The following is a 57,671-nucleotide window of genomic DNA, read 5'->3' on the forward strand; positions in this document are numbered from 1 at the left end:
AGAAAGAATTGGTTGAATACCTCGAATGGTACAATGAAAAGAGAATCAAGGTTAAATTAAAAGGACTGACTCCTTTACAATTTAGGAATCAGTCCTTAAAATCAGCCTAGTTAAAGTGTCCAATAATTGGGGTGCACTTCACACTGCGAAGTCCTTTTTTTGCCATTTTAAAGAATGTATCGTTCAAGATTCTGGTTCTGGACGATTCCTTCAAGCCTCTTGTCGACGAAGGCAGCATCTATGATGATCTTCTCGCCGTCATGCCTGTCGGCGTCAAAACTCAATTCCTCAAGAACACTTTCCATGATTGTATGAAGACGGCGAGCGCCTATGTTTTCCTGATGGCTGTTTACATCCTCTGCAATGAAGGCCATACGGTCGACGGCTTCCTCTGCAAAATCAAGTTCAACTCCTTCAGTTCCCAGCAGGGCTTTGTACTGCTTTACCAAGGCGTTTTTTGGTTCCGTAAGGATTCTCTTGAAATCTTCCTTCTTGAGAGCCTCAAGCTCTACACGGAGAGGGAAACGCCCCTGTAGCTCAGGAATCAGATCGCTTGGAGCAGATACGCTGAAGGCTCCAGCACCGATGAAAAGAATATGGGTAGTGTTGATTACACCCCACTTGGTGTTTACATCACAGCCTTCAACAATAGGAAGAATGTCCCGCTGCACGCCTTCACGGCTAACTTCTGCCCTTCCACCTTCTCCTCCATGGGTCGCAATCTTATCGATCTCATCAATGAATATGATGCCACTCTGCTCTACGCGGTTTTTCGCCTCGTCGGCAACCTTGTCGTTGTCAGTCTGACGGTCAAGAGTCTGGGACATAAGGATGTTGCGGGCCTCACGTACGGTCACGGATTTTTTCCTATTTCTTCCACCATTCAGCATGTCCTGGAGTCCGCTAAGGCTGTCCTGAATGTCTTCAGGATTTCCACCCATCATGCCCATGCTGAAATTAGCCTGCTTATGAACGGTAACTTCAACTACACGGTCTTCAAGTTTTCCTTCCCTAAGCATCTGGCGGAATTTTTCGCGGGTGGAAGACATCCTTTCTTTTTCTTCTGTAGAAATCTCAGGTTCTTTCCGCTCATTCTGCTCTCTGTTTTCTGTGCCTGTCTGTGGAAGATCAATTTTTATTAAGCTTCCCTGGACAGGACTGTTTTCTCCAAAAATATTTCCAAGAACCTGGGCAAACTGCTTAGGTTCATCCTGATTTCTATTCTTTCCAGAACCGCTTCCAGGAAGAAGAAGATCCAGAAGCTGCTCCTCAACAAGAGGCAGGCACTGTTCACGAATTCTTTCCTGCATCTCTGCCTTGACCATGTTGACACCAACAGCCATGAGGTCACGCACCATGGATTCAACGTCACGACCAACATAACCTACTTCAGTATACTTTGTTGCCTCAACCTTCAGGAAAGGTGCCCCGCAAAGCTTTGCAAGGCGGCGTGCGATTTCTGTCTTGCCACAGCCTGTAGGTCCCATCATGAGGATGTTCTTTGGTGCAACCTCGTCACGGATTTCTTCAGGCAACTGAATGCGTCGCTGACGGTTACGGAGGGCAACGGCAACAAAACGTTTAGCCTTGTTCTGTCCGATGATATAGCTGTCAAGTTTTTCTACGATTTCTGAAGGAGTAAGCCCTTCGATTTTATTTGCCATGAAACAACCTCCTACAATTCCTCAACAACAACATTGTTGTTTGTGTAGATGCAGATCTGACCTGCGATCCTCAAGGATTTTTCTGCGATTTCCTTTGCAGAAAGTGTACTTGATTCCATATATGCCATGGCAGCGGAATATGCATAGTTGCCACCTGAACCGATAGCAAGAATGTCGTTTTCTGGCTCAATCACATCACCGCTTCCAGAAATAAGAAGAATCTTTGATGAATCTGCAACAAGAAGAAGCGCCTCAAGCTTGCTCATGCTTCTTTCCGTGCGCCAAAGCTTTGCAAGTTCTACAGCTGCCCTTGTAAGATCTCCGTTGAAGGTCTTAAGCTTTTCTTCAAACTTGTCAAAGAGAGTAAAGGCATCTGCTGTAGCACCAGCAAATCCAGTAAGAACTTTTCCGTCATAGATTCTTCTGACCTTGCGGGCATTTCCTTTCATGACCGTATTTCCCATGGTCACCTGGCCGTCTCCAGCCATGGCAACCTTGCCATCTTTTCTTACGGCAATTACCGTAGTGCTTCTTATTTTATTTTCGTTATCCATAATCAAATCCTTTTTATTCTTAGTGGAGTCTCTAAAAACTGCGATTTCTAGAGATGCCCTTTATTGAAACAGAGCCATATCCATGGATTCAGTCTTTCTTGCCTGAATGTGGAAAGGCCTGTTTGTAGACTTCCTTAAGACGCTCCATGGTTACATGGGTATAGCGCTGAGTCGTACTTATGCTTGAATGTCCAAGCATTTCCTGAACAACCCTTATGTCAGCCCCATTATTGAGCATCTGGGTTGCAAAGGTATGACGGAATGCGTGAGGTGAAAGCTGCCTTCCAGTACCTTCCATTCCGCTGTACCTTTTTACTATGAACTCAATTCCCTGGGCTGTCAGGGCAGTTCCTTTCTGGTTGATGAAAACATGATCCTCAGGAAATGCACCGTCCTTTTCATGCATTGGAAACCGTTCCCTTCTTTCCTTTAGATATTCCTCAAGGGCATTCCTTGCATCTTCTTCAAAATATACCCTTCTGTCTTTTTTCCCCTTACCAGTGACCATGGCACTTCTGAAATCCGATGTCAAATCAGAGAATTTAAGATCCGCCATTTCACTTACACGGCAACCGCTTGAATAGAGCATCTCAAAAAGAGCCTTGTCCCGCGTTGTCCAAAGCAGGGATTTTTCTTCTGGCTGACGGCAAAGCTCATCTACCTCTGACTGAGTCATGAACTTTGGAAGATGCTTAGGAGCCCTTAAAGTCTTCAGTTCAAGCGCAGGATTCCTTTCAAGATGTCCGAATTTCTTTGCATAGGTAAAGACACCCCTTACCGCCGCAATGAATCTGTTTATAGACGTCACAGAATACTTTTTCTGGCTCAGATTCCCTATGCATGCTCTGAGGTCATTGAGATCCACATCCTTAAGCCTGCGTTCCTTTCCAAGAAATTCAAGAAGGTGTATAAAATCCTGTCTATAACCTGTTATGGTGTTCTCAGACAGTCCCTTTACGCTTGAAAGGTATATGAGGAATTCCTCGCAGCAGTCAGACAGTAATTCAATCATTCGCCCTGGCTTTTCCTGTCGGCTTCATTCGCAGCAGCAAATTCACCAGCGGCTTCTGCGGCAACCGCTTCATCTGCCGAATGGAGGTAATCGCAGGCTGGGTTGATGCAGCTCTTATATGAACCGTTCTTCTTGTCGTATTTTTCAACAAGGAACCAGTTGCATTTAGGACAGTAGACATCTATAGGCTTGAAGTGCGAGATGAAATCACATTCTGGATAGTTGGTGCATCCGTAGAATTCCTTTCCGCGCCCCTTTGTCTTTCTTGCGACGATTTCTCCGTTACAGCCTTCTCGAGGACATTTTGCAAGAGGAACAGATTTTGTATTGTGGCACTCAGGGAATCCAGAGCATGCAAGGAAGTAACCGAAGCGACCAAGCTTCTTGACCATCGGCTTTCCACATTTGTCACAGATCTTGTCTGTCTTTTCATCAAGAAAGCCCTTCATGCTTTCTGTAGTTGCTTCCACCTCATCGACTCTTTCTTTGAATGGAGAATAGAAATCACGGATCATGTCGTTCCAGACAACTGCGTTCTGTTCAACCTCATCAAGCTTGTTTTCTATTTCAGCAGTAAACTGTTCGTTGATGACTTCTGGGAAAGCCTCTACAAGGATCTTGTTGATCATACGTCCAAGCTGAGTTGGAACAAGCTGCTTATTGCTTCTTGTAATGTAATAGCGGTCAAGCAGAACCATAACGATGTTATGATATGTTGAAGGACGTCCAATTCCTGTTTCTTCAAGGAGCTTGATGATTGTGGCATCAGTATAACGGGCAGGTCCCTGAGTAAAGTGCTGCTCAGGATGGAATTCCTTTGCATCGACAACTTCATCGATCTTAAGTGATGGAAGGCTTCCAGTAACCTCTTCCTTAGAAGCAAGAAGCTTGATTACAGAATAAAATCCCTTCTCGCTGAGCTTTGTGGAAGAAATTCTGAACACTGCGTCACCAGCAGTGATTTCTGCGGTCGTAGTGATTGTCTTTGCGTTAATCATCTGACAGGAAACAAAACGTTCCCAGATAAGCTGATATAGACGGAGCTGATCACGGCTCAAATATTCCTTCATTTCCTCTGGAGTATATGTGACATATGTCGGACGGATCGCTTCATGGGCATCCTGAGCTCCCTTTCCTACTGCATACTGAATAGGTTCTTCTGGAAGCTGCTCAGGATAATTCTTTCCAATCCAGTCACGAACTTCCTCAAGGGCGCTGTCTGCAATACGGACAGAGTCTGTACGCATGTAAGTGATAAGACCCACAGTCGTCTTTCCTACCTGTATACCCTGATAGAGCTGCTGTGCAATCTGCATTGTCTTTCTTGCATTGAAGCCAAGTCTGTTGGCGGCTGCCTGCTGCATCTTTGAAGTCGTGAAGGCAGGCTTTGGTCTTACTGTCTTTTCCGTAGATTTGATGTCGGTAACCTTGCATTCAGAATTCTTGATTTCATCGATTATTTTCTTTACTTCTGCCTCATTCTTTAGTTCAGGTGTCTTCCCCTGATATTTTGCAAGCTGGCAAGTAAAGTTGGACTTACCCTTCTGAAAATCAGCATCAAGGCTCCAGTATTCTTCAGGAATAAATGATTCAACCTCATCCTCACGGGCACAGATCATCTTCAGGGCTACAGACTGAACACGTCCTGCAGAAAGACCGTTCTTTACTTTCTTCCAAAGAAGTGGCGAAAGATTATAACCTACAAGACGGTCAATGACACGACGCCCCTTCTGGGCATTTACCATCGATTCATTGATGTCATGGGGATCCTTGATTCCTTCATCGATTCCCTTGGATGTGATTTCTGAAAAGACAACACGCTTGATAGGAGCTTCCGTCTTTTCCTTGAGTGCATTGTTGAGATGCCATGCAATAGCCTCTCCTTCACGGTCAGGATCGGACGCAAGAAGAACAAGGTCTGCATTCTTTGCATCTTTCTGGAGTTCCTTAAGGAGCTTAGCCTTACCACGGACAGTAATATATTCAGGCTCAAAGTTATTCTCTATCTGGATTGCCATGCGGCTCTTTGGAAGGTCGATGACATGACCAATGGAAGCCTTGACGTTGTAGTGAGGGCCAAGATGTTCACCGATAGTCTGGGCCTTATGTGGAGATTCCACGATGACAAGAGTCTTCTTTGTTTTCTTTGTCGCTGCTTTCTTAGTTGTCTTTTTCTTCTTTGTCTCTTTTACAACTTCTTTCTCTGCTTCTTCAGCCATATTTCACCTCAAAAAAAACCTGAACTAGAAAAGTTCAAGCTGTCTATCTTTTACACTGAATGTACCTGGGGGAGTTTCCATCACCCTCACATAGTCAGCATAGTTTTCAATCACTGGAGCACCTTCCGAAACATACCGTTCAGATGTAGGTGCTGCTTCCTTCACCCTCTTGCCACCACGGATGGAACTGACATTTGCCTGCTCACAGAAACCAGCCTTATGGAACACAACTTCCCTGTTGTAGGAAAGAGCAAAATCCGCCGTTATAAGGGCTCCGCTTCCCTTGGGTGCCTGAACAACCACAGTCGCAGGAGACAGAGCCGCAATGAGCCTGTTTCTCTGAACGAACCGCCATGATTCTGCAGGAGTGCCAGGAATGTATTCACTGCAAAGAAGTCCTCCACCATTCAAAATTGACGATGCAAGCCCTCTGTTTCCATAGGGAACCACAGATTCTATTCCGCAGGGAAGTACCGCCACGGTTGAACATTCCACACCGCTTTGCAAGGCACCACGATGGGCAAAGGTATCTATTCCGTTGGCAAGACCTGAAACAACAACACAGTCATCCTTTGCCGCCGCCAGAGAAAATTCCATGGCAGCAACTGCAGTTTCCTGGCATATGTTCCTTGTCCCAACTACGGAAACACATTTCTTCTTAAGGACCTCCAGATTCCCCCTGTAGAAAAAACAATAGGGAGGATCATTGATAGTCCCCAGCATGGCAGGATATTCCATAGAACCAAGAACAACCCCATGGATATCCTTTGCCTCCATGGTTGCCTCAGCCTTATCGACCAGGGCTTTCACATGGAAACCGTTCCATTCCCCTTTGGTTTTCCTGCCGATAATTGAAGAAATATCTTCTATAGACAGTAACGCAAGATTATCTAAACTGTCAATATTCTTCTTTAAAAGATTTTTTTCCCTGTTGGTAAGAAATGTAATATGCCCAAGAGCTAAATCCAATGTATCCACAAAAAAAAATTAAGAATATTAGGCTCAAATGTCAAATTTTCCTGCAATAAAAAAAATCCGCGAAATCCCCAAGGAGACTTCACGGACCATCATTAACTTTTTGTTATCCCACCCTTTTTAACTTTTTTCTATCCATCCGAAAACTGCGTCTTCAGAAATGATCTTTACTTTCCCTGGCTGAACTTTGCATCCAGAACTGTTTTCTTGTTTGATTCCGCTTCCTTTACCTTTTCTGGATTTGGCTTAAGTTCGATTATGTGGTCATACAAAGCAACAGCCTTGTCGAATTCATAGTTCATGTAGTATGCACGGGCAAGCACAAACATGGCGTTCGTATCCTTTACCTGCACAGAAAGGAATTTTTCAAGATGAGGAATTGCCTTTTCACTTTCATCAAGCACAAAAACATAGAGAACACCAAGACCGTACATGGCACGATAGTATTTTGGATTTATTCCAAGTGCACGGATGTAGGCGGTTTCTGCAAGGCGAAGGTAATTCTGCCTTTTTTCAATGCTGGAAGAAGCAGGTCCGTTAGCCTCAAAATCCAAGGTGGAATTGGCAAGATAGCCAGCACAGAGAGCGACATAGTAATAAAGATTTGCATTGTCAGGATAATATGTAAGCGCCTTCTGGAAACACTCAAAAGCCTTTCCGTAGAGCTGCTGGTCAAGATAGCGTGTACCGAGAATCTTGTACCAGATTCCAACCTGAGCCTCAGTAGTCGCAAGGTCAAGGGCGCGGGCATCGAATTTTTTGATTGCCTCCTGAAGTTCTTCCTTTGTAGTTGGATTGTGGACACCTTCCTCAATTTTCTGCATTCTTTTTACAGTGTTGTAGGATGGTGCGCATGATAAAGCTGTAAAGGAAACAGAAAAAACAATCACACAAAGCATGGCTTTAGACAGTGTTTTTCTCATAATGTACCCCTTTTTATATTTTGGGCTTCTCCAGGGATTTCAATTCCAGGTGATAGCCTTGAAATTCAAGAATCAGTGTTCTTTTCATGTCCAGGGAAATAGTCCCTGTGATAATCCTTAAGCTGACCGTCATCCACATGGGTGTAGATCTGCGTAGTTGAAAGATCAGCATGTCCAAGAAGTTCCTGCACAGAACGAAGGTCTGCACCTCCAGCCAGAAGATGGGTCGCAAAGGAATGCCTCAAGGTGTGGACCTTAGCCTCAACTCCAGTTTTTACTCCCAGTGCCTTGAAGTTCTTCCATATGCCCTTGCGGGAAAGCACCTGTCCCCTGGAATTGACAAAGACTTCTTCCACGATCCTTGTTCCAACAATCTTAGGTCTGGCTTCAAAAAGCCATTTTTTCAGCCACAAATCAGCATCTCCACCAAAAGGAATCAGCCGTTCCTTGTCACCTTTTCCACGGACAATAAGAACCTGTTCCTCAAAGTGGACGTTGGAAATCAAAAGCCCCGATGCTTCGCTTATGCGCAGACCGCAGCTGTATATGACCTCATAGAGAGCCCTGTCACGGACCCCAAGAGGTGTGCCTGTATCTATCGCGGCAAGCAAAGAATCAACCTGTCCTATCTCAAGGACCTTTGGAAGTGCCCTGGAGATCTTTGGTCTGTCAAGCTCGGCGACAAAGTTGTCTGCCCAGATCTGCTTTCTTACAAGAAGTGAACCGAACTCACACAAGGCTGTCATATCCTTTGCCATAGTAAGTTCACTGAGTCCACTAGTCTTTCTCCATGCTGAATAGTAGAGCACCGTCTCTGTCACGACATCAGCAATGGAAATATTGTTTGCTTCAAGATAGGCAACGAATTCCTTTACAGAAATAAGATAGGTCTCCGCCGTAACCTTAGAATGGTTTTCGACAAAGATTATCTCGTTGTAGAATTCCCGCAGAAGATTTTCCGTCGCGCTGTCCAAAACAACTCCCTTTTACTACGATATAAAACAATCAGTCCAAGGTAAGATCGATGGAACTGCCCATGTTCTTGAACCTGCTTCTGTAGAAAGAAGGAACACCAGGATCATTTGCATCGGTTCCTGCAGGAAGATCCTTGACCTTGAATGTATTGCGGTCATCCTCCACCTTAAGGCTGATTGCCTCTCTTTCCGAAGGAAGTCTTTCCTCCGTAAACGAAGATGTAGAAACCGAGGCTGGTTCCTCTGCAAAAATAGATGGTTTTGCCGATTCCATTGTTTTTGAAGGCTGCTCAAATGAGCCTACGATATCATAGATTGAATGGCTGCCTATTGGATTGGATTTTGGCTCAGGTTTCTTGAACTGAGAATCAGCCACTGCAGAAACAGGAGTCATCGATTCTGTTGAGATTCCGCCCTTGAGGATATTCTTGAAGTCATCCACAGAAACCACTGTATCGTCATTTTCTTCGATGGACTGCTGAATTTCTTCTGCCGTAACAAAACCGTTGTCAGAAGGGTCGAATTCAGTTGCGATTACGGTAACTGCAAGATCGTCGTCTTCCATATTTTCGTTTGTCGCAAGACCAAAAATAATGTTTGCATTCTTGTCTGCAGAACGACGGATAAGGTTGATGATTTCGCGGCTTTCCTCAAGAGAAATATTACCGTTTGTAGTGATGTTTATGAGTATCTTCTTTGCTCCGTCAATCTGGCGGTTTTCAAGGAGAGGATTAAAGATTGCGCCTTCAACAGCCTCGTTGATTCTGTTTTCACCCTTTCCTCTACCCACACCGAGGATAGATTCACCAGAACCGCGCATGATGGTGCACACATCGGCAAAGTCAACATTGATTTCACCAGGTTTCGTAATGATTTCCGTAACACCCTTTACACCAGCACAAAGAAGGTTGTCTGCAAGGATGAACTGCTCCTTGAAAGTAAGCTTTCTTTCAGGATCTGTCTTCATAGCCTTGAATATCTTGTCATTAGGAAGGACGATAAGGCTGTCTACATTCTGGCGGAGCTTTGCAAGACCTTCCATGGCGTTATTCATACGGACAACACCTTCGTGGTCAAAAGGAGTGGTTACGACTGCGATAGTAAGGATTCCAGCTTCATGAGCAAGCTTTGCGACAACAGGAGCACTACCTGTTCCTGTTCCACCACCCATACCAGCTGTAATGACAACCATGTTTGCATTGCCGATTACAAGCTTGAGTCTTTCTGTATCTTCGATTGCAGCATCTTCACCAACCTTTGGATTACCTCCAGCACCAAGACCGCCAGTAATTTTCTGTCCGATAGGCACACGTAGTTTTGCCGTAGACCTGTGGAGAGCCTGTTTATCTGTATTGAGAACAACGAAGTCAACACCAGTGACTCCATCTTCGATCATGCGCTGAACAGCACTGGATCCACCACCACCACAACCGATGATCTTTATCTTTGTAGGATTCATATCCCCAAGTTCATCGTCAAAATTTAGCTCATCGCTTGCAACCTGGGCAGCAGCCATAGGAGCGGCAACAGTTGCCGAAGCCACCTGAGCACCATTCTGAACAGGTACTGACGATGGCTGTACGGACTGTGAGTCCTGAACGTTTGTGAATTCCAGCATTTAAATTTCCTCCCGACCCAATTTCCAGTCCTTTAAACCACTGAAGAGTATCCCCCCTCTTCAATGTTCAGACTGAAAACCTTCATAAAACATTCTACTTAATTTATCTTTTTTAGTAAATTCTTTATAAAACTCTTTTTAGGCTCCGATCCCTGTTTCTTTGCACTCCTTTTTGAGGATGCCCTGGAATCATCATCCTTATAGGTCATTACAAGCCCCATCACTGTAGCAAAATCGGCATTTCTATAGCTTGTATCCGCTCCACCAAAATCAGAGCATGTTCCCTGACCAACACTGGTTGAATTCCATACCGCCTGAGAAAGCGTAACAACACCAGGCATAAGAGCACCGCCACCCGTAAGAACGATCGTACCGTTCAGCCTTTTCAAGCCAGAATGACGAACCACTTCTTTCTTTACTGAAACAAGGATTTCTTCAACACGGCTCGAAATTATGTCACAAAGAAGTTTTTTATTGGTAACGGCAGGAGGAAGACCTCCAACACTCGGTATGATGACCTCATCTTCCTCTTCTTCAGGTTCAAGCCAGCAGGAACCATATTTCAGCTTAAGGTCTTCAGCAACAGAGAACGGAACTCCAAGAACCTGTGCAATATCATTTGTTACCCTGTTGCCGCCATATGGAATCGAGGCAGTAAAAACAGGAGCACTCTTGTTGATTACGATTACATCGGTTGATCCACCACCAAGATCGATCAGGATTGAACCGAGAGCCAACTCATCCTTATGGATGGTAGCTGTGGCTGCGGCAAGAGTCTTGAGCATGATTTTCTTAAGCTCAAAGCCAGCACGTGCAATACATTCCGCGATATTTCCCTGGGAAGACTTTGAAACCTTTACAAGAAGGGTCTTGACCTCAAGGCGCACACCAAGATTTCCGATCGGATCAGGATAATCCTTGCCATCGATAAGATATTCCTGAGGAATGATATGGAGAAGAGCTTCATCGTATGGGATGAGCATGGATTTTGCGGATTTAAGGGCCCTCTCTTTTGCTTCAGGTTTGATTTCCAGAGGCATGGTGGAAAGTCCCTTAGGATCAACACCGACAACACCTGTAGACTTCATGCTTGAAACCTGGGCACCACCGATAGTTGTATAGAGGTCTGTAACTTCAACACCAGCCATCTGTTCAGCAGCCTCTATGGCAGTCTGTACGGCTTCCTTTGTGGCATCAATGTTTACGATGATACCATTTCGTACACCCTGAGATGGAATTTTTGAAAGGCCGATCACTTCAATGCGGCCATCAGAGTCTATTTCAGCTATAACTGTCCTGATATAACATGTACCGATATCAAGACCAACAATTCGGCGGCTCAATGCATTCCTCACTAGCGGCGTCTATAGGAAACTGCCCCATAGCGAAGGTCAATTTCCGACACGTCAGGTTCAATAGAATTAACGACATCAAGAACAACCATCATGTACTGAAGAGCATCCTCATTCAGATTGCGGTCTGTAAGAACCTTGACCCTTGCCTGCGATGGATAGAGGGCAAGTTCATAGTTGCCATATTCTTTTGGAACAACCTGAATCTCAGAAACCGCAGCAAAATATTTGCGTGGAAGCTTCCTGATGTCTGAAATCTGATCCATGAGAACGCGATATTTAGCTGGAAGACGCATTCCTTCCTGAAGATTGTCCACTGGAAGTCCAGAAACCAAAGGAACGGAATAATCTGTTGCCACGGATGCAGAATTGACACTGAATAATATACCATTTTCATCTATTTGAATAGACTTTGAGGTTCCGTTCTGGCTGATAATAGATTTTGCAACGGCATTCCTTTCCTTTACTTTGACTGAAATCGTATTGGGAAAATGCTTGTCCACAGCTACGCTTTCAACACATGAGATGTTACTGAGGATCGAAACTGCCTTCTCTGTGCTGAAACCACTCCATGTTGCACCATCAAGCTCCGCAAGTTTTTCATTCAGCTCGTTCTTTGTAAGGTAGTTCAACCCGCTGTAAGTAATTTCTGGGGCTGCAAACAAAGGAAGAACAAAACTATAGATAAGTGCTTCAAGGGCAAGAAAGGATCCCAGGACAATGACAAGCACCTTAAGGGCAACAAGATTCTTATCCTTAACTGTTTCCATGACAGGTTCCTTTGGCTTGTCATCAAATGAGATAAAAAAATCATTGAAATCTGTAACTGCAAGCTCGCTCATAGCTCTACCACCGTCTCTCCAAAACTTTCGTTAAATTCTATTTCCTTATTTTTTTTGTTTTCAAAATCATTATCGGCACCGCAATGTGAGGCGTTAATGACAAAACCGCACATGCACAAGGTCACGATGAGTGAAGAACCACCGCTCGAGAAGAACGGAAGCGGAATTCCTGTAGTTGGCGCCGCTCCACAGACAACGGCAAGATTGATCAGCGACTGTGATGTAATGGTAAACACACAGCCAAAGGCACCAAGCGCCGCAAATTTATTGGGACAGTTGAGGGCGATCCTGATTCCACGGCAAAGAAAGATTCCAAGCAGAAGCAGATAGCCAAAGACACCAGCAAGCCCCATTGCCGTGGCCCATCCAGCAAAAATATAGTCGGTCTGGACTTCAGGAATTCCAGAAATGTTCTCAAGTCCACTACCTGTCCCCACTCCCCAGATTCCACCAGAGCTGATCGCCTTTACGGAAGCAAGAGCCTGATATCCAGATGTGGAGGTATAATCATTAGGCTTGAGATACGAAAGGATACGAAGAAGCCTGTACCTGTGGGTCAACGTCATTAGGATCGTAACAGGAATGATAAGCGACAGAATAGGAACAAACACCTTGATGGGAGTTCCCGACACGATGAACATTGCAACACCGATGCAGAAAACCATTACCGATGTAGAAAGATCCTTCTGGATGAAAATCGCTCCTGCAAGAACCGCAAGGCCGATGGCTGGGTACATGAATTCCTTGTTGTTTTCCTCATATTCACTTGAGTGCTTGTCAAACAGATGCGAAAGATAAAGCACCATCGTAAGTTTTACCAGTTCAGATGGCTGGAAAGTAATCACATGAGGAATGCTGACCCATCGTGGCGCTCCGTTCTTTGCACTACCGATTACAGGCAGAAGGGCAAAAACACAGAGCACCACAGATGTTACAGCAAAGGAAAAAGAAAATCGTCTTAGGGCATTTACAGGAACGGCTGCAAAAAATACAAGGCCAGCAGCACCAACTGCAGAATATGCAAGCTGTCTCCACAAAAAGTAATACCTGTTGTGAAAGAAACGTTCCCCAACACCCTGAGTACAAATCAAGATCGTGAAAATTCCAAGTCCCCAAAGCAGTAGGACCGAAATCAAGAAGAGTGGATCACTTCTTTTGTAGGCGAGAACAGGTTTGTCTGCACGAATCACATATTCACTCAAAGTTCACCACCTTCAAGAAGCTTCGTAACACGTTCAAGCCCCATACCTCTGGAACCCTTTATCAAAACGATGGATTTTTCCGGAACTACAGAAGAAATTTTTTCTGCAATTCCCTTCATCGAATCATCGCTGCGTCCTGCATAGTGGAAAACTTCCTTCCCAGAAACAGAAGATCTGATTCTGTCATAGGCAGCTTTCATTTCATCACCTGCAAAAACAATGACATCAGCACTTGAACCGGCAGCAAGCTCGCCTGCCTTTTCATGCTCCTTAACGGAATCTTCACCAAGCTCAAGCATATCGCCAAGGACAAAGACCTTCTTGCGGCCGTCATTTACAGAGGAAACGAATTCAATTGATTTTTCCATCGAATCAGGATTTGCGTTATAGCAGTCCTGAACGATCGTATACTTTCCTTCAAGAACCTGGCTTCTGCCAAACATTGGTTCAAGTTCATTGATTCCCTTTGCAATTTCTGAAGATGTAAGTCCAAGTACTTCAGCAAGGGCAATGGCGCCAAGGGCATTCTTGTAGTTGTATTTTCCAGGAAGGGAAAGAACGGTTTCAATTCCGCCCACTGTAAATTTTGTTCCGCCAAGTCCAAGATCTGCAACATACTTTACGGTATCAGTATCCTGACCATAGAGGACAACCTTTCCTTCAATCTGATCCTTGAGGAATTCAACATAGTCATCGTCAAAAGGAATCACACCGGTTCCAAAGTTGTGGAAGTGATCGAAAACCTTTGCCTTTTCCTTTGCAATATTGTCGCGGCTTCCAAGCAAACCTATATGGGCAGTACCGATGTTTGTAACGATTGCAAAATTTGCCTTGAGTACAGCAGAGATTTCACCGATTTCATTTTCACGGTTCATGCCCATTTCAAAAATGCCGCACTGATGTTCAGGACGAATTTTAAATACTGAAAGAGGAAGTCCTGTTTCGCTGTTAAGGTTCCCCTGATTGCAGATCACATTGTATTTTTGCTTCATGATGGAAACGAGAATTTCCTTTGTGGTTGTCTTTCCACTGGAACCTGTAACCGCAATCTTTATGAGGTGAGGAAATTTTTCAACATATGCCCCAGCAGCTTTCTGCAAGGCTGACATGGTGTTATCCACGGCAATGAAGGTAACTCCAGGATTATCATGATGAAGGTTAACAAAATAGTCGCTGTCATCCTCATAATTTTTTTTCGCAATGAAAACAACGCTCGCACCTTTTTCAATTGCCTGCGGAATGTATTTGTGTCCGTCCTGAACTTCACCGATGAGAGGAACAAACAAAGTATCTTTTTCTACACTGCGGCTGTCCGTTGCAACAGAAGTGAATGTAATGGTCGATGGACCGAGGACATGTATTCCATCTGTTGCTTCGAGAACTTTTTCCAATGTAAGAAGGCTTTTATCTATTCCAATCATTTTTTATTTTCCTTTGCGCCAGGTACACCCACGCGCACGATTTCTTCACTTTCAGCCTGACGCATCCCCAGGTCTTCCTCAGCTATCTTTTCAATTCTGTCTGAACTTGAAAGAAGGCTGATGTCCGTAATCAGTTTTTTATTTTCCTCAATGAGGGTTTCCTGTTTGCGCTCAAGGTCTTCAACTTCCTTCTTGAGGGTCCTGTATTTGCTTGACTGAATACCGTTAAGAACAAGAAGCCCAGGAATGCTCAAGGCAAGAAGGCAGAAAAAAAAGTTCCTGAAGAAGGCACGGATTTTCTTTTTTATCATAATGCCTCCACCCCATACAGACGTTTTTCATCTGCATCGCGAAGCTTCCTTACAACACGGAGCTTTGCACTTCTTGAAGGAGAATTTGTCTTTACTTCTTCTTCAGTAGGTTCAACAGGCTTACGAGTAAGGATTTCTGCACAGGGAGTTCCACCGCAATTGCACATTGGAACTTCAGGTGGACACACACACTGCTTACCGAGATTCCTGAAATAATTCTTTACGATCCTGTCTTCCAGTGAATGGAATGTGATTACACCGAGTTTTCCTCCAGGAGCAAGAATATTGAAGGCATCGTGGATTGCTTCTGGCAAGCGACTTAGCTCACTGTTGACCTGAATTCTCAAAGCCTGGAAAGTTCTAGTGGCTGGATGAATGTTTCCGTGCCTGTATTTTGCTGGAACTGCATTGTAAATGATGTCTGCCAGCTGTTTTGTGGATTCGATTTTCTGAGTTTCGCGTACCCTGCAGATTTCTGATGAAATGCGGCGCGAATATTTTTCGTCGGAATAGAGGTAGATCATATTTGCCATCTTCTCTTCTTCCATCTTGTTCACGATATCAGCAGCACTTTCCTTTGTTTCGCTGTTGAGTCTCATATCCAGAACTTCATCATGACGGAAAGAAAATCCCCTTCCGCTTCTTTCGTAATGGAACACACTGATGCCAAGGTCAAAGAGAATAAGGTTGGGTCTTTCGGCATCTTCAGGAAAATTTCTATAGAAGTCGTTGAACCAGCCATTGTAGAAAGACATACGTTCACCAAAAGGAGCAAGTCTTTCCTTAGCTTTTGCCTGAATGACGCTGTCTGCATCAAGGCCTTTTACTTTTAACGTTGGATATTTTGAAAGGAAGTTGAAGGAATGTCCGCCTTCTCCCAAAGTTGAATCGATAAGGTAGGCAGATGATTCAAACGGTTCTCCCACTGGAGAAAGATATGCGAGGCATTCATTTAAAAGTACAGGAGTATGTACGATTTCCAATTTCTATTCCCTTTTTTCCGCCTTCCCTAAGAGAAAGCTTCATTATTTTTTGCCAAAATCAGCAACTACAGAAGAATATCACCCATTGATTCAGACGCAGCCTGAATGAAGGAATCTTCTGTTTCCTCAAGATACTTGCCATAGCGTTCAGAGTCCCACAATTCCATGTATCTGTTGATTCCAAGAATCGTGCATTCACCCTTGAGACCGGCAAAGTCCCTTAAGCTCTGGGGAATAGAAAGACGGCCCGACTTATCGAAAGTGATTTCCTGAGCCGGAGAAATGAAACGACGGAGAACCATTCGTTTTTTCTCATCAAAAAGAGAAGCGGACCCCATGATTTTTTCATTCAATGAGGTCCACTCGTCCACTGTAAAAAGCATGAGGCAGTTATCAAGCCCGCGGGTTACAACAAGGCTATCCTGCTGCAATACTGAACGCAGCTTAGCCGGAAACTGGATGCGACCTTTGTCGTCCAGCGTATTGTTGTACTCTCCACAGAGCAAATTCATACCGCTACTCACCACTTTTTCCCACTATTTCCCACTTATCCCCTATTTTATCGAAAAATTTGCTAATGTCAATGAAAAAATGCACCGAAAATGAAAAATTTACGGAAATCGACAGATATAGAATGACAAAGGGGACAGACCCCTGACGAAAGCGTTAGATGCCCTAGAAGCCGATGCCTTTCTTAACTTTCGTCACAAGAATCGACAGGCGATTCTTGAACACTGGGGACAGACCCTGGGCGAAAGCGTTTGCTTCAAACAAAACCTGTTTCCGCCCTAACTTTCGCCCCAGGAATCGCAAAGGCGATTCCTGAACACCGGGGACAGACCCCTGACGAAAGCGTTAGATGCCCTAGAAGCCGATGCCTTCCTTAACTTTCGTCACAAGGAATGCTTGCACTTTTCTTGCCAGCCATTTTTAGATAAACTGTTCAGAAACCGATGATAAACACATACAACGAAACCCATTTACACAGGACTCTAAAGGAAATATATGCAGGAAAGCATGAAGGAGCGCAAAAAGAAGCTCCCTGCGGTCATTTCATAGCCGACATCCTTCTAGCTGACGGCGGAATAATAGAAATCCAGACGGGAACATTGGCATCCCTGGCCCCAAAAATCGCATATTTTCTTGCCGAAAAGCGCAAAATACGGGTCGTTCACCCACTGGCAGTGGAAAAATACGTGGAAACAACCGACGAAAACGGAAAAATCTTAAGGAGAAAGAAAAGCCCAAAGAAACTGAACCTTACATCAGTTTTCAGGGAACTTACAAAGCTCTACCCCTACCTTCTGGACAGAAACTTCACCCTTGAAATTGTAGAGGCAAAAATCATCGAGGAAAGAATCGACTACGGAAGCACCGAAAAAGCCGACAACTCAAGGAGAAGGCATAAAAAAACCTGGAACAAAACGGACAAAAGGCTTGATGAACTTGGAAAAGCAACTGTATTGCACGGAAAAACAGCCTGGAAGAAGCTTATCCCGACGGCATTGCTAAAAAAAGACAGGGAATTTACAGCCCCGGAATTTCACAGGGAACTGCTTGAACTGTACCCAAAGGCAAAAAGACAGGAAACTTCAGTAATGCTCTGGGTCTATGTAAAGATGGGATTTTTTGAAAGAATCGGAAAAAAAGGAAACGCCTTCCTCTATAGCCCGCTATGACAATGGGTTATAGCACCGGCAAGGGCATCCGCCGCATGATCTGGTTTCGGAGGTTCCTTAAGATTTAGTAAAATTTTAACACAATGTTCTACTGTTTCCTTATCAGCATTTTTTGTACCGGTTACGGCATACTTTATCTGGTTGGGCGTATACAAGAACACAGGAATGGCATGCTGGGCAAGACACAAGGTAATTACACCCTTTGCCTCAGAAACCGCCATGGCACTGGTTGTATTTCGAGCAAAATATAAGGTTTCCATTTCAGCACAGTCAGGACGGAATTCATCAACGACAGCCTGCAGACGGTTATAGATGGCAAGAAGACGCACCTCATGACTGTCCGTACTGGCAGTCTCAATGACACCGTAACTTACAAGAGAAAGCCTACCATCATCAAAATCCACGATACCAAACCCTACATGGGCAAGTCCCGGATCTATACCTAACACCCTCATGAAAACCTTTACAAAAGAAAAAGCCACGGATTCCATAGGAAGGCGTGGCTTTCACTTTATGAATTATCCATTCAAAAGCTTAATTATGCATCTTCGAAGTCATCTGGATATTCAACTGTAGACCATACAGCCTGAACATCATCATCTTCTTCGAGCTTGTCGAGAATCTTCTTTACCTTTGCAGCAGTATCTGCATCTACGGCAGTTGTCATCTGTGGAACCATTGAAACTGCAGCGGAAAGAGCAGCCCACTTCTCAGACTCTGGAGTTTCTTCTTCCTTTGGAGAAAGACCTGCGTCGTGCTTAGCCTGGATAGCTTCAACAACACCTGTGAATGAGTTAGGATCAGTTGTAACTGTGATTACGCCGTCTTCTGCTACTACATCTTCTGCACCAGCATCAAGAACTACTTCCATTACTTCGTCTTCTGTGAGCTTTTCACCATCAAGAACAATAACACCCTTGCGGTCGAACATGCGGCTTACAGAACCAGAAGTACCGAGGTTACCACCGTTCTTAGAGAAGATATTGCGAACGTTTGCTGCAGCACGGTTGTTGTTGTCTGTAAGAACTTCAACCAAAACAGCTACACCACCCTGAGCATATCCTTCGTATACAAGTTCCTGATAAACAGCTGCACCAGCACCTGCACCAGTTCCCTTATCGATAGCACGCTTAATGTTGTCCTTAGGCATTGAAGCTGCACGAGCCTTAACAATAGCTGCACGGAGACGTGGGTTTGAATCTGGATCACCACCGCCCATGCTTGCTGCGATAGAAATTTCCTTGATCAATTTTGTGAAAAGTGCACCACGCTTTGCATCAGCAGCACCCTTGGCATGTTTAATTGTCGACCATTTATTGTGTCCTGACATGTATAACTCCTATAAATTATATGCAAATTATGGAATAAAATACCATACTTTGCATTGTAGCGTCAAGGACGAAAGCATTTGCTCTTATAGTAATCAAAAGCATTCCTAACTTTCGTCCTGCGAATTGCAAGCAATTCGCAATTCGTAAATTATCTTTTAAGCTTTCCAAGCGGAAGCGAATTGATAACATCCTTTGCTCCATCAGGAACGCTATTTCCCAATGCCTCGGATGCCGCAGATGCAGCACGGTTCTTGATTTCCTTTTCAACCTGAGCTTTCTTGCTGTCCAGAGCCTTCTGGATGGTAGCGAAGTTTGCATTCTGAGCATTGATATCGCCTTCAATGCCTGCAAATTCCTTTACCTTGGCAAGGGCTTCACTTGAAGAACCGTTTATCTTTTCATTAAGCTTTGCAAGAGCCTCCTTCTTTGCGGTGTCACCGATTTCAGAGACAACAGAAGAAAGAGCCTTTCCAAACTGCTCACCGAAGTTTCCGCTCAAAGCAAGGTCGATTCCATCCGCAGAGGAATATCCTGCACGATATCCAGCCTTAAGTCTTGTAACGGCAGCAAGAGCCTTGTTGTAGTACTTTGAGGCAGTTTCATTTCCTATACCGTCGGATGTAAGCTTGACTGGATTCAGGTCAATCTCACCAGTTGCGCTGAAACCATCAAAGTCAAAGGCTCCCTTCATTGTAATGGCAGCCGTTCCCTCGATTGACGGAACACCGCTGGCAGATGCAATTGAAGAGCCGTCGATGTTTGCTCCAAATCCCTTTCCGCTGTAGCTTGCAGTGATAAGTTTTGCATTGGATGTCGTTCTGGTGTCAACGACAAGACTTGCATCATGTGATGTCTTTCCAAGGGAGAAAGAACCTTCACCCTTCATAGGCTTGCCAAGAAGATCCATATCGTTAGAAATGTCGGTAACCTTTGCCTGGAAATTTGGTCCACTTGCAAAGATGCGTTCAATGAGGAAAGCAGGCTTTGTAGTTCCATACCAGAAAGTCGTTCCACGAAGACGCTTTCTGCCTTCCTTCTTTACTTTCTTAGCCTTTGGCTTGGCTTTCTTTGTGTCTGTCGAAGAAGACTTCATAGACTCGACGTAGGCAAGACCTTTTTTGGCATATGGATAGTATTTTCCAAGCTTATCCATTGCAACTGCTTCCAGAGCATCGTTCATGATGGTCTTTGCATTCTTGACCGTATTCACAGCAGTACCTACAGTATCCTCAACGAATTTCTTGTCTGCTTCTGCTGCCTTCTTAAGTGAATCACCAAGAGCTGCAACATTCTTTGAGTCAGCCTTAACCTCATCTGCGATGGACGAAACAGAATTCTTTACATCCTTGCTCTTCTCTATGGCGCTGTTGATAGTCTCAAGGGTAGCCTTAAGTTCTGCAACATCCTTTATGTTTGATGGATTGATATTCTGAATTTTCTTTACGGAAGAAGAAAAATCCTCAACCTGCTTCTTCATTTCGTCAGGCTTAGACTTCCACTTGGCGATCATAGCCTCGCTCTGTTCCTTGGCAGACTTTGCGGCGGCAGGAGTCTTAAGCTGAGATTCCAGATTCTTTACGATTTCCTCTGGTGTAGAACCTCCAAGCATTGACTGTGCCTGAAGCTTAAGGCTGTTCACCTTGTCCTCCGTCTTTGCCTTGACGGAAGTCATGAATTCGCTCTTGGAATTCTCATTCTCCTCAATCTTTTCTTTGACAGTCTCTGTAAGAAGCTTGCAGCTGGTCTTTCTGTCCGTATTGAACTGCATCCCCGAAACTTCAATGTTCTTACAGTCGAACCTGCCGCGAAGAGCCTGGGAAAGGCTGAAAGCAACCTCGATTTTCTCAGCCTCAAAAAGATTCTTGTACTCCTCATCCTTGTTACCGACGGCAAGACCATTGACCGTGAGTGAAGTTCCAAAGATTTCAAGATTGACGGAACGGATCTCCGTCTTGGCTCCAGCAACCTTCTGACACCCCATGATGAGGACTTTCTTTGTAACAGGATTCTTGAAGATGGAAACGACAACTCCGATACCTACGAAAACCGCAACGACAGCGATAAATGGAACAAAACTGAAGATGGACTTCTGCTTCTTTATCTGCTTTGAAAGCATCTTGAAATGCTTAAGGTCGGCCTTGGTGAATTCCTTATCCCTAGGCATAGCCATAAGCTCAGGTTTCTTTGGGTTTGCGCCCTTTTCAAAGAGAGCCTTGACATCCTTCTTGTCCGAAGGAACATAGAGGCGCTTAAGAATCTTTGATTCAAGCTTTTTCTCTGAATATGATTTCTTGAACATTCCTGGCATTTTTTTTGCAGGGAATTTCTTTGCCTCTTTCTTAGGCTTCTTTACCTTCTTTTCTTTAACTGCTTTGATTTCTTTTTCGTCTTTAGCCATTTTAGTCTCCAATCATTCCCGCGATTTTCTCAACAAGAGGAATATTCTTGATGACCGCTGTAATCTTAAGCTTCCTAACCTTCTCTGCAAGGTATTTTCTCCATGCCCATACAAAAAGTCTTCCCAACACATAGAAAGGAGCATAGGCAATGACTCCACATACCAAAGATCCCATCACAACCGTATTGTTCAGCTTTGTGAAGGCAACAAATGGAACATTCAGCAATGAAGCATAGGTACCCCTCATGCTTTCAATAGTCAATATGCTGTATCCTACCGAATCAAAAATCGGATCTAGAAATACTGTCAGTGCGGCACCAAGAAGAATGCAAAGTGCATAGGCACCACGCTGAATATTCATGAACAGGATGAACACAAAAAGAATATACCAGAGCAGATTATCCTTTGGTATAAAACCTAAAAGAATGCCACATGAAACAGCATGGGCAATGGCTCCAGGGCGAGTATTTGAACTGAGTGCCCCAATCAATTTTGTTAATGGCTTAATCATTCCTGAATTATAACACATTTGCAAACCATAGAATTAAAATTTCCGTTATGTTTTGCAATTTTCAAATTTTCATTGGATAATTAAGAAAGATATCTGGAGGTACTATACATGAACATAGGAATCATAGGTGCAGGAAGCATAGCAAGAATTATGGCAAGAACAGTAGCCGCAATATCGGACAAGGCAAAAATTTACGCGATTGCATCCCGTTCCCTGGAAAAAGCCCAAGAATTCGCAAAGGAATTCAACATAGAAAAGGCATATGGAAGCTACGAGGAAATGCTCAAAGATCCAGCCGTTGACCTTGTATATATCGCAACTCCCCACTCGCAGCACTACCAGAACATGAAGCTCTGCATCGCCAACAGAAAGGCTGTGCTCTGCGAAAAAGCATTCACCCAGAACACAAAAGAAGCAGAAGAAATTCTCAAGGCAGCAGAACAGAACAATGTCCTTGTCACAGAAGCAATCTGGACACGATACATGCCTTCAAGAAAAATAATAATGGACACAATCAACAGCGGAATCATCGGCAGAGTCGACCATCTGAGCGCAAACCTCCACTACAGCATAGAAAACAAGGAACGCATGACAAGACCTGAACTTGCAGGAGGTGCACTACTTGACCTTGGTGTATACTGCCTCAACTTCGCAACGATGTTCTTTGGGGACGACATCGAAAAGATGGATTCCTCAGTTGCCCTTACGGACACTGGAGTCGATAAGTTCAACAGCATGACGGTCTTCTTCAAGAGCGGAAAAATAGCCTCCCTTACATCGGGATTCACAAACCGTTCTGACAGAAAGGGCATTTTCCACGGCAGCAATGGATACGCAGTTGTTGAGAACATCAACAATCCATCATCAATCACCTGTTACGATACAAACGATGTAGAGCTAAAGCACATTGACTTTCCAGAGATTGCAACAGGCTATGAATACGAAGTCCTTGAATGCCGAGATATCCTTGCACAGGGAAAGATTGAATGTCCATCAATGCCTCATGAAGAGACAATATTCATCATGAAGCTAATGGACAGCCTTAGAAAAGAATGGGGTGTAGTCTATCCAGGAGAGAAGCTATAGGCCTTGATTCACGGAAACTGTCTGGGCATTGCTCTTGAAATGCTCAGGCAGAGGAATCTCAAAAGTCGTCGCCTTGCCGTTTACAGGTATCGTAAGTCTTGTAGCGGCAAGCTGAAGCTTCTTTATACCCACCTTACGGGCAAGCTTATTAAGCTTAAAGTTCCCGTGCTTATCGTCTCCAGCCAGAGGCGCACATGCCTTTGCCATCTGAATGCGTATCTGATGCATTCTTCCAGTCCCTAAGGTTATAAGCACCTTGCAAAGCTCAATCTCCTTTTCCGATGTTTCTCCCGTATCCCCGTTTACTGAAACTACTTTTTCTTTCCACGAATCCGTTACTTTAAAAAACAGTTCTGCATCCTGAGTGCGGCCATGGGCTTCAACGGTTCCTGCGAGTCTGCCCTCCAATGAAGCTTTTCCGTTCAACTGAGGTCTTCCAAAGCAAACAGCGGTGTAGACTTTCTGCACCTGATCAGTCTGAATAAGCCTTGTCCATTTTGCGGCGGCGGCAGGATTCTTTGCAACTATGAGAATTCCAGCCGTCTCCTTGTCCAATCGATGGACAAGGTGGATTTTATAACCCAGCTGCTTAGGAAGTTCTTCATCCAATGGATGGGCGATTCCAACCCCACCCTGTACCGAAACGCCGCTTTCTTTGTTTATAAGGAGGATGTCGTCATTTTCAAAGATTATAGAAACATCTTTCATATGCCGAACATCATAGAAGAGGATTTACAAAATGACAAGATTATCAAGGAAAGCATTAGCCTTGGTTGCAGTACTATGCTCCTTCTCAGCCACATTTGCGGCAAGGACAAACTTCAAGGGTTTCAGCGACAAGGTATGCATAGATCTGCCAGAAGGATTCAAACTGGAGAATTCAAACAACGACACTTCATTTCAACTTCAAAGCACAGTCGCCCCTGTCCATGCAATCATCCAGATGTACAATGCAGGGAAATATTCGGGAACAAAGGAAGCAATGGAAAGCAGCGTTTCAAAGCTCGGTCTGAAAGCAGACATTGACACCTTTAACTGGAGGAACAACGAGACCGCCATCGCCTTGTTCAGCGGAAGCCTAATGGGCGTAAAATCGGAAGGCTACGGAGCCGCCGTCTTGATTCCAGAAAACAAGAGCATCTTCCTTGTTCTTACATGGGCAGCAGAAAAGGATGCGCAGGCTGCAAATCCATACATGACAAGCCTGTTGGATTCCATATATGTGGACATTGAAAGCTATTTCAGCGCAGGACTCCTCACCTCCTATACATACCCAAAGCAAGGAACGGAAGATGTGACCTTGAACATCGCAGGGAAAAAGATAGTGACAAAGCTCGATAAATCAGACAAGGAAGCCTCAGAATTCCTCATTGAGAGGGAATACAGGGTTCTTCTCATGTATCAGAAAAGCAACCTGTGGAAGGAAGCATGGCAGAGATACTACAGGCTGATTTTCCGTGACTCAAGCGAAAGACTTTTGCAGGCAGGTTTTGACATAACGACAAGACTTGCACCTGAATGCAAGGACACGACGGAACTTGCACAGAAACTCCTTACATGGACACAAGGCTTCAAATATGAAAGGGAAAAAACATCCAGCGACTTTGCATCCCTTCCTTCAATTCTTCTTGGTGGCGGATCAGACTGCGACAGCCGATCCATGCTGCTGGCAGTTCTTTTGCAGGGAATGAATGCCGACAGCATCATTTTTGTCAGCGCAGAATATGGCCATGCAATAGCAGGACTTGTTTCAGACCATCCTGGATTCGGATTCAGCGTGAACGGAAAGCTTTACCTTACAGGCGAGACCACAGCAAAAGACATAACCTGGGGAAAAATCGACGGAACCCAGGCAGATTCAACCAAGTGGATTCCAGTATCTTTACCATAAAAACAAAGGCTAGACGCAGGTGAAGCCATTTCACCAATGTCTAGCCTTTTCCATACATGATTCAGTCTTACTGAATGAGAAGATTATATGCTTCCATTGGCGACTGGGCATCAAGAAGCTTCTTGTAAAGATCTGGTTCACGGAGCTTTGTACTCAAGTGGGACAAGGTCTTAAGATAGTAGCTGTGCTGGTTGAAGGCAGCTCCGATCATGAACATTACACGAACAGGTGTCTCATCGATTGGCTGGAAGTCAATGATATCGCACTTTGAAATACCAACAGACATGACAAGATCTGTAACGGACGAAAGGCGTACATGAGGAATCGCAAGTCCACGACCGATGGATGTAGACATAAGCTCTTCACGCTTAAGAATTTCTACTTCAAGCTCCTTAGCATCCTTGACCTGAGGAGCTGTTGCGAGATTCTGGGCAAGCTGAACAAGGCTGTCATGCTTTGTCTGATGATTCATGAACACGATGCGTTCAGGCGAAAGAATGTTCTTTATCTGAACAACTATATCTGAAGAAGACTTAGTTGAAGAAGAAAGTCGTTCATTGACCCACTTTTCAATCTCAGACTTCTTGAATCTCCATACTGTACCGATTTTACCACTAGGAATTTCGCCCTTCTGTGCCCAGTCGTATACTGTACGTTCACTGACACGGAGATAACTAGCTACCTCTTCAATAGTAAGGATATCGTCTTCCATTTTTAAACCCCTAAAGTACGATTTTACATTGGATACTGTATTTTGCATTCTTTACGGTTTTTTGTCAAGAATTGCAATTGCAATATATCTATTCCTTCCAAGGGAAAATGAAGCTCTTCAATGGTCTTGTGCCAAGAATTTTCCTGTCCTTGGCAAGAAGATCATCCCAAGGCACATCCTTACGATCCTCCAGGGAAAGATCTGGGTTGACCTCAAGCCAATCATACTTATACATCCTCATCCTGAGGGCGTTCATGTTGGTTATCATGACTCCAGTCATTCCAGGATACAACCCAAAGGTCACAACGGTAAGAAGTGCGTTGAGAAGGTTCAGGAAAGCAAGGGCAAAGCTGAATCCCATGTTGTCCAGAAGAAGCAGATAGCTTTTCTTAAGGCATTTGAAAAATCCGTTCTTCATGATGATGCGGACAGGCATATACCACTGCAGCGCAAAAAAAGTAGCAAAAAGAAACCAGAAGATAAGGATGATGAATCCCAGCCAGACAATACTTCCCGTAGATCCATCAGCAGGCTTCCACATGCTGAAGTAAAATGGAATGCTTACAACAGCAACAGCAGCAACGACACCGATGAAAAGACCGATCATGGCACCGTCCTTCAAGGAACGAAGCAGCTTTCCAAAAAAATCTCCATATCGAGGGGCATTGAACTTTGCCACGCTGTATGCATTTTCCCCACCTGCAAAAGCAACAGTGCAGACAAGAATGGAAACGACTATGAATGTTCCAAGGAAGAGAGGCTTTCTCCAAACCTCATTCATTTCCAAGAGCAGTTCATATCTATATGCCATGACTGCACCAAAAAGAACAATGAGTGAAAAGAAATTGGTTATGACAACGTAAAAAAGATTGTCCCAGACATCGCATAAATTCTTCTTGAAAAAAAATCCAAACATGATGACATAATAATGAGAAACCCTGAAAATTGCAATTTTTCATTCTTAAGGATAGAATAAAAGCTATGGATTATGATGTTGATTCAGTTGTTTCGCTTATCTCCCACATTCACTCCGCTTCAGCTGATTTCTTGAACAAAAAGCTTTCCAAGTCAGACAGCTTTGTTTCATCCCACGGATTCATCCTTTTCATCCTTTCCGAAAACGACAGAATGACCATGGGCGACATATCCGCTAAAATCAACAGGAACAAGTCCACTACTACGGTCCTCATAAAAAAGCTTCTTGAAAAAGGTCTGGTCAAGACGGAAAACTGCATGAATGACAGCAGAAAAAAATATATATCGCTTACCGACGAGGGAAGAAAATACAATTCAATCACAGGCGGAATCTCAAGGCAATTGCTGGAAGCCTGCTACAAAGATTTTTCTGAGGAAGAAAAGACACAGCTTCTATCCCTGTTAAAAAAAATGAACCGCAATCTCGAGGAACAAAGCTGACAGGGAAGAAGTTATTGGAATTAAAGATTAGGAAGCCTTAAAGGCTATTTAAAACACAAATACGGTCCTGAAAAACATGTTTCAGAACCGTTTAATGCAATCCAATGGAATCGGACTATTTCAATGAAGCGCTGATGCGTTCAAGAACCTTCTTGCGGTCCAAAGGCTTAACGATATAATTCTTTGCACCAGCAAGGAGAGACTTCTTAACAAGTTCTTCCTTACCAAGAGCACTTACCATAACTACACGGGCATTCTTGTCAAATGCAATGATCTGCTCGAGAGCTGTGATACCATCCATGCGAGGCATAGTAATATCCATTGTTACAAGGTCTACATTTGGACAGAGTTCCTTGTACTTGTCTACTCCGTCTTTTCCATCTGCAGCAGTAGCAACGATTTCATAGCCATCGCTTGTGAGGATCTGTGTAAGCTGCTTAGCAACGAACATCGAATCATCAACAACGAGTACGCGGTACTTTGTTCCGTCTACTCTTTCTCCCTCTGGAGGACGTGCGTTGACTGATGGAAAATCTTCTTTTGTTTTCATTCTATGCTCCTTTAATTTGCGCGTTCTCTGATTGCAACGTTAACTTCAATCTTGCCACACTCTGTTTCAAGAGGAACGATGAGAGCTTCTACGCTTTCAGAAGTTCCACCCAAAGCAGCAATTTCCATGTTTTCACCTGCAAAAAGTGCTGGTGGTGTAAGGTCAAACTTAAATCCAAGCTCATGAAGCTTTGTTACAGCCTGACCTGTGATGATATTAGCAAGCTCACTGATTGTAGCCTTAGCCATATCATCAAATTTTGTCATTGTTTCATAGTTCATCTTTGAAGCAATGTTAAGTGCTGTTTCAAACGACATGTCAAAAAGAACACGTCCTTCAACGTCACCTGCAAGACCGACAAGAGCAGCGACACCCATAACAGGCATAGCTGTCGACTTAAGATAAAGGTCTCCTCTTTTTACTTCGGCACCTTCAAGAACTTCCTTTAGAACTCTATAGGAAGTTTCAACAAACGGATTAATGTACTCTACTCTCATTTAATTCCCCCTGGAAAAATTTCTTTTAGCAAAACTAATAGGAAAAACTATTCCTTTGAATATACCGTTACTTTGCCTTCAGCCTTCTTAAGACCTGTAACCGAGATATCTTCGTTTTCACCTACAATTATAATACCATTTCCCTTCAATTTCTCATTAAATTCAGTTAAAACTGTATTTTGTGAAGATTCTGGAAGGAAAGAAAGCAAATCACGCGAGAATACAATATCAATAGGTGGAAGGTTGTTTGTGTTCACGCAGTCGTGGTACTCAAACATAATCTCATCCTTTATTTCCTTTGAGAATGTATAGTCTCCGCTGGCAGTTCTTGTTGTATATGGCTGATACCAGCTTGTACTTGCTTCATCTGTTAGATTCATCAGAGGTGCGTTTGAGACGCTGAGGAGGTCTGTATCATGACCATAGACTCTGATTTTTGCACCTGGATAACGCTTCTTGAGAATACATGCGAGAGAATATGTCTCATATCCCTTGCCGCAGCCTGGGTTCCAAACAACGATGTTCTTTGCGGAATTCTCAGGAAGAGCCTTCAAGACTTCATCTGCATATTCTTCAGACCACCATGTGCCTGTAAACTTAGAATAGAACGGAGCAAGGAATTTCTCTGCATCGCTTTCATTCTGAAGCTGAGTATTTCCTTCACCCTTCTCCTTTACCCATTCTTCATAGCGATCCTTTATCCATGCTTCTGTAAGGGAATTAACGCTGAATTTCTTGAAGGTAGCAAGAGAATTTCCAATGAACCTAAGGTCATCTTCTGCCCTCTTTTCCTTGAGCTCTTCAGCCTTGGCAGCATCTTCCTTTGCAGAAGCCTCCAATGCAGCCTGCTGAGCAGCCCTCTGTTCCGCAACAGCCTCTTCCCTCATCTTCATCTGTGCCTTTGCAGTCTCCGCAAGCTCACGTTCCTCTTCAGGAGTACGTACGCCAAAGATTCTGTCGATGTCAAGAAGAACATAAAGGCTGTTTTCTGCCTCTACGACACCATAGATATACTTGATGTTTATGTCTCCAAACAACGGATGTGGTGGCTGAATCGAGCTTTTCTGGATCCCTACAACCTTATCGATGGCATCAACGACGACACCGAAGGTCTGTTCACCGACAGTAACGATGAGCATGTTCTCAAGAAAATTTTCATCATGCTCAGGTACTGAACTGTTGAAGAAAAGTCTCAGGTCAATGATCGGGATGATGTCACCACGAAGATTGTAAACACCGAGAACAAAAGGAAGTGCGTTTGGAACATATGTAAAATGTCCTGCCTTTGCTATTTCCTTTACCTTCATGATATCGATGGCATAGTCTTTTCCAGCGAGTGAAAAAGTAACCATCTTATAATCTACAACAGAGATCTTTTTCTTTTCTTCGTTGAGCTGTTCATTTGTTAAATCATCAGCTCTGTCGATTGTATTTGCAAGAACGCTAAGTCTTTCCTGAATTGTTGCCATAATATCTCTCCTTAGCCTCTTGCAGAAGACTTCATTGCTTCTGCTTCACGGATCTGCTGAGCATCAAGTTCCTGCTTTACGCCAAGCTCAAGAAGCTGGTTAACATCAACAATAAGAGAAACGGAACCGTCACCAAGAACTGTAGCACCTGCAATTCCAGGAGAAGAAGTGAACTGGGATTCAAGCGGTTTGATAACCACATCTTCTTCACCTATAAGAGCGTCTACCATGACACCGATTTTCTTTTCTGCTGAACCTACGATAACGATAAAGCAATACTCGTCTTCGTCCGTCTTTCTGATATTGAAAAGTCTACCAAGACGGAGGATCGAGATGACTTCATTTCGAACATTGAGAACCTCATAGTTATCGATTGTATTGATGTTCTCTTTCTTTACGCGCTGGCTTTCGATAACGTTTGCGATAGGGATAGAGTAAACTTCCTTTCCGACACGAACCAAAAGACCCTGAATAATCGCCAATGTAAGTGGAAGTCTGATAGAGAACTTCGATCCCTTACCCTTCTCACTTGTAACACTGATCGTACCCTTAAGCTTTTCAACCATCGTCTTTACTACATCGAGACCAACACCACGTCCAGAGACATTGCTGATCTTGTCGCTTGTAGAGAAGCCTGGAAGGAAGATAAGGTTATATGCATCCTGGTTAGAAAGAACCTTGTTTGGACTGATGAGTCCCTTCTGGATTGCCTTGTTGCGAACCTTTTCAACTTCAATTCCCTGACCATCATCAATGATGTCGATAACGATCATGTTGCCTTCGTTTGAAGCCTTAAGGATAAGTGTACCTGTTTCATCCTTGCCTGCAGCTGCGCGTTCTTCCGGTGTTTCAATACCATGGTCAACGGAATTGCGTACACAGTGCATGATCGGATCAAGAAGATCATCAACGACAGTCTTATCAAGTTCTGTCTCTTCACCTTCTATGACAAGGTTTACCTTGCGTCCAAGATCACGGCTAAGGTCGCGAACAACACGAGGGAAACGGTTGAAGATGGTTCCGATAGGAACCATTCGGATCTTCATTACGCCTTCCTGAAGTTCACTTGAGATACGTCCCAAGTTCTGTGTCGTAGAGCGATATTTTGTAGATGAAATCTTAAAGTCGTTTTCAAAAGCATCGAACCAGTTGACGATCGAGCCAAAGTCTTCTGCATACTTCTGGCGGATTTCCTTCATCGAAGTTCCATCCTGAAGCTGTTCAAGGTACTTTGGAATTGCTTCCATAAGGCGATGCTGTTTTTCCTTAAATGTATTGTTGAGTGCCTGAAGCTTAACCTGAAGGTCCGCCATATGAAGACCATTCTGGTTGAAGGCTGCCTTTGTGATGACCGTTTCAGAAACAAGGTTCATAAGGTTGTCTACGCGCTTAGAGTCAACACGAAGGATCGAACCTGTCTGAGTTGCATGTCCCGTAGCAGCGGCAGGCTTCTTTGATTCTGTCTTTGGCGCCTCTGAAGCCTGGGCCTCTGGTTCTGCGGCTGGAGCGGAATCCTGAGCAGGAGCTTCAGCAACAGGTGCTGCGGGAGCAGGTGTCGGAGCAGGAGCAGGAGCTGCGGCAAGGGCTGGAGCAACAGCAGGAGCTGAAGCTGTAGCCGAAGCACTGGCGGACGGACCGTTGGCAGGCTGGGCATCTACCGCTGTGGTTACATCGTCAAGGAAAGCAGCATCTTCAAGATCACCGCCTTCACACGAAGCCGAAACATAATATACAACCTGAGGGTGGAATTCATCCTCATAAAGTGCTTCAAAATCTGGAACAGTCTTAAGGACGGTACCACAGTTCTTGAGTGCAGCAAACACCTGGATGCCACCGACACTGTTCATCGGATTGGATTCATCAAAAGTAACGTTTACCGTCCAGAGCTTCTGACCGTCACCGACTGCTTCCTTGAGTTCTGCATATTCATCCTCAGAAAGAGCAGGCAACGGTGGCATGCCATTATCAACGGCAGCAGGAGCGGCAGGTGCCACAGGCTCTGGAGCTGGAGCAGGCTTTGCGCCTACCATTCCCGCAGGAAGTGTCACACCACTCTTCTTCTTGTCTTTCTTTTCCTTTGCAGGAATATAGGAATTGATTTTTTCCACGAGAGGTGCAATATCTCCATCATAGATGGAACCGTTGCTTCTAGCCTCAAGCATGGACTTGATCGTATCGATTGAAGTAAGCAGAGTGTCAACGATAGGTTCAGTAACTTCAACTAAATTTCCTCTCAATGCATCGAGCAAATCTTCTACGTCATGACAAAAGCTTGCAAGCTCTGTCATTTCAACAGTAGCAGAGCCGCCTTTTAAAGTATGAGCCGCACGGAAAATTTCATCAATTGCATCATGGTTAGAAGGATCATTCTCAATTACCAGAATATTGCTTTCCAGAGTTTCTACCTGCTGTTCAGCTTCGGCAAAAAAATCCTTGAGAAGTTCTTCATTATTAGCGTCAAGATAATCACTCATACTTTATATTGTAATCTGAAAATTTTCATAATTCAAGTTTGACTTATACTTTTTTAAGTTTTTTTTAATCATTCATTCTTCTATATAAATCGCTCAAATTTTCCCTTTTTTATCCGAAAATTTCATTAGAGGTGGATTCTTTCTGCCTTTGGAGGATAATTTGAAACGAACACTTTGTGCAGCAGCCCTTTCTTTGATGGCAGCGGCAGCCTTCTCATTTGAATTTGAAAAGCCATTCTTCAGCGGAACAACAGGATTCCTTACGACCATAGGAAACGACAGGGAAGCAGAAAAATTCGATCCCAAGGCACATGCAGAATCATATTTTGCAGGACAGTTTGATTTTTCTGGAAAGCTTTTTCTACGAGGAGAATTCTACACTCTGAGCGACAGCGTTTTTGAAGAACAGATGGATGACCACAACGCTATCTTCAGAGTCGAGGAACTTTCCGCAACATACAAGACAACCTCAAGTTCAGCATCACACTACCTGACCCTTTTCAAGGGAAACTATGAGCCTTTTGGATCTGACCTCTTTCTCCAGAGACAGTTCGGCATCGCAAAGATAAGCTCAAACTTAACAGAAAGTTATCACGGAATTGAAGGCACCTCCATCCACCCCATCTATTCCCTTGGAGCCTCCTATACAGCCCATATTGAAGGAGACAACGCATTTGCCATTTCCTTCTATAAAAACAAGGCAAACCAGGGCCCCGAAAAAAACAACAGCGCCGTCAACTTTGACCTTCGCTACGCAGGAATCTTTGAATACCTTACAGTAGATACCCTTGCAGGATTCTCATTCCCAGTGGAATCAAAGGATGAAGGTTCAGACGACCTTATTTCCATCAAGGAAATCCAGATGCACGCAGGCATCAACGCTCTTTTTGGACGCAAGAAATCATTAATGCTCTACACGCAGCTTGGAATCGACAAGATCATACTCAAGAAATGTGAAACAAGCGACAATTCATTCAACATGAAGGATCTCTACCTGCTCGTTGAGCCAAGACTACCTGTTTCCGACTTCTACTTCAATCCTTCAATCTTCAACTTTCCAGCACAGACAGCAAGGGACATGATCTACTTAAGGACACTTCTGGCATCACACCCATTGGCAGAGAACATCCTTGGCTGCAACTTTAACCTGGTGAATGAAAATCTCTATGTAGGATCGACAAAGATAACAGCTGGAATCCACGCTACTGTCGCAATGACAGACATAAACAACAGCGAGCTCAAGGATGAACCTGTCGAGACGATCAAATCGGCAAAGAAGGCATTCATACTTACGCCTCATGCAAACATGGAAGTTTTTGGTGGCGTCGTTACGGCTTCATTCTCCCTTGACACAAGTGAATTCAATGAAACTCCGAGAAATGCTTTCACAGCTTCTGTAGGATTTAAGACAAGCTTCTAAAATCTAAGGCATATAAAAAAAGGGGATGTTCCATAAGCTTATGGCATGGTGGTTTCGACATGCGCAACTACCGTAAACATACTTATTGGACAACCCCTTTTCTTTAATTCAATTCTTCAAGAGAATAGCCAAGCCCTCGTGCAGTCCTTATGACTACATGGACCTTAAGCTGCTCCATTTTTTTTCTGAGGAAAGAAATATATACTTCCACGTTGTTGTATTCAGCATCGCTGTCACCACCCCATATCTTGTCGATGATGTCTTCCTTGCGGATGATCTGTTTCGGAGCTTCAAACAGGAGAGAAACTATGAGCAGTTCCTTGAGTGAAAGCTTTATGGATTCACCTTCAGTATTCTGGATTTCACAGGCGGTCCTATCCAGAACAAAATCTCCAAAAGTAAGCTTTTCACTACGGATTTCACCCTTTCTTCTAGTAAGAGCATAGACACGTGCAATAAATTCATCAGGATTATATGGTTTCTTGAGATAATCATCGGCACCCGCATATAGACCACCTACAACATCCTTATCCTCTACCTTTTCGGAAAGAAACATTATGGGCACACCGACTCCAGAGCTCCTGATTTTCTGCACAAGGGACATTCCATCCATGTCAGGCAGTTTATTTTCAAGAATTATGATGTCATGATTTCCTGACAAAGCGTATTTAAGCCCTTCTTCTCCAGAAAAAGCCTTGTCCACCCCAAATTTATTCTTCTTTAAAAGCTCAGAAGCAATCTGGGAAGACCTTACGTCATCGTCGATAAACAATACTCTCATAACAGAAATTATAAGGCAGAATTTGACAAAAAAAAGGAAAGTGTAAAAAAAAGAAAAAGATTAATTAACCTAATGTTATAAAATTAGGACATGCGGAATTTATGTTCCATATATTGATCCCTGACAACCATGACTGAACAGTGAGCACTTCCGATGATCTCACTTTCCTGCTTTGAAACGTTTGCATGGGAAGAATATAAATCGTTGTTATCGCTCAATCCCCCAAGAAGAATCAGATCCGACTTCCAGGAATCCGCAGCCCTGATGATTTCCGACCAGACGACACCGTGCAGGACCTCTGTCTCGACCTTTATACCCTTCTGCTTGGCAAGGCCACTACAATATTCAAGGTTTTTCTTTCCGTCTTCTTCAAGATTGATTGAAATTTTCTCAGCTTCATCTGCCACCATGAATTTTGAGATGGTCAGCTGTTTGATGGAAGCTGTATCTACTACATATACGATCTTAAGGCTGCATTTGTAGACTTTTGCCATCATGATTCCATAGAGCACAGCATTTAGAGAGGATTTTGATCCGTTGTATGCCACCAGGACCTTCTGGAAAAGTGATTTTAACATTCTATTATTTTGAACCCTGCCTTTTTTTCAAGGATTTCATTACGAATATATTGTCGCGTTCCCTTTCTTCAAGGACACTTTCAATGTATTTAACGGTTTCCTTATCCTGAGGAATGACCATCTTATCGAGGGCATTTACACGACGCTGGGTTTTCTTGACTTCCAGCGCCAACCTCCATGCGATTGTCCTTATGCTTGCCATACGGGTTATGAGGGAAAGGTACTCAAAGAAATCCGCCATGACTTCATCGCTGTCGGCAAAGGATCCACGGAAGGAAGAAAACAGCTGCCTTTGCGGAAGGTTTACATCGATGGTAGTAAATGTCATACCTCCGATGCTTACAGGCTTCTTTGTTATCTCATAGTCGTACTCAACACCGTGGGCTATGCGTTCAACACGGTCTCCTCCGACCTTAAGGAGCATTGTCTTCAAGGCAGGATAGGCCTTATCGGCGCATTTATCCATCTCCACTTCAAGAAGCTTGACCCTTTCAACGATACGCATAAGCTCCATTACAAGAATCTCCCGCTTCTGTTCAAGCAGATCATATCCTTCGGTGGAAATAGCCAGCTGTTCCTTTATGTTGAGAAGATTGGATTTTGTAGGCGCAATGTTAAGTTTAGCCATTTATTTCCTTTTCTGAATTAGCCATGTACTTGTCGATGAGCTCATCCTTGATACGGTAGAGTTCCTCGCGTGGAAGGATTGAAAGGAGTTTCCAGCCAAGATCAAGGGTTTCCTCAATGCTTCTGTCTTCGTATTCACCCTGGGTAAAGAACTTTGCTTCAAGTTCATTTCCAAACTTAAGGTAAAGCTGATCCAAAGGACTGAGTTCTTCTTCACCGATGATGGAAGCCAGGTTGCGGATTGTCTTAACCTTGCTGTAGGCGGCAAAAAGCTGGCTAGAAACAGGAGCGTGGTCCTCACGGGTCATGCCGTCACCGATACCGTCCTTCATAAGGCGGGAAAGCGATGGAAGTCCTGCAACAGGAGGATACATGCCCTTCTGACTCATTTCACGGTCAAGAACAATCTGTCCTTCCGTAATATAACCTGTAAGGTCTGGAATAGGATGCGAAATATCATCGTTAGGCATGGAAAGGATTGGAATCTGCGTAATTGAACCTGTAGATCCCTGAACCTTTCCTGCTCTTTCGTAGAGTTCCGCAAGGTTTGAATAAAGATATCCAGGATATCCCTTACGGCCAGGTACTTCTCCGCGAGTTGTTGAAATTTCACGGAGGGCTTCGCAGTAGTTTGTCATGTCTGTCATTACAACGAGAACATGCATGTTGCATTCGTAGGCAAGGTATTCTGCGGCTGTAAGGGCACAGCGAGGTGTGATGATACGTTCAATAGAAGGTGCGTCAGCCAAGGACTGGAACATTACAACCTTTGACAGAACGCCTGATTCTTCGAAGGTATGCTTGAAGAACTGCGAAACATCGTACTTGATACCCATGCCGGCAAAAACCATAACGAAATCTTCGTCGCTTCCCTTAAGCTTTGCCTGACGGATGATCTGGGCTGCAAGCTTGTTGTGTGGGAGACCGTTACCGCTAAAAATAGGAAGCTTCTGTCCACGGATAAGAGTATTCATTCCATCGATGGAAGAAATACCAGTCTGGATGAAGTCCCTTGGATAGACACGGGCATAAGGATTGATTGGACATCCGTTAACGTTGACTTTTTTATCACTGATAATCTCAGGATACCCGTCGATAGGCTTTCCAAGTCCGTTGAAAATACGGCCAAGAAGACCTTTACCGACACGGAGCTCCATAGGTTCTTCAAGGAATTCAACGGTAGCGCTTGTAAGATCAAGGCCTGTTGTAGTACCGAAAATCTGTACAACGGCAGATTCTTCATTCAGATCAATGATTCTACCTGTACGCTTTTCGCCGAATTTATCACGGACATATACAACTTCATCATAAGAGGAGTTTTCACTGCGCTTTACTACAACAATAGGTCCATCTACAGATTCAAGACCTGCGTATTCAATACCTTTCACTTAGAGTCCCTCCTTGCGGTACATGCGCTTAAGCTCCGCCATCTGATCGTCAAGATGGCTTCCGATCGTCTTGAGCATATCAAGCTTATCATTTGGAACTGTACTCTTTGCACGAACGATTTCATTACGCACAGGAAGCTCTGAAATTTTCATCAGCGGGCAACCATTCTTAACAACTTCAAGAGCACTTGAATAGAAATTCATTATAAGGAGAAGAATATCAAGCTGCTTTGCAGGAACCGAATATGCATCAATATCGTCAAAGGCATTCTGCTGAAGGAAGCCATTCTTAATCATTTCACAGACAATAAGCACAAGACGGTCGCTTTCAGGCAAAGCATCGGCTCCTACAAGACGTACAATCTGCTGCAGTCTCTGTTCCTTTTTTAGAAGGTCAAGAGCCTTGATGCGTACAGAAGCCCAAGCAGGATCAAACTTATCCCACCATTCCTTTATTTCCGATGCGTATTCTGAATATGAATCGATCCATCCAATTGCGGGATAATGACGGGCATTGGCAAGTTCGCGTTCCAAAGCCCAGAAGCAACGGATAAAGCGCTTTGTATGCTGAGTAACAGGTTCTGAGAAATCACCGCCAGCTGGACTTACAGCACCGATGACGGAAACCGAACCTTCCTTCTGGCATAGGGTATTTACCCTACCTGCACGTTCATAGAATTCTGCAAGACGGGTTGGAAGATATGCAGGGTAACCTTCTTCCGCAGGCATTTCCTCCATACGTCCAGAAAGCTCGCGTAAGGCCTCTGCCCAACGGGAGGTACTGTCCGCCATGATTGCAACATGAAGTCCCATGTCGCGGTAATACTCAGCAAGAGTAATACCTGAATAGAGGGAAACCTCGCGGGCTGCAACAGGCATGTTTGAAGTATTTGCGATGAGGATTGTTCTTTCCATGAGGGAACGTCCTGTCCTTGGGTCAATCAAAGTCGGGAATTCCGTAAGAACATCAGTCATTTCGTTTCCGCGTTCACCGCAACCGATATAGACGATGAGATCGGCATCACACCACTTGGCAACGGCATGCTGGGTCATTGTCTTTCCTGTACCGAATCCACCAGGAATTGCGGCAGTACCACCCTTTGAAAGCGGGAAGAAAACATCGATTACACGCTGACCTGTAACCAAAGGCTGATTGACCTCAAGCTTTTCAAGGAAAGGACGAGGTTTTCTTAAAGGCCAGTAATGAGAAAGCTTAAGCTCTTCGCCCAACTCTGTCGTACCGATTACATCTTCCACTGTGTAGGAGCCTGCCCCCTTGAAGACCGCAAGAGTCTTACCTTTTATTGTGGGCGGAACCATGATCTTATGAACGATGGAACCTGTTTCCTGGACTGTACCAAGAACATAACCTGGAGCGATCGAATCACCTTCCTTTGCTGCAGGAACAAATTCCCATTTCTTGCTTTCATCAATTGGAGACGTGCGCTGACCAGGAAGAAGGAAAGCCCCCTTGTCCTCGTACATTTCTTTAAGAGGGCGCTGGATACCATCGTAGATCGTTCCGACAAGACCTGGACCAAGTTTTACCGACAATGGACGTTCATTTGACACTACGGATTCACCGATATGCATTCCGCTTACGTCCTCATAAACCTGGATAGTCGCCATGCCTTCATTCTGGCGAATGATTTCACCAATAAGCTTCTTTTCGCCTACATCAACAACATCGTAAAGGCCGCACTTTTCAAGACCTTCCGCATAGACAATAGGACCTGATATGCGTGTAATTCTACCTGTAATCATTCAGGCAACCTCCCGCCAAACAGAGCCAACGCAAGCTGTTCCCTTTTCTGGCTGAGTATTTCATTTGTTTTTTCTTCAAGTGTAAGACGGCAGGTAATCCTCTTGTCTTCTGTTGAAACAATGACACCGTAATCAAAGAGGCTTTCAACCTCATTACCTGACTTTGTTTTTACCTCAACACCGATGCATGACTGACCGTATACATTCTTGAGTATTTTTTCTGCGCTAGTCTTGGACAGGCTACCGCATGCAAGGGCAGATACTTTTGCGTCTCCTGTTATTTCCCTTGCCTTCTTAACAAGATTTTCTATGATCTGTTCCTTCTTTGAGGAATCAAGGTTTTCAAGATAATTTTTCATGGCTTCCACAACTGAATCGTTGATGAATGAAACCAGATAGCGCTGCTTTTCCAATGGAAGTGAGGCATCGAGATTCTTCTCAAGGACATCAAGACGCTTTCTTGAGGCGGCATCAATATCGTCCTTAGCCTTTACCAGTCTTTCCTGGACTTCGCTGAGAATTGCCTTTGCATTTTCTTCTGCTCTTGCAAGGATCTTCTCGGCTTTCTTTTCACTATCAGCACGGATTTCCCTGTCAAGGACATCTGTTGAACGTAATTCTTCCATAAACTTCAACCTATAAAAAAATTAAAACCAAAGTAAAAAGGTGCATCCACAAACCTGACGGTGGGAGCAAATATCAGACATTGATTCCCACGGCTTCCCTGATGGAATCCGTAAGGGTCTTTCGACCAGGAATATGTCCATTCAACCCAGGTATTTCTACAATCAAAGGAGATCTGCCCTTCATCTGCCAAGAGCGAATTTCTTCTGCAAGCATATCGGCAACATCTTCCGTAAGAATGAGAACCTTTGGTCTTTCCGATTCGACCGAAGCACGCATGTCCTTTACCTGACCTGTCTGCAGGTTGAAGGAATCTAATGCTTCCTGCCGATTGCTTACGGGCTGCCCCTGAACTCCAACCAGGTTGAAGCCAAGAACCAGTTCCCGTTCGCCGATTACAAAATAATTCATGCTAAATGTCGTTCAGCAGCAATTACATGATGATGATGAAGAGAGCAACAAGGAAGCCCCAGAGACAGATACCTTCTGCAAGACCTACGAATGGAAGAGCCTTACCTGAAAGTTCTGCGTTTTCTGCCATGGCACCCATAGCTGCGCTACCGATCTTACCAACAGCTGTACCACCACCGATACATGCAATACCTACAGCAATAGCAGCGGCAATGTACTTGATTGCGCTACCAGCACCAGCTGCAGCAGCCTGTGCTTTTTCTGCATCTTCTGCAAAAAGACATGCAGCACCCATCACCATCAAAGTTGTCAAAACTGTGATAAATTTCTTGTTCATAAAAATACTCCTATATGTTAGTTTATCTATATTCAAATCTGAATGGCTTGAATTCACGACCAGTCTCGCTGAAGAACTTTGAGAAGAACTCATAGTACTGCAGACGGACTACCTGAATTGCAACAATCATTCCTTCGAGGACAACGACGATTGCATTTCCAACAATGGCAACAACAAGTCCTCCAGGACCTGGTGTAATTTCAACGAGGGAATTGATGATGTATCCAAGTACAGCATGCGCAAGGGCAAAGGCACCTACACGGACAAAGCTGACGGTATTGGAAAGGTATGAAGAAACAATCTCAATTATTTCCACCACTGCGGCGATGACAGCCGCAAGAATTCCATTTTCAAGGACTGGACGTTCCCCTTCAATAAGTCGCTCCAAAGGTTCACCGAAGGCAGAAATCAAAAGAGTACCGAGAATGATCATATAATCATATACCTGAGGAACATGCTTGAAGAAAGCGATGCGGATGCCAAAAGCCACCACATACCAGAAGAATACGGCGCCAGAAATTCCAGTCTTGCCGAACAGAACACGACCCCATCGTTTTAACGAAATCTGGTTTATGATGTTGATCAAAAGACCACAGGTATTGATGAGGAAACCTACGCCGATTGTAAATCCAAAGAACGAGAACATTCTTGTTATGGAATGAGGATCGCTGGAAGGCATCATGTGCAGTATAGGTGCATGAGGATGTCCAAAGAGCCCTGTAGCCCAAAGCCCAAACGGTTCTAGAATCTTTTCGTTGGCAAAGAATTCCCCTGTAAGAAGACCCATTATCGTAGAGCTTATACCTATGCAGCAGAAAACAGGTCCAAACTTTTCCCAACCAGAAATCTTGATTTTCTTAAGACAGCATAGAATACCGATGATGAGGAAACAAAGCCCCTGACCTGCATCACCGAACATAATACCAAAGAGAATCGTAAAGAACACGGCAACAAAAGGCGTTGGATCGATCGTTCCATACAAAGGCGAACCGTAGCTGAAAATCATGCGTTCAAAATTCTTGATGACGGCACCATGCTTAACCTGAACAGGAACCTTTTCCTCTCCAGACAAAACAGAAGGAACCTCAGAAGGAAGATATTCCCTTACTGCTGAACGGCTGGAGGTAATCTCGTCGATTTTCTTTGAAACTTCCTTTGTTTCGTATGCAGGAATCCAGCCTGTAATCCTATAGATATATTCTGTGGACTCAAGGTTGTTTTCAACTTCTGTAATCTGCTTGGCGATGCAGTAACACTGAAGGAGCCTGTAAAGTTCATCCTTGTGGGTTTCACCGTAATTCTTTCTTTCTGTCTGGATTTCTTCAAGGCCAGACTTTGCCTTCTCAGAATTGGCCTTCAATGTAGAAAGAACATCTTCAGGAATTCCCTTAAAGTCCTTTGGAATCTCAATCTCAACAAAACCGCATTCCTTGAGTTCTCCATCCAAAGCAAAACGGGCTTTCTTTGATGAGGCAGCAAGAATCCTAGATTTGTCATCGCCCAAGGCTACGATCGTAGCTCTGATTCCCGCCCTCTTTTTAAGCTCATCGAATTTTGAAGGATCAATCTTACCTACTCTGAGAGTGAGAAAAGAAAGGGATTCAAGGTCAGAATAAGAAACCTGAAGATTTGAAAATGCCAACGCTTCCTTATATTCAGAAGTCGCACGCTTTTCTTTTTCCGCTGCGGCAAGCTCATCTTCGTGGAGCTTTGCTACAGTCGTAATGATTTTATCAGCGATATCCTTGTCCTCTTCAACTGGAAGGCAAAGAGCTCCCTTTAACCCAACAAGATCATCAAGGCCAAGATTTGTCCTAGCCTGCTGAAGGCTGTCGAAAATTTCCTGATCCTGATTGCTTACCTTTGAATCGGATGAAATGCTGAAATCCTGCTGGAACTGGAAATCCCCCATCTCACCAAGGTACTTCAATACCTGATGAATATCCTGGCGAAAGATCATCAATTCAATAAGACGCATCGCAGTTGTTCTAGCCATTGTTCACCTCCATAATTCCAACAGTCCTCATTGCCTGTGCCGACTCAATGTTGAGCCTTAGGCTTTCGGAAGCTGTTCTGATGTTATCCAGTTCATCCTGTTTTATTATGAACCAGCATACCATAGGACAGCAGGTAAAAGGATACTGATGGAACAGTCTTCTTGCCTTGCCTACGTAGACAGTCTTGAAAGCCATTGAAATCCATCGCGGATCCACCGTCCAGACCGCACCATCCTCATGAGGATTAAGCAGGCTGCTGTATTTCCATTTTTTCCAGCTGTCGTAGTCATCAAGAGGAAAATCCAGGATCTTAAGAGCGTCCTGGACAAGATAGTCGTTCCCTTTCTTCTCTTCCGTAGAATAGGCAAGCAAAGGAACTATCTCCTCCCTTGTCATATTATAATACAACCTGAGACGAATTGCCCAAACAATATTGTCAATGATAAGTTTTTCTGAAATAAGCTTCTTTATATCCTTGCGGCATGACATCTCTGTCTTTTCGATGGCCTTGATGATTTCAATGACATTCTGACAGTCTATCTTATGGTTGACCAGATGCTGTTCCCTGATGTCAACTGGAGATGAATACCATTCCAATGGACTTCCTGCAGTCATAGCTTTCAGGTCTGGCCATTTATCATAATCGATCAAGTTGAAAGGATTTACACGGTTGATTTCAGGAAGCTTTGTTTCCTTCAAAGAAAGAGCCGCACCTATGTCCTTAAGGTTTTCATAGTCATAGCCATGAAGCAATGCCGTAAGAACAGGTTTTGGCTCTGCATAGCATTCAATGAGTTTTTTATACTGATAAACGAAAGAATCAAAAGCCTCTGTTTCCAATGCCCTTGCAAGCAATGCCTCTGGAACAACTGGAACATCCTTTTTAAAGAGAAAGGACCACAGCTCCTGCAGGGAATGCAACGAAAACAAATCCCTGGCCTTGTCGCCAACATAGGACCTTGCAAGCATTCCACTCGCCTTTGCATAGACATAAGAATCTGCGGCTGATTTATCCATCATAGCCATAGTCACCTGCCCTATGCAAAAAATACTGTATCCATGAGGGAATCAAAGCTAGATTGATTCTTCTCAAGCACATTCAGCTTATTCTTATAGTTCTGGATTTCTTCGTTATGATTTGAATTGATTTTTTCTTTAGTTGAATTTTCCTGGGACTCGACTTCTTCAACCAAACTTGAATAGGAATTATGAAATTCTTCGTCAGCCTTGGACTTTGCCTCAGTAATAAGAGCGTCGGCTTTTTTCTGAGCTTCAAGAACGATGCCTGAAGCCTCGCGTTCAACATCAATAAGATGCTTAATCAAATCTACTTCTTCTGCAGCCATATGCACGACCTTTTATCTGGTTATTGTTCAGAACGACATAGAAGATCGTATACTTCCTGAGGATCCTTTAATTCTCTCAGCTCTTCGATGAACTGCTTGTCCTGAAGAACCACAGCAAGTTCCTTTAGAACCTCAAGATGCAACTCGTCTTCACCTTCTCCACAGATCAGCATGAATACAAAATGTACAGGCTGTCCATCAAGGGCATCATAATCAATGCCTCGACGGCTGATCCCTACCGCACCGATACACCCCTTTACGGATTTACTGTTACCGTGTGGCACACCAATGGAATGCATGATACCAGTAGACATCTTGCTTTCTCTTTCACGGACAGAAGCAAGAGCTTCTTCACGATCAAGAGTCGGGTTTGCAGTGTAGATTGCCTGCACAAGTTCCTCAAAAAGTTCGTCTTTTTCTTCGCTCTGTAAGTTAAGTATAACACTTTTTGGAGAAAAAACCTTGCTAAAAATCATAAGACAAACCCGATTATGTTTTTTTTATTCAGCAGCCTGTTCTACTGTAGCTGATGAACCAGAGATTTCATTTTCAAGCCAGTTGCCTGATTCTGCCTCTGCGGACTTTGTTTCACCCTGTACTGCAGCAGCTGTAGAAGAAAGGTCTTCCTTTTCAGATGCCTTGTTTACAAGTCCAAGACCGAATGTAATCACAAAGAAAAGAACTACGAGAACACCTGTTGTCTTCTTGAGAACGCTTCCTGAATGAGCGCCGAATGCTGCGCTGTTTCCGCCACCAAATGCAGAACCCATACCGTTGCTTTCATCGTTCTGAACAAGAACAAGAAGAATAGCAAGAATACAAACGATCACAAATGCCACGAGCAAAACTGTCTTTACAACACCCATTTTTATCTCCAAATAAATTATTTAAAAATTAGTTTAAACATAATAAAGAATAACCCCCAAATATTCAAGTGGAATTATGAATTATGAATTATGAATTAGGGGAAAAAAAATGCACCTTCCACTTGTTAATCCAAGCAAAAGATGCATTTCTTACCGTATTATGTATGGTTAAATCAATTCAGATTAGCATTCGCAGATTGGAACGAATGTTGCTGCCTTGAGGGATGCACCGCCGATAAGACCACCGTCGATGTCTTCCTGTGCAAGAAGATCCTTTGCGTTCTCAGCCTTCATAGATCCACCGTACTGGATGATCACTTCATCGGCAACCTTCTGGTCGTAGAGCTTTGCAATGTATCCGCGGATGAACTTGTGGATAGCCTGTGCATCAGCTGGAGTAGCTGTCTTGCCAGTTCCAATAGCCCATACTGGTTCATATGCGATTGTAACGTTCTTCATCTGTTCTGCTGTAACGCCAGCGAGACCTGCAGAAAGCTGGAATGCGCAAACCTGTTCTGCTTCTCCTGCTTCGCGTTCTGCAAGAAGTTCACCGATACAAAGGTCTACTTCGAGTCCTGAAGCGAGAGCCTTGCGAACCTTCTTGTTGATGAGTTCGTCTGATTCACCGATTTCGTGGCGGCGTTCTGAATGACCGAGGATTACACACTGGCATCCGATGTCCTTGAGCATTGCGCAAGAAACTTCACCTGTGTGTGCACCGTTGTCTGTTGCTGCACAGTCCTGTGCTGCGAGGATGATGTTTGATCCCTTTACAACCTGTGCTACTGCATCGAGGTATACGAATGGAACACCAATCATGAACTTGTTTGTCTTTCCCTTGAGCTGAGCTACGAGGTCTGTTGCGAGTGCAACTGCTTCTGCCTTGGAAGTGTTCATCTTCCAGTTACCAGCGATATAATGTGTTCTTGCCATAAGAATCTCCTAAAAAATAATTTGCGTTAATTATAGTGATATTGTATCAAATCAACAAGTATCACATTACTTCTGCAGGAGCGTGAAGGTTCCCTTGATTTCGAATTTCGTGCCGATCCATGAAGGATCCATATCCTCTGGATTCTCAGCATTGTATGCCACACCAAAATCATCATCCTTTGTAGGATACTTTCCATTGATGAAGAATTTCTCAACAAGGGAAACATAGTATTTTGCAACATTGTCTGAAGGTCTTGCCTTAGCACACTTCTGGAACATCTCAAGAGCCTTTGCATAATCTCCAGATTCAAAGGTCTTCATGGAAGTTTCCCAACAGGCAACATATTTGACGAGCTTTTCATCAGCATCGGCTTTAGTCTCCATAAGCTCAAAAAGACGCATTGGAGTCTTGACGTTCACTACCTGGACACGGTCAAGGGAGCGTACGATGAATTCATCACCGATAAGATTTCGGGTCGCCTCGCTTATGAGGATTCCGTCTGTTGAATACTGCTTGTTTACGCCTTCAAGACGGGAAGCAAGGTTTACGTTGTTTCCCATCATGGTATAGTTCTTTTTGTTGTCTGAACCCATGAAACCAGCAACCATTTCTCCTGAGTTGATTCCGATGCGTGTAAAGATGTTGCGCTTTCCTGCGACCATCTTCTTAAAGGCACTGTGAAGCTCCTCTGAAATATCAGGAGCACTTTCCATGGCAGCATACTTGACGATCTGAGCATTCATCTCTGATTCAAACTTCTTCATGGTGATTGCAGCACGGCAGGCACGGGATGCATGATCGGCAAGCTTAAGAGGAGCACCGACAAGCGCAACAATGGCATCACCTTCGTACTTGTCGACCATTCCACCTTCATCCATGATCTTATCGGACATAGGAGTAAGGTAGTAGTTGAGAAGAGCAACAAGCTCTGCGGCATTTAAAAGCTCAGAAAACCCTGAGAACTTCTGGATGTCGGTAAAGATTGCAGTCATTTCACGGCTGTCACCACCAAGCTTTAGGCTTGAAGGATTGTTTACGATGTCAGCTACGACATCCTTGGAAAGACACTGGCTGAATGCGTTTGTGATGAATTTCTTTTCGTGGGAGGCAGTAAGGAAGCCGATGATGGTCGTTGCGACAAAGGAAATGAACAATGATGCAAAAGGTATCGTAAGACCTATGTAGACCTTCGTAACGATGAAATAAGCAAGGATGGCACCAGTTGTGGCAATCAAGAAAAGACCGCCAGTAAGAAGCTGCCTTGTAGTGCTTTTGATCTTGTTTGCAAGGAAGCATGAAACAAGACAGAGAACAGAAGCTATCACGATTGAAATCCAGGCAGGAGCATCGTCAACAAAATCCTCTGTAAGGATCTGGTTTGCAACTGCGTAGTGAAGACCTGGGTTAGGATAATGCTCCTGGTACTGGATAAGTCCGTAATCCGTAGTGCTTGTGGCACAGGTACCAACGATACAGATCGCTTTGTTTACCTTTTCGCTTACATCCTTACGGGCAGCAGTAAATTCTCCAAACTGCTCTCTGACCATCTTGAAGGAATCCTTGATGAAGTCTACAGTCTCGTCGTCATCAGCGATACCAAGAACCGTATTTTCATATTCAGCAGAAAGGAGCGTATCCATTGAATCAAAGAACGACTTTCTGAAATTGAAGTATGTGGCATAGGACACACCAGAAGCTTCGTCGATTTCTCCCTTGCAGATTTCATTCTTGATGAATTCCGCATTTTCATAGAAATCCACAGGCGTATTGTCTCCATCCCATACAGACAGGAATCCGTTGTCCGACATTATCTTAAGGTTGTCATAAAGCATCTTTTCAAGAATGGAAATACGGTAGATGTTCCAAAGTGGAAGATTCTTGTACTGCTCATACTCAATCGGAGGATACTTTACGATTACACTTCCATCCTCAGAACGTGGAATCCTTATATCCTTTGTCGTTCCATCCTCCATTCTTGCACCCTTGAGGATGATATGGGAATTGGAAACAGCAATCTTAGGATTTCCCAAATGTGCGAGCACAGGAACAAAAAGAAGCTGTCCGTAATACTGCCCTTCATATTTATATACAAGGTGAACACGACGAAGATATCCATCCCTGTCAGGATCTGCGTTTACAAACCCTGCCGTTTTTGCATTATGGATAAGCTCTGGAATGGCAGGCTGAATTCCAACGAATTCTGGGGTCAATGTATCATTTTCTGCTTCAACATCCTTGAGGACAATATTTGAAGCAACCCAATCATGTTCATCGCCTTCAAGAAGGAATTCATCATTGAGAGTGAGGGTAAGATATGTGTTGTCAAAGAATTTGATCGCATTGCCAAGAATTTCATCCTGAGAATGGATGACATAGGCGATTGAAGTATTAAGGCTGTCCTTGACATCATTTGAAGCCTGAGAAAACATTTTCTTTGCTTGGGAAGCATCCGCTGCCTTAAGGGAACCAGAAGCATATTCATCGATGATATACCCTGCACTTTCTTCTATCGAACTGAAATAGGTATCGACATAATTTGGAAGAGTATTCTTTACATAGTCTTCGTCAACCTTGGCTGGACTTTTGTCAAGAAAGCTTAAATCGAATACAACAGCCTCAGTACCAAGTTCCTTGAGGGAAATCAGGGCATCCGCATATACATCACGGCTAAAAGGCCAGGAGCCTATTTCCTCAACGGAACCATCGTCAACATTGATCATTACAATGCTGTCTTTTTCATCAAGGACAGGCAAAGCACGCTGGAATATGTCAGCTGTCTTTCTATCAATGGAAGTAAAAACAAAGAGAGAACACAAGGCAACGGAACACACGGCAATAAGGAGCGGCAAAAACTTTTTCATAAAAACATCTCCACATAAAAATAAAAAGGCCAGCCGAAAAGTTCAGCCAGCCTTCAATTAATTGACACTAAGCAAGACTACTCTTCCCATTCAACATCAGCCTTAGCTTCCGATGCTCTGGAAGATGCAGTCGAAACACCCTTTGTTGTCTTGCCTGCTGCACGGGCTATATCCTTCTTTGTTACCTTAGAACCGATCTTTACGCCCGTCTTTACAGATGAAGAAGAAGCAAGATCGCTTAGCTTACCCTTCTTCATTGGTTTTACAGTGAAATCCTTTCCATCTTTTGTAACCACAAGAGCAGAATTCAGTCCTGTGCTCACTTCCCAATCGGATTCTATCTGCATACCAGTTTTGACATCAATTGAGTGCCCTTTATTGTCTTCGTATGTAACCTTGCCATCAACAGACTTTACTGTATAGGCGTCTGCAAAGGCAATTACACCGAAACAAAGCATGATCAATTTGATAAAACTTTTTCTCATTTCCTTTCCTTTAATATTTTATTAAATACGTTCAGCCAGGGAGCCGACTATTCATCCCATTCAACATCTTCTTTTGCTTCAGAAGCGCGGGAAGAAGCCGTAGCAACACCCTTGCGTGTCTCTGTCTTTCCTGCTACAGCACCGTTCTTAAGAGACCCCTTCTTGATTGTCTTTGCAGTTCCTGATGCGGCTGAAACAAGGGCGTCAATAGCACCGTTCTGCATAGCCTTGATAGTGGTCTTTTCTTCGCCTGCAGAAACAACAAGATTTGAATTAAGGTTTGTCTTTACGACTGTTGCGCTGGAGATCTTCTGACCTACAGTAACATCCTTCCAAGATCCTGGTGTTGCTTCGTACTGAACCTTTCCAGTAACACTTTCTACAACATAAGAATCAGCCTTTGCGGCAAAAAGTGCAGCAGAAGCCAATGCCATAGCGATGAAAGCTGTAATTTTCTTCATCATAATAAAACTCCTCTCTCAGGTTCCTGCCCTGAGATAAACAAAATATTTCAGACGGACTCCTTCTAATACCGTCCAACTTTTTTCATTATACATAAAAGGTCAATCATATCAACCATTTTCTTAAAATAAATTTAATTTATATGGAGTCCCTAAAAATTGCAATTTTTAGAGATGACCTATATTTTTCTTTCTGCGGAACAGAAAATATCCAGCTCCTGATGAAATCATGGCAGACGCAAGGATAAGTGCAACAACGATTGCATCCCTGCTGGAATTTCTTCGTGCAACCTGCACCTGTACAGGAACATTTTGTTCAGGCTGATCCATTCCAATTACCTGAGGATTCATGGAAGCAGAGGATTCTGCAAGGGCAGAAACACTACCCTTTTCCATAACAGTGCGTTTTTCTTCTATATATTCAGCTGGTACCGCAGAAACAGAAACCTGTCTTGCAGATTCCTTAAGCTGTTTTGCAAGGAGCTTACGCTGACGCTTGGCTTCTTTTGCAGCGGCTATCTCTGCCTGACGGGCTGCCTTTTTATCTGCCCTGAGCTGCTTTCTCTCTGCCACCGTAAGATTCCTGTCTTCATAGCGCTGACCAAAAATGGAAGCTATGGCATTGGAAACGGTAGACACAGCATCAGAAGTTGAATCAACGAAATAAGAGAAGAAGCTACGGACAGTAGATGCCTGCTCAAGAACTATATATCCATCGTCAGCAGCCGCAGCATCCAAGACAGAAACATTCTTGATGGTCAAATTACCATATCCTATATTAAGAGTTATTTTACCGCTTGTCATATAGGTCTTGCTGAAATTAACTATGTACGTATTACTTCCATTAGCTGATGTGGTCATAGAAGCATTGTATGGATCATTCTGGCTGTTGACGGCACCCAGAGTAACAGAACTTATGTTAGGGCTTGATCCCTCGTACTCAATTTTAATAGCCTTAAGACCAGAACCTGCATCATAGTCATAGATATTTAAAACGTTTCCATTTTGGTACCAGCTTGCAGCGGAAGGAGCCTTGTACATACCCAGCCAGTTTTCATTTGTCTTAGTTGGGTAAGACATATTGTATGGGCATGAAATATTTCCAACCCTGTCCTTAAGCCAGATCATAAGATAACCGTGCATTACAGTCTCTACTTCAGGAAGAATTACTGTAAGCCAGCCTGTATTGTCGGCTTCTGTATAATCAGACCAAGTTTCAGGAGCATTTTGATTACTGTCTTTAATAAGCGAGTTCACTATGTCATCATACGAGCCATAAGTAAAGGCATAGGAATAAGACTTGGAGTTGGAGTTGGCATCCGAGACCTTAAGGGAAACTTTTGTTCCGCTGGTGTAAAGCCTTGTTGTATAATCATTGCCGACACCATTATCCTTTAGCTCATACCATGAACCATCTACGGCGTTAATGTTTCCTGCAGAATAATATGTTGCTGTATAATTTGAGCCATTTCTGATTTCAGCATTAGTTGTAGTACAAGATGGAGCAACATCGTCAAAAACATAATTCATGGTACCATTGTTTTCATAGACAAGCTTACAAGGCACAGAATAGTTATGGCTGCTGGTCCTGAACCTGACATAGAGGCCGCCGCTTATTCCTGAAACTTCAGGAAGCTTGATTTTATAGCCACCATCTATTTCAGTTACAGAAGAATCAGTAATCGGCTTTGAAACATAGTATTTTGGAGCGGCAGATGCATTTACAATTTCGTAGGCAACGATAGTGTCTCCAGCTTTTGGTGTAACCTTTGTTTCAAAAGAGGCACCATCCTTTCCGTAATAGAAATAATTTCCATCTACATAAGCCTTGGCTGCATCATCGATTTTGACTTCGCCACCAGTAACTACAGGCACAGAGTTTTCTTTGTACTTAATATTCAAACTATAACTGTCGCTTATATTACCTGCATGGTCCACAGCCCAGATGTATTTAGAAATGCCATCCGTTGTCAAATCAGTATCAGTAACAATTGTAATTTCATCTACAATAAGGGATGCGTCAAATGAAGGTTTTGTATTGCCATCAGTTACAATATACCCGCGTACATCATCAGTACCAGCAGCAGCAGTTTTCATTGAAACCTTAAGAGTTGATGGATAATTTCTGTTTTTTATCAAAATTGTATTGTTCTCTTCATCAACTTCAACATAGGTTGAATCAATTGCATCCTCCTCTGAATGAGTGGTTGCAGTGCCTGTAACCGGACTATCAACATAGGTGGTTCCTGTTCGTTTTACTGTGTTGATACCAGTTATTGACGGAGCAGTTTTGTCATAGACAAAGCTAAAATTGGAAATTGTTTTGTTTACGCCACTGACTGTAAAGTTTTCTACTGTCTTTTCATTGCCAAGAACATCCTGAACGTATACCCAGAATTCTTTGCAACCTTCTTCAAACAAAGTGCTGTCTACAGCAGTATTTGAAATATTACCATCAAACTTTTTGTATTTGGACTTTTGTTTTGCCGAAATCCAATAAGCACCAAGGCCAGCACCGGCATCAGTTGCTTTTAGAGAAAAGTTCAATGTATTGAAGTAGAAATTGTCACCAACAACAGAAGAACCTGGGTTACCGGCAACCGTTACATCCGTTACGCTTGGTACAGCATTATCAAATGGTAGAATATAAGCATAATAGAATACAGCGTTACCCGCAAAGTCTGTGGCAGAAACCTCGTAGAGATTTTCAACAGATTGTCCTGCAGTTGATACATATATTGAATTACGTATAGAGCTGGCTCCTTCTTTAGATATTTCTTTTCCATTGTTTTCAAGAGAAACTACATCAGGAATTTTTTCAAACAACATTTGTTTGACATTTTGATTTTCATTTGTAAATACAATTTTTCCCTGATCAGTCTGATCCACCCATTCATTATTGCCCCATTTGCGGATGGAAACCTGTGAAATTCCACCATCGTCAACTGCCCAAACATTAACAAAGAAGGCAGCATTATTGCTTCGAATCTTGAAGAACCTGCTCCTTTCATCCTCTGTTCCGTGTAAGTATGCATAATCAACATCTGCTTTTGATGAATACTGCTTTGAAACATTTGAAGCAAGAGAATACAACTTTTCATATCTCTCATTTGAATAGCCTTCACTTTCACTAAAGGTATTCAAGGCATTACCTTGATATGAAATACGTTCTTCCGCAGTAGTTGTAGTATCAGGTGCTATATCCTTTGGCAAAGCTCCAGTTCCGAAGACTTTAGTATAAAGATTATCTTCTGAATGGAATGTATAATTGTCACCATATCGTGTAACACCAACGCGCATTGTTGGTGCCGAAGCGTCAACTTTAACTTTAAGATTACAAGTCCAGTAGTTTCCTGTTTTATCAAAGATATAGTATTCAAGAGTCTGTGCAGTTGTAGCATCTGCATCTTTATATACAAAATAAGGAATATCCACAGTCAAATAACCGTCGTCAGAAACTGGCTTTGCACTGCCCATGACATTAGGTATAAGTCCTGCACCATAGACACCAGAGCTTGTACCAGTTCCGCTGCCATCGTTAGTACGTTTCTGAAAGTCATTAAACCAGTCAGCAGGTATCTTAATGGAATATGGATTTCCATTTTCCGTGGCAGTTTTGAAAGCTTCACTTGATCCTGCAATAGTGACATTTATCTGCTTTCTTGAATCAGCCCCAGGCAAAGAAAGATATGAATTGCCAGGGTTAGCCTTACCGCCAGTCCAGGTAGATCCATTTACTGTAGCTGGATAAGAGTTATCCATCATCCACTGGTTTCCAAGTTTTGTGACAGAAACATTTCCTACACGGTCGCGGATATACAGGTTGAATGTTCTTTGATTGTACTCTGTCGCAGCGTCCTTGATATAACTCAAATTCACAGGTACCTGGGCATTGACTCTTTTACTGTCATTTTTTTCGCCAGTATGATTGATATACCAGTATCCGTTGCTTTTATTTCCTTCCCAATCATTCTGACGGTTGTCGTCACCTTCATTTTCAGCGAAGCAATATCTGTAACCGTCAATTCCAGATGGGGAATCTGAGACATCGATATCAAAGAAACATAATACAGGATTTACAGCATATGTATTATTTCCAACTTCTTCTCTTGCATAGTCACCACCAGATAAATTATATGCAGTATCGCCAACATAAGTGACATCTCCAATGACATAGACATCATTCATGACAAGACGGTCCTCTTCAGCCTTGTCTATAATGACAGAATATCTTGTATCCGACATGTTTGAAGTTTGAGTCTTGATGTACTTCTTTTTGAAAATCGTAGGTGGAACAAGACGCTTGATGTCCGCGGCGCTTGTAAAGGCAAGGTGGCTGTAATGCCTATAGGTTCCAAAATTAGAGAACTTAGAAGCATTAGCTGATGTCTTGGCAGTATCAAAAGCTGTCGGGTATGCAGCATCAGTTCTAAGCTTTACCTTCGGCGGCTCGTCGTTCCAGGCAAATTTATCTACATCACTTCCATTTTTTATCTGGTGAATACACTTGTTGCCTACATAGTCTTCCATGTAAAGCCAAAGAGTACCAAGGGCACCTTCATCACCATGGGGCATGAGAATATTCCAGATACGATTACCAACATCCCCACTCTTCCGCTTGAAGCATGACCACTTTGTAAGGGATGCATTTGACATTCCTGCAAAGTCTGATTCCGAAGGAGCAGCGGTACCTGTGCCTTGACGGAACAGAATTCTTGCACGAAGCGTGAATTCTTTGGATTCAGTAGATGTCGAATCATTATCATAAAGAATCTGGACATTATTTCTACGGGATTCATTTTCATTCCAACAGACAGGCTCATTGGAATTCACAAGAAGCTGAAGGTATACCTTATGGTTGTAGTACTGGATATTATTTACAGTATCACGGTAAAGGGCACCTAAACGGTCACAGCCAACAGCACCATAAGTATTTCCTTCTCGAGATTCAGCATCGCCAGAAATATTCTTAAACTGATTATCATCACAGCCGCCAGCAAAAATAATGAACTGATTATCAAGGGTATCCTCAATGCCAGAACTCCATAATATCGGCTCAGGCAACTTCTTGTCAAAAATCCAGCTGACACTTTCACCACTGTGGCATGGGAATTTAACAGAATCCAATGTATATTCCGTCATTGGAGCATCCATGGATGCTGGGCGTATAGGAATCTGATAGATGTTTGCACAATTGTCCATGAGAAGAAGTGTCAATGGCGGAACACCTTTGGATGAATCAGGAATAGTATATACAATATCCCCACCATCATAATCATTCCATGTAACACGGGAATCAAAGAAGGCTGCCCCCAATGTACCTACAGGCCATGCTGCATCCCAGTTGCTTTCAGTCGCAGTAGAATTCCATTTTTTGTAATAGTGGGTAATGGCCCACTTTGCAAGACCTGAATCTCCAGGTGTTGGAATTCTTTGACTATAAGAAGAAACATCAGAGCCTGAAACACCTCCAATGAGCATTGTACCAGAAGCAACACCGCTTTTAAGGTTAATCCTGATTTTAAATTCACCTTCAGGAAGAACATACTGATATGAACTTAAGCTTGTAGTTTCGTGTCCATCTTTATCATTCCAGAAATTGAATTCAGAAGCGTCGTAAATTCCCGAAGCAGTATTTTCAACAGTATTTCTGAATACCCGCTTGCCATCCGGAATCACAAGTTCCATAAGGTTTGTAAGGGATTTGCTTTTACGGACAGCATCTGTTGCAGTTCCATAATCCGTTCCATCAACAGTAATGCTTGGGGATTTGTCATCCTTTATGACATAGAACTGGTGTGGCTCAGATACGTTGCCCGCTTTGTCGGCCGCAACATAGGTGTATGGCTTAAGAGTAGAGCTCCAGTTTTTTGAACCATAGTAGTAATAACCAACATCTCCAGCTGTACCAAGCCTATTTGTAGAAAAATCAACTACACGATTAGTAGAATAGGCATATCCAGTTGCACCAAGAACACCCTGTGATGTTGCTTCACCTGCCTTTATGCTGTTAACAACCTTTATCTGTAAATATCTTTCATTGATGCTGCTGATACTATTGGTATCCTCCACTTTTATAGGCAATCGTCTATAGGCTTTCGAAGTATAGAAGAAACGTATTTCACTACCGGCGTTTCCAGCCATTGAGCCATAAGTTGCAAGTCCAAGGTCACTAGCTTTTAGACCATAAGTTTCATAATCGGTATCATTTTTCTGTCTTGGATACTCATAACTTCTAAAGCCTTCATTGTTTTGATAATCATAAGCAAATGGTCCTTCATCAGCCAATGCAGGAGGTGTCTTATCGAGGGTAATTTTTTTATCTTTTGTTGACATGGCTGAATAAGAAACGCCTGCCGGAGAATATGCCGTTGCCGAAACAGTTTTTTCACCGTCATCCGTTGTATCAAGAAGAACATTGAAGAACTGGAATGCTGTCTGGATATCATAAGCCCTGGTAAATTCGATGGATTTACCATCATCAGAAATTTTGTAGTCACCTCCAGCAGTCAAAGAATGTGAAGAACCATTGACCACAACACCAACACCAGTATTATTGCTTACATTACCAGCATATCCAGTCGTTACAAATTTTGCACCTGTAAGTGTAATTTTTCTTACTGAACAATTTTTATTTGCATCGTCTGCTGTAGGAGAATCTACAATGACATTGATGATTTCATAGTTTGTAAAACCATTCTCTGATTTTCTAAGATCATAAGGTCCATCACCGCTACCAGTGACATTACCGTTGTCATCATATGAGCTTCTGTCTTCAAGCTTGACGGATTCAATTTTTGCAGGCAGGGCATTGGCTACAACGGTGGCAATGTCTTCAGTTCCGTTTTCACTGGCCTTGACTGTCGTTACAGAGCTATCTGAAGAAAGCTGGGCAAAATCCTTGAGAGTAAAGCTGAAACTGTTTTCATCGGATTCAGTTTCATGATCCTTGTATTTTACATTTTCAAAGGTACATTTCGTTATTGAAAGGACAAATTCAGCATTTTCATCCTTTACAAGAGGATTGACGCTGTCAAGGAACGTGATGATCTTTCCTGTTCCGTCTACTGTATAGTCCGTATTCTTTACAAGATCCTTTGTGCTGCCGCTGTGGATGACAGAAAGGGTAGATTCAGATGAAAGACGAACATTGCAGCCGTCTTCAAAGGTAATCTGCTGCACACCAGAAGTCTGTTCCGTAATATAAAGATCCAAAGTGAATGCATTTTTTCCACTGCCATAGTCAAGTCCAGACTGAATTCCAGCAAAATATACAGGAGCTGTTCCAGTTCCGTCTGAGCCATAAGGAACGATTGATTCAATTACTGGCACTTTAACGCCATCGACCACAACAGGCGGAATGACTACCTTGCTGATTGCAGGCTTAACACTGTCACAGCTGATCTGAGGATCATCGGCGATGTCGACGCTTATGTTTCCTGCAGCATCAACTATATTTACCTTGATTTTATAGACAGCATCACCGCTTGCAGAATCATCATCAATCTTGAGACCTTGAACTTTAACGCTTCCTTTTTCTTTTGGAACTGTAAATTTCAAAGTATTTCCTGAGACCGTATAATCCTTACCAGCTTCAAGTTCCGTTGTAATATAGAAAATCTTAAGATCATCCGAAGAAAGAGAATCTGCCCTTTGCGTTCCATTGTTTGAAACCACAAAAACCATTTCCTGAATTCCTGAAGTGGCATCATTAATCGGAACATAAAGGGACTGGTTGCTTACAACCTTTTGTCCTGTAATTCCAAGCACAAGGCCATCTTCTGAATTGTCATTCCTTACCCATTTAACGTCATCGCCGACAACAGGTTTTACATCATCATACATTACAGGTGTAGCGATTTCTGTGATTTCTGAAATGTTTCCGACATCATCCATGAAAGCTACACATACAGGATTTGAGCCCTGGACAAGATCAGAAAGCTGAGAACCAAAGGCATAGCCTTCATTAATAGATTTCCAGCCAGAATCATTTGCAGAAGGCTTTGTCCATGAAGCTGCCTTGCCTGCGTGGAAGATCCATTTTATGTTTTCCGACTTAGAACGGAAATATTCATTGCCAATGTCTGAAATACCGTCGTCTACAGTCGTATCATTGAGGAATTTAAGATCAGAAATAGAACTTGCATTGAACCATAGGAAATCTTGGCTTGCTACCTTAACCTTATTGCTGTTGGCAGCTGCATCAGGAGCGGATGTATCCTTTACAACAAATATAGTCTTGTAGCCATTGTCGTACTGGCTATAGTATCCTGTCTTATCGAGACTTGAGTTACCAGAATTATCAACAAGACCAATCTGAAGACGGATAAGACCATCATCGAGTTCTCCAAGATTAATGTCTTCATAACTGCCTTCAAAATATTCATATTCAAAGCTCTTTGAAGTTCCATTCGTCAACTTTTCACCTGTGCTTGATACAACAGTCTGAGCTTTAATGGCAATGTTTCCGATGGAAGCAGAGTCATTGAAAGAAGGGTTTTTCAATGTAGCATTACCAACAAAATCTCCGCCTACAACAGAAATAGAAAGGATATCCTTAATTCTTCTGTTAAAGAATGTAGATTCCGTACTCTTAATTTGGGCAGGAGTTTTTCCGATGATTCCCGCCGCCTCACTTTCATCATAGAATTTGTCAAACTTAACATCACTAGAAGTCGGATGACTGTATTTGATTTCTGTAATCTTAGGTGCAGTGTTATCGATATT

General features: G+C 43.3%; 50 protein-coding genes (1 of these 50 running past the window's edge). 6 read left to right on the forward strand and 44 right to left on the reverse strand.

Features of this window, described 5'->3' with window-relative positions:
• Positions 1–110, forward strand: a 110-nt coding sequence (locus ACKI39_RS02775; protein ID WP_407396682.1) for an IS3 family transposase, incomplete at its 5' end; no start/stop codon positions are given.
• A 57-nt stretch (positions 111–167) separates the two neighbouring features.
• Here the strand turns inward: ACKI39_RS02775 and hslU are convergent.
• The 15 genes from hslU to mraZ all read right to left on the reverse strand — a co-directional run bounded on the left by hslU (position 168) and on the right by mraZ (position 16,562).
• The gene (gene hslU, locus ACKI39_RS02780; protein ID WP_407397438.1) at positions 168–1,664 is read right to left on the reverse strand and encodes an ATP-dependent protease ATPase subunit HslU; all 1,497 of its coding nucleotides are present in this window, start codon (positions 1,662–1,664) and stop codon (positions 168–170) included.
• 11 nt (positions 1,665–1,675) lie between these two features.
• The gene (gene hslV / locus ACKI39_RS02785; protein WP_407397440.1) at positions 1,676–2,218 is read right to left on the reverse strand and encodes an ATP-dependent protease subunit HslV; all 543 of its coding nucleotides are present in this window, start codon (positions 2,216–2,218) and stop codon (positions 1,676–1,678) included.
• 88 nt (positions 2,219–2,306) lie between these two features.
• Positions 2,307–3,230, reverse strand: coding sequence for a tyrosine-type recombinase/integrase (locus ACKI39_RS02790; protein WP_407397442.1), 924 nt, complete (start codon positions 3,228–3,230; stop codon positions 2,307–2,309).
• Positions 3,227–5,449, reverse strand: a complete 2,223-nt coding sequence (gene topA, locus ACKI39_RS02795; protein WP_407397444.1) for a type I DNA topoisomerase — start codon at positions 5,447–5,449, stop codon at positions 3,227–3,229. Before topA ends, ACKI39_RS02790 begins: the two co-directional genes overlap by 4 nt.
• A gap of 24 nt (positions 5,450–5,473) precedes the next feature.
• Positions 5,474–6,427, reverse strand: coding sequence for a DNA-processing protein DprA (locus tag ACKI39_RS02800; protein WP_407397446.1), 954 nt, complete (start codon positions 6,425–6,427; stop codon positions 5,474–5,476).
• A 164-nt stretch (positions 6,428–6,591) separates the two neighbouring features.
• Entirely contained in the window at positions 6,592–7,347 is a 756-nt protein-coding gene (locus tag ACKI39_RS02805; protein WP_407397448.1) for a tetratricopeptide repeat protein, read from the reverse strand.
• Between the two features lie 65 nt (positions 7,348–7,412).
• The gene (locus ACKI39_RS02810; protein ID WP_407397450.1) at positions 7,413–8,321 is read right to left on the reverse strand and encodes a tyrosine-type recombinase/integrase; all 909 of its coding nucleotides are present in this window, start codon (positions 8,319–8,321) and stop codon (positions 7,413–7,415) included.
• Between the two features lie 31 nt (positions 8,322–8,352).
• Entirely contained in the window at positions 8,353–9,939 is a 1,587-nt protein-coding gene (gene ftsZ, locus ACKI39_RS02815; RefSeq protein WP_407397452.1) for a cell division protein FtsZ, read from the reverse strand.
• 98 nt (positions 9,940–10,037) lie between these two features.
• Entirely contained in the window at positions 10,038–11,294 is a 1,257-nt protein-coding gene (gene ftsA / locus ACKI39_RS02820) for a cell division protein FtsA (RefSeq protein WP_407397454.1), read from the reverse strand.
• Positions 11,294–12,133 carry a cell division protein FtsQ/DivIB gene (locus ACKI39_RS02825; protein WP_407397456.1) on the reverse strand — a complete coding sequence of 280 codons (840 nt, stop codon included), beginning with the start codon at positions 12,131–12,133 and terminating at the stop codon, positions 11,294–11,296. Before ACKI39_RS02825 ends, ftsA begins: the two co-directional genes overlap by 1 nt.
• The gene (locus ACKI39_RS02830) at positions 12,130–13,335 is read right to left on the reverse strand and encodes an FtsW/RodA/SpoVE family cell cycle protein (RefSeq protein ID WP_407397457.1); all 1,206 of its coding nucleotides are present in this window, start codon (positions 13,333–13,335) and stop codon (positions 12,130–12,132) included. The genes ACKI39_RS02825 and ACKI39_RS02830 overlap by 4 nt, the downstream gene beginning before the upstream one ends.
• The gene (locus ACKI39_RS02835; RefSeq protein WP_407397459.1) at positions 13,332–14,756 is read right to left on the reverse strand and encodes a UDP-N-acetylmuramoyl-tripeptide--D-alanyl-D-alanine ligase; all 1,425 of its coding nucleotides are present in this window, start codon (positions 14,754–14,756) and stop codon (positions 13,332–13,334) included. Before ACKI39_RS02835 ends, ACKI39_RS02830 begins: the two co-directional genes overlap by 4 nt.
• Positions 14,753–15,067 carry a cell division protein FtsL gene (gene ftsL, locus ACKI39_RS02840; RefSeq protein WP_318691077.1) on the reverse strand — a complete coding sequence of 105 codons (315 nt, stop codon included), beginning with the start codon at positions 15,065–15,067 and terminating at the stop codon, positions 14,753–14,755. The genes ACKI39_RS02835 and ftsL overlap by 4 nt, the downstream gene beginning before the upstream one ends.
• Complete coding sequence (gene rsmH, locus ACKI39_RS02845; RefSeq protein ID WP_407397462.1) at positions 15,064–16,050, reverse strand: 16S rRNA (cytosine(1402)-N(4))-methyltransferase RsmH; 987 nt, start codon at positions 16,048–16,050, stop codon at positions 15,064–15,066. The genes ftsL and rsmH overlap by 4 nt, the downstream gene beginning before the upstream one ends.
• Before the next feature lie 65 nt (positions 16,051–16,115).
• A complete protein-coding gene (gene mraZ / locus ACKI39_RS02850) occupies positions 16,116–16,562 on the reverse strand; it encodes a division/cell wall cluster transcriptional repressor MraZ (protein ID WP_318691075.1) in 447 nt (148 codons plus the stop codon).
• A gap of 441 nt (positions 16,563–17,003) precedes the next feature.
• On the opposite strand from mraZ, the gene ACKI39_RS02855 reads away from it, so the two are divergent.
• The gene (locus ACKI39_RS02855; protein ID WP_407397464.1) at positions 17,004–17,729 is read left to right on the forward strand and encodes a DUF8091 domain-containing protein; all 726 of its coding nucleotides are present in this window, start codon (positions 17,004–17,006) and stop codon (positions 17,727–17,729) included.
• Here ACKI39_RS02855 and ruvC read toward each other — a convergent pair.
• The 4 genes from ruvC to ACKI39_RS02875 all read right to left on the reverse strand — a co-directional run bounded on the left by ruvC (position 17,714) and on the right by ACKI39_RS02875 (position 21,969).
• On the reverse strand, positions 17,714–18,220 hold the full coding sequence (ruvC, locus tag ACKI39_RS02860; RefSeq protein WP_407397466.1) for a crossover junction endodeoxyribonuclease RuvC: 507 nt from the start codon (positions 18,218–18,220) through the stop codon (positions 17,714–17,716). The two genes, ACKI39_RS02855 and ruvC, sit on opposite strands and share 16 nt — an antisense overlap.
• 47 nt (positions 18,221–18,267) lie before the next feature.
• Positions 18,268–19,059: a YebC/PmpR family DNA-binding transcriptional regulator gene (locus ACKI39_RS02865; protein WP_407397468.1), complete on the reverse strand. Its 792-nt coding sequence runs from the start codon at positions 19,057–19,059 to the stop codon at positions 18,268–18,270.
• A gap of 149 nt (positions 19,060–19,208) precedes the next feature.
• Complete coding sequence (locus ACKI39_RS02870; protein WP_407397470.1) at positions 19,209–21,458, reverse strand: TIGR03545 family protein; 2,250 nt, start codon at positions 21,456–21,458, stop codon at positions 19,209–19,211.
• A gap of 1 nt (position 21,459) precedes the next feature.
• Positions 21,460–21,969: a TIGR03546 family protein gene (locus tag ACKI39_RS02875; RefSeq protein WP_407397472.1), complete on the reverse strand. Its 510-nt coding sequence runs from the start codon at positions 21,967–21,969 to the stop codon at positions 21,460–21,462.
• Between the two features lie 108 nt (positions 21,970–22,077).
• On the opposite strand from ACKI39_RS02875, the gene ACKI39_RS02880 reads away from it, so the two are divergent.
• A complete protein-coding gene (locus ACKI39_RS02880; RefSeq protein WP_407397474.1) occupies positions 22,078–23,055 on the forward strand; it encodes a Gfo/Idh/MocA family protein in 978 nt (325 codons plus the stop codon).
• On the opposite strand, the gene ACKI39_RS02885 is transcribed toward ACKI39_RS02880, so the two are convergent.
• Positions 23,050–23,763 carry an RluA family pseudouridine synthase gene (locus ACKI39_RS02885; RefSeq protein ID WP_407397476.1) on the reverse strand — a complete coding sequence of 238 codons (714 nt, stop codon included), beginning with the start codon at positions 23,761–23,763 and terminating at the stop codon, positions 23,050–23,052. The two genes, ACKI39_RS02880 and ACKI39_RS02885, sit on opposite strands and share 6 nt — an antisense overlap.
• Before the next feature lie 31 nt (positions 23,764–23,794).
• Between ACKI39_RS02885 and ACKI39_RS02890 the strand changes: the two genes are divergently transcribed.
• Complete coding sequence (locus tag ACKI39_RS02890) at positions 23,795–24,946, forward strand: hypothetical protein (RefSeq protein ID WP_407397478.1); 1,152 nt, start codon at positions 23,795–23,797, stop codon at positions 24,944–24,946.
• Positions 24,947–25,013: 67 nt separating this feature from the next.
• Here the strand turns inward: ACKI39_RS02890 and ACKI39_RS02895 are convergent, their stop codons facing one another.
• Together ACKI39_RS02895 and ACKI39_RS02900 are read right to left on the reverse strand one after the other, a co-directional pair.
• Positions 25,014–25,658 (reverse strand): PTS sugar transporter subunit IIA, encoded by a 645-nt coding sequence (locus ACKI39_RS02895; protein ID WP_407397480.1) that lies wholly within the window; start codon positions 25,656–25,658, stop codon positions 25,014–25,016.
• 88 nt (positions 25,659–25,746) lie between these two features.
• Entirely contained in the window at positions 25,747–26,574 is an 828-nt protein-coding gene (locus ACKI39_RS02900; protein WP_407397482.1) for a hypothetical protein, read from the reverse strand.
• A 65-nt stretch (positions 26,575–26,639) separates the two neighbouring features.
• Between ACKI39_RS02900 and ACKI39_RS02905 the strand changes: the two genes are divergently transcribed.
• Complete coding sequence (locus ACKI39_RS02905) at positions 26,640–27,074, forward strand: MarR family winged helix-turn-helix transcriptional regulator (protein WP_407397484.1); 435 nt, start codon at positions 26,640–26,642, stop codon at positions 27,072–27,074.
• A gap of 115 nt (positions 27,075–27,189) precedes the next feature.
• Here ACKI39_RS02905 and ACKI39_RS02910 read toward each other — a convergent pair whose 3' ends face one another.
• Genes ACKI39_RS02910 through ACKI39_RS02925 form a run of 4 tightly spaced genes read right to left on the reverse strand, consistent with a single transcriptional unit; the run spans position 27,190 to position 32,064 of the window.
• Positions 27,190–27,624, reverse strand: a complete 435-nt coding sequence (locus ACKI39_RS02910) for a response regulator (protein ID WP_407397486.1) — start codon at positions 27,622–27,624, stop codon at positions 27,190–27,192.
• Positions 27,625–27,635: 11 nt separating this feature from the next.
• Complete coding sequence (locus ACKI39_RS02915) at positions 27,636–28,121, reverse strand: chemotaxis protein CheX (protein ID WP_407397488.1); 486 nt, start codon at positions 28,119–28,121, stop codon at positions 27,636–27,638.
• Positions 28,122–28,168: 47 nt separating this feature from the next.
• Entirely contained in the window at positions 28,169–29,581 is a 1,413-nt protein-coding gene (locus ACKI39_RS02920; protein WP_407397677.1) for a CheR family methyltransferase, read from the reverse strand.
• A 20-nt stretch (positions 29,582–29,601) separates the two neighbouring features.
• Positions 29,602–32,064: a chemotaxis protein CheW gene (locus tag ACKI39_RS02925; protein WP_407397490.1), complete on the reverse strand. Its 2,463-nt coding sequence runs from the start codon at positions 32,062–32,064 to the stop codon at positions 29,602–29,604.
• A gap of 160 nt (positions 32,065–32,224) precedes the next feature.
• Between ACKI39_RS02925 and ACKI39_RS02930 the strand changes: the two genes are divergently transcribed.
• Positions 32,225–33,484 (forward strand): hypothetical protein, encoded by a 1,260-nt coding sequence (locus ACKI39_RS02930; protein ID WP_407397492.1) that lies wholly within the window; start codon positions 32,225–32,227, stop codon positions 33,482–33,484.
• A gap of 103 nt (positions 33,485–33,587) precedes the next feature.
• Here ACKI39_RS02930 and ACKI39_RS02935 read toward each other — a convergent pair whose 3' ends face one another.
• The 18 genes from ACKI39_RS02935 to ACKI39_RS03020 form a co-directional block, all read right to left on the reverse strand.
• The gene (locus ACKI39_RS02935) at positions 33,588–34,265 is read right to left on the reverse strand and encodes a response regulator transcription factor (protein ID WP_407397494.1); all 678 of its coding nucleotides are present in this window, start codon (positions 34,263–34,265) and stop codon (positions 33,588–33,590) included.
• A gap of 83 nt (positions 34,266–34,348) precedes the next feature.
• A complete protein-coding gene (locus ACKI39_RS02940; RefSeq protein ID WP_407397496.1) occupies positions 34,349–34,843 on the reverse strand; it encodes a universal stress protein in 495 nt (164 codons plus the stop codon).
• Between the two features lie 4 nt (positions 34,844–34,847).
• Entirely contained in the window at positions 34,848–35,471 is a 624-nt protein-coding gene (locus ACKI39_RS02945; RefSeq protein WP_407397498.1) for a V-type ATP synthase subunit D, read from the reverse strand.
• Positions 35,464–36,858 carry a V-type ATP synthase subunit B gene (locus ACKI39_RS02950; protein ID WP_407397500.1) on the reverse strand — a complete coding sequence of 465 codons (1,395 nt, stop codon included), beginning with the start codon at positions 36,856–36,858 and terminating at the stop codon, positions 35,464–35,466. The genes ACKI39_RS02945 and ACKI39_RS02950 overlap by 8 nt, the downstream gene beginning before the upstream one ends.
• Entirely contained in the window at positions 36,859–38,622 is a 1,764-nt protein-coding gene (locus tag ACKI39_RS02955) for a V-type ATP synthase subunit A (RefSeq protein WP_407397502.1), read from the reverse strand. It abuts the gene before it with no gap.
• Positions 38,619–39,248, reverse strand: a complete 630-nt coding sequence (locus ACKI39_RS02960; protein WP_407397504.1) for a V-type ATP synthase subunit E family protein — start codon at positions 39,246–39,248, stop codon at positions 38,619–38,621. Before ACKI39_RS02960 ends, ACKI39_RS02955 begins: the two co-directional genes overlap by 4 nt.
• A 73-nt stretch (positions 39,249–39,321) precedes the next feature.
• The gene (locus ACKI39_RS02965; protein ID WP_407397506.1) at positions 39,322–39,657 is read right to left on the reverse strand and encodes a V-type ATP synthase subunit F; all 336 of its coding nucleotides are present in this window, start codon (positions 39,655–39,657) and stop codon (positions 39,322–39,324) included.
• Positions 39,658–39,679: 22 nt separating this feature from the next.
• Positions 39,680–39,994: an ATP synthase subunit C gene (locus tag ACKI39_RS02970; protein WP_407397508.1), complete on the reverse strand. Its 315-nt coding sequence runs from the start codon at positions 39,992–39,994 to the stop codon at positions 39,680–39,682.
• A 22-nt stretch (positions 39,995–40,016) separates the two neighbouring features.
• The gene (locus ACKI39_RS02975; protein ID WP_407397510.1) at positions 40,017–41,990 is read right to left on the reverse strand and encodes a V-type ATP synthase subunit I; all 1,974 of its coding nucleotides are present in this window, start codon (positions 41,988–41,990) and stop codon (positions 40,017–40,019) included.
• Positions 41,983–43,011: a V-type ATPase subunit gene (locus ACKI39_RS02980; RefSeq protein WP_407397512.1), complete on the reverse strand. Its 1,029-nt coding sequence runs from the start codon at positions 43,009–43,011 to the stop codon at positions 41,983–41,985. The genes ACKI39_RS02975 and ACKI39_RS02980 overlap by 8 nt, the downstream gene beginning before the upstream one ends.
• 17 nt (positions 43,012–43,028) lie before the next feature.
• Positions 43,029–43,337 (reverse strand): hypothetical protein, encoded by a 309-nt coding sequence (locus ACKI39_RS02985; protein ID WP_407397514.1) that lies wholly within the window; start codon positions 43,335–43,337, stop codon positions 43,029–43,031.
• A gap of 20 nt (positions 43,338–43,357) precedes the next feature.
• On the reverse strand, positions 43,358–43,813 hold the full coding sequence (locus ACKI39_RS02990) for a PTS sugar transporter subunit IIA (protein WP_407397516.1): 456 nt from the start codon (positions 43,811–43,813) through the stop codon (positions 43,358–43,360).
• Positions 43,814–43,837: 24 nt separating this feature from the next.
• On the reverse strand, positions 43,838–44,203 hold the full coding sequence (gene secG / locus ACKI39_RS02995; protein WP_407397518.1) for a preprotein translocase subunit SecG: 366 nt from the start codon (positions 44,201–44,203) through the stop codon (positions 43,838–43,840).
• Positions 44,204–44,386: 183 nt separating this feature from the next.
• Positions 44,387–45,136 carry a triose-phosphate isomerase gene (tpiA, locus tag ACKI39_RS03000; RefSeq protein WP_407397520.1) on the reverse strand — a complete coding sequence of 250 codons (750 nt, stop codon included), beginning with the start codon at positions 45,134–45,136 and terminating at the stop codon, positions 44,387–44,389.
• 66 nt (positions 45,137–45,202) lie between these two features.
• Positions 45,203–47,998, reverse strand: a complete 2,796-nt coding sequence (locus tag ACKI39_RS03005) for a CHASE2 domain-containing protein (RefSeq protein WP_407397522.1) — start codon at positions 47,996–47,998, stop codon at positions 45,203–45,205.
• Positions 47,999–48,075: 77 nt separating this feature from the next.
• Positions 48,076–48,483 carry a FecR family protein gene (locus ACKI39_RS03010; RefSeq protein WP_407397524.1) on the reverse strand — a complete coding sequence of 136 codons (408 nt, stop codon included), beginning with the start codon at positions 48,481–48,483 and terminating at the stop codon, positions 48,076–48,078.
• 47 nt (positions 48,484–48,530) lie between these two features.
• A complete protein-coding gene (locus ACKI39_RS03015) occupies positions 48,531–48,947 on the reverse strand; it encodes a FecR family protein (protein WP_407397526.1) in 417 nt (138 codons plus the stop codon).
• 165 nt (positions 48,948–49,112) lie between these two features.
• Positions 49,113–57,671 carry the 3' portion of an Ig-like domain-containing domain gene (locus ACKI39_RS03020; protein WP_407397528.1) on the reverse strand. The gene runs 822 nt beyond the window's last position, so the window shows 8,559 of its 9,381 coding nt (coding positions 823–9,381); its start codon lies off the right edge, out of view; the stop codon is at positions 49,113–49,115.

Source organism: Treponema sp., from assembly GCF_045641405.1.
Classification (GTDB): domain Bacteria; phylum Spirochaetota; class Spirochaetia; order Treponematales; family Treponemataceae; genus Treponema_D.

What these genes read in the sequence shown, in the direction of transcription:
- mraZ (WP_318691075.1), bottom strand. Translation starts at nt 16,562, where the DNA reads ATGAATTTGCTCTGTGGAGAGTACAACAATACGCTGGACGACAAAGGT.
- ACKI39_RS02905 (WP_407397484.1), top strand. Translation starts at nt 26,640, where the DNA reads ATGGATTATGATGTTGATTCAGTTGTTTCGCTTATCTCCCACATTCAC.
- ACKI39_RS03005 (WP_407397522.1), bottom strand. Translation starts at nt 47,998, where the DNA reads ATGAAAAAGTTTTTGCCGCTCCTTATTGCCGTGTGTTCCGTTGCCTTG.
- ACKI39_RS02825 (WP_407397456.1), bottom strand. Translation starts at nt 12,133, where the DNA reads ATGAGCGAGCTTGCAGTTACAGATTTCAATGATTTTTTTATCTCATTT.
- ACKI39_RS02910 (WP_407397486.1), bottom strand. Translation starts at nt 27,624, where the DNA reads ATGAAAACAAAAGAAGATTTTCCATCAGTCAACGCACGTCCTCCAGAG.
- ACKI39_RS02870 (WP_407397470.1), bottom strand. Translation starts at nt 21,458, where the DNA reads ATGGCTAAAGACGAAAAAGAAATCAAAGCAGTTAAAGAAAAGAAGGTA.
- ACKI39_RS02965 (WP_407397506.1), bottom strand. Translation starts at nt 39,657, where the DNA reads ATGAATTATTTTGTAATCGGCGAACGGGAACTGGTTCTTGGCTTCAAC.
- ACKI39_RS02955 (WP_407397502.1), bottom strand. Translation starts at nt 38,622, where the DNA reads ATGATTACAGGTAGAATTACACGCATATCAGGTCCTATTGTCTATGCG.
- ACKI39_RS02790 (WP_407397442.1), bottom strand. Translation starts at nt 3,230, where the DNA reads ATGATTGAATTACTGTCTGACTGCTGCGAGGAATTCCTCATATACCTT.
- ACKI39_RS02925 (WP_407397490.1), bottom strand. Translation starts at nt 32,064, where the DNA reads ATGAGTGATTATCTTGACGCTAATAATGAAGAACTTCTCAAGGATTTT.
- hslV (WP_407397440.1), bottom strand. Translation starts at nt 2,218, where the DNA reads ATGGATAACGAAAATAAAATAAGAAGCACTACGGTAATTGCCGTAAGA.
- ACKI39_RS02805 (WP_407397448.1), bottom strand. Translation starts at nt 7,347, where the DNA reads ATGAGAAAAACACTGTCTAAAGCCATGCTTTGTGTGATTGTTTTTTCT.
- ACKI39_RS02945 (WP_407397498.1), bottom strand. Translation starts at nt 35,471, where the DNA reads ATGGCTAAACTTAACATTGCGCCTACAAAATCCAATCTTCTCAACATA.
- ACKI39_RS03010 (WP_407397524.1), bottom strand. Translation starts at nt 48,483, where the DNA reads ATGAGAAAAAGTTTTATCAAATTGATCATGCTTTGTTTCGGTGTAATT.
- ACKI39_RS02875 (WP_407397472.1), bottom strand. Translation starts at nt 21,969, where the DNA reads ATGATTAAGCCATTAACAAAATTGATTGGGGCACTCAGTTCAAATACT.
- ftsL (WP_318691077.1), bottom strand. Translation starts at nt 15,067, where the DNA reads ATGATAAAAAAGAAAATCCGTGCCTTCTTCAGGAACTTTTTTTTCTGC.
- ACKI39_RS02985 (WP_407397514.1), bottom strand. Translation starts at nt 43,337, where the DNA reads ATGGCTGCAGAAGAAGTAGATTTGATTAAGCATCTTATTGATGTTGAA.
- tpiA (WP_407397520.1), bottom strand. Translation starts at nt 45,136, where the DNA reads ATGGCAAGAACACATTATATCGCTGGTAACTGGAAGATGAACACTTCC.
- ACKI39_RS02935 (WP_407397494.1), bottom strand. Translation starts at nt 34,265, where the DNA reads ATGAGAGTATTGTTTATCGACGATGACGTAAGGTCTTCCCAGATTGCT.
- ACKI39_RS02890 (WP_407397478.1), top strand. Translation starts at nt 23,795, where the DNA reads ATGACAAGATTATCAAGGAAAGCATTAGCCTTGGTTGCAGTACTATGC.
- ACKI39_RS02970 (WP_407397508.1), bottom strand. Translation starts at nt 39,994, where the DNA reads ATGAACAAGAAATTTATCACAGTTTTGACAACTTTGATGGTGATGGGT.
- ACKI39_RS02915 (WP_407397488.1), bottom strand. Translation starts at nt 28,121, where the DNA reads ATGAGAGTAGAGTACATTAATCCGTTTGTTGAAACTTCCTATAGAGTT.
- ACKI39_RS02880 (WP_407397474.1), top strand. Translation starts at nt 22,078, where the DNA reads ATGAACATAGGAATCATAGGTGCAGGAAGCATAGCAAGAATTATGGCA.
- ACKI39_RS02895 (WP_407397480.1), bottom strand. Translation starts at nt 25,658, where the DNA reads ATGGAAGACGATATCCTTACTATTGAAGAGGTAGCTAGTTATCTCCGT.
- hslU (WP_407397438.1), bottom strand. Translation starts at nt 1,664, where the DNA reads ATGGCAAATAAAATCGAAGGGCTTACTCCTTCAGAAATCGTAGAAAAA.
- ACKI39_RS02885 (WP_407397476.1), bottom strand. Translation starts at nt 23,763, where the DNA reads ATGAAAGATGTTTCTATAATCTTTGAAAATGACGACATCCTCCTTATA.
- secG (WP_407397518.1), bottom strand. Translation starts at nt 44,203, where the DNA reads ATGGGTGTTGTAAAGACAGTTTTGCTCGTGGCATTTGTGATCGTTTGT.
- ACKI39_RS02990 (WP_407397516.1), bottom strand. Translation starts at nt 43,813, where the DNA reads ATGATTTTTAGCAAGGTTTTTTCTCCAAAAAGTGTTATACTTAACTTA.
- ruvC (WP_407397466.1), bottom strand. Translation starts at nt 18,220, where the DNA reads ATGGAATCCGTGGCTTTTTCTTTTGTAAAGGTTTTCATGAGGGTGTTA.
- topA (WP_407397444.1), bottom strand. Translation starts at nt 5,449, where the DNA reads ATGGCTGAAGAAGCAGAGAAAGAAGTTGTAAAAGAGACAAAGAAGAAA.
- ACKI39_RS02835 (WP_407397459.1), bottom strand. Translation starts at nt 14,756, where the DNA reads ATGATTGGAATAGATAAAAGCCTTCTTACATTGGAAAAAGTTCTCGAA.
- ACKI39_RS02980 (WP_407397512.1), bottom strand. Translation starts at nt 43,011, where the DNA reads ATGATGGATAAATCAGCCGCAGATTCTTATGTCTATGCAAAGGCGAGT.
- ACKI39_RS02960 (WP_407397504.1), bottom strand. Translation starts at nt 39,248, where the DNA reads ATGGAAGAATTACGTTCAACAGATGTCCTTGACAGGGAAATCCGTGCT.
- ACKI39_RS03015 (WP_407397526.1), bottom strand. Translation starts at nt 48,947, where the DNA reads ATGATGAAGAAAATTACAGCTTTCATCGCTATGGCATTGGCTTCTGCT.
- ftsZ (WP_407397452.1), bottom strand. Translation starts at nt 9,939, where the DNA reads ATGCTGGAATTCACAAACGTTCAGGACTCACAGTCCGTACAGCCATCG.
- ACKI39_RS02940 (WP_407397496.1), bottom strand. Translation starts at nt 34,843, where the DNA reads ATGTTAAAATCACTTTTCCAGAAGGTCCTGGTGGCATACAACGGATCA.
- ACKI39_RS02865 (WP_407397468.1), bottom strand. Translation starts at nt 19,059, where the DNA reads ATGTCAGGACACAATAAATGGTCGACAATTAAACATGCCAAGGGTGCT.
- ACKI39_RS02900 (WP_407397482.1), bottom strand. Translation starts at nt 26,574, where the DNA reads ATGTTTGGATTTTTTTTCAAGAAGAATTTATGCGATGTCTGGGACAAT.
- ACKI39_RS02855 (WP_407397464.1), top strand. Translation starts at nt 17,004, where the DNA reads ATGATAAACACATACAACGAAACCCATTTACACAGGACTCTAAAGGAA.
- ACKI39_RS02975 (WP_407397510.1), bottom strand. Translation starts at nt 41,990, where the DNA reads ATGGCTAGAACAACTGCGATGCGTCTTATTGAATTGATGATCTTTCGC.